Annotated in this window: 52 protein-coding genes and 1 riboswitch (1 of these 53 only partly in view); of the genes, 10 read left to right on the forward strand and 42 right to left on the reverse strand. The window is 42.0% G+C overall.

Annotation, left to right across the window (positions count from 1 at the left end; translation table 11 throughout):
- The 18 genes from dxs to spoIIIAA all read right to left on the reverse strand — a co-directional run.
- Window positions 1–385, reverse strand: partial view of a 1-deoxy-D-xylulose-5-phosphate synthase gene (dxs, locus tag JOC94_RS03475; RefSeq protein ID WP_077111338.1) — the start only. The gene continues 1,508 nt to the left of window position 1, outside the view; the window shows 385 of its 1,893 coding nt (coding positions 1–385); its start codon is at window positions 383–385; its stop codon lies beyond the left edge, outside the window.
- A gap of 15 nt (window positions 386–400) precedes the next feature.
- Window positions 401–1,006, reverse strand: coding sequence for a hypothetical protein (locus JOC94_RS03480; protein WP_077111339.1), 606 nt, complete (start codon window positions 1,004–1,006; stop codon window positions 401–403).
- A gap of 676 nt (window positions 1,007–1,682) precedes the next feature.
- Window positions 1,683–2,567 (reverse strand): polyprenyl synthetase family protein, encoded by an 885-nt coding sequence (locus JOC94_RS03485; protein WP_236016957.1) that lies wholly within the window; start codon window positions 2,565–2,567, stop codon window positions 1,683–1,685.
- Window positions 2,564–2,794 carry an exodeoxyribonuclease VII small subunit gene (gene xseB / locus JOC94_RS03490; protein ID WP_077111341.1) on the reverse strand — a complete coding sequence of 77 codons (231 nt, stop codon included), beginning with the start codon at window positions 2,792–2,794 and terminating at the stop codon, window positions 2,564–2,566. Before xseB ends, JOC94_RS03485 begins: the two co-directional genes overlap by 4 nt.
- Complete coding sequence (gene xseA, locus JOC94_RS03495; RefSeq protein ID WP_077111343.1) at window positions 2,791–4,143, reverse strand: exodeoxyribonuclease VII large subunit; 1,353 nt, start codon at window positions 4,141–4,143, stop codon at window positions 2,791–2,793. Before xseA ends, xseB begins: the two co-directional genes overlap by 4 nt.
- 98 nt (window positions 4,144–4,241) lie before the next feature.
- Window positions 4,242–5,096, reverse strand: coding sequence for a bifunctional methylenetetrahydrofolate dehydrogenase/methenyltetrahydrofolate cyclohydrolase FolD (gene folD / locus JOC94_RS03500; RefSeq protein ID WP_077111344.1), 855 nt, complete (start codon window positions 5,094–5,096; stop codon window positions 4,242–4,244).
- The gene (nusB, locus tag JOC94_RS03505) at window positions 5,093–5,497 is read right to left on the reverse strand and encodes a transcription antitermination factor NusB (RefSeq protein WP_077111345.1); all 405 of its coding nucleotides are present in this window, start codon (window positions 5,495–5,497) and stop codon (window positions 5,093–5,095) included. Before nusB ends, folD begins: the two co-directional genes overlap by 4 nt.
- An 826-nt stretch (window positions 5,498–6,323) precedes the next feature.
- Window positions 6,324–6,722, reverse strand: coding sequence for an Asp23/Gls24 family envelope stress response protein (locus JOC94_RS03510; RefSeq protein ID WP_213088969.1), 399 nt, complete (start codon window positions 6,720–6,722; stop codon window positions 6,324–6,326).
- 33 nt (window positions 6,723–6,755) lie between these two features.
- Complete coding sequence (accC, locus tag JOC94_RS03515; RefSeq protein ID WP_077111348.1) at window positions 6,756–8,111, reverse strand: acetyl-CoA carboxylase biotin carboxylase subunit; 1,356 nt, start codon at window positions 8,109–8,111, stop codon at window positions 6,756–6,758.
- 12 nt (window positions 8,112–8,123) lie between these two features.
- Window positions 8,124–8,642, reverse strand: a complete 519-nt coding sequence (accB, locus tag JOC94_RS03520; RefSeq protein ID WP_077111349.1) for an acetyl-CoA carboxylase biotin carboxyl carrier protein — start codon at window positions 8,640–8,642, stop codon at window positions 8,124–8,126.
- 163 nt (window positions 8,643–8,805) lie between these two features.
- Window positions 8,806–9,333: a SpoIIIAH-like family protein gene (locus tag JOC94_RS03525; RefSeq protein WP_077111350.1), complete on the reverse strand. Its 528-nt coding sequence runs from the start codon at window positions 9,331–9,333 to the stop codon at window positions 8,806–8,808.
- Window positions 9,334–9,990: a stage III sporulation protein AG gene (gene spoIIIAG / locus JOC94_RS03530; RefSeq protein WP_077111351.1), complete on the reverse strand. Its 657-nt coding sequence runs from the start codon at window positions 9,988–9,990 to the stop codon at window positions 9,334–9,336.
- Window positions 9,991–9,993: 3 nt separating this feature from the next.
- Window positions 9,994–10,602, reverse strand: a complete 609-nt coding sequence (spoIIIAF, locus tag JOC94_RS03535) for a stage III sporulation protein AF (protein WP_077111352.1) — start codon at window positions 10,600–10,602, stop codon at window positions 9,994–9,996.
- Between the two features lie 13 nt (window positions 10,603–10,615).
- Window positions 10,616–11,803: a stage III sporulation protein AE gene (gene spoIIIAE, locus JOC94_RS03540; protein ID WP_205178654.1), complete on the reverse strand. Its 1,188-nt coding sequence runs from the start codon at window positions 11,801–11,803 to the stop codon at window positions 10,616–10,618.
- A gap of 27 nt (window positions 11,804–11,830) precedes the next feature.
- Entirely contained in the window at window positions 11,831–12,217 is a 387-nt protein-coding gene (gene spoIIIAD, locus JOC94_RS03545) for a stage III sporulation protein AD (protein ID WP_077111354.1), read from the reverse strand.
- Window positions 12,218–12,238: 21 nt separating this feature from the next.
- The gene (gene spoIIIAC, locus JOC94_RS03550) at window positions 12,239–12,442 is read right to left on the reverse strand and encodes a stage III sporulation protein AC (RefSeq protein ID WP_057983258.1); all 204 of its coding nucleotides are present in this window, start codon (window positions 12,440–12,442) and stop codon (window positions 12,239–12,241) included.
- A 15-nt stretch (window positions 12,443–12,457) separates the two neighbouring features.
- Window positions 12,458–12,973: a stage III sporulation protein SpoIIIAB gene (spoIIIAB, locus tag JOC94_RS03555; protein WP_205178656.1), complete on the reverse strand. Its 516-nt coding sequence runs from the start codon at window positions 12,971–12,973 to the stop codon at window positions 12,458–12,460.
- Window positions 12,966–13,880: a stage III sporulation protein AA gene (spoIIIAA, locus tag JOC94_RS03560; RefSeq protein WP_205178658.1), complete on the reverse strand. Its 915-nt coding sequence runs from the start codon at window positions 13,878–13,880 to the stop codon at window positions 12,966–12,968. Before spoIIIAA ends, spoIIIAB begins: the two co-directional genes overlap by 8 nt.
- A 277-nt stretch (window positions 13,881–14,157) precedes the next feature.
- Here spoIIIAA and JOC94_RS03565 point away from each other — a divergent pair, with 277 nt between their 5' ends.
- Window positions 14,158–14,706, forward strand: coding sequence for a shikimate kinase (locus JOC94_RS03565; protein WP_205178661.1), 549 nt, complete (start codon window positions 14,158–14,160; stop codon window positions 14,704–14,706).
- A 389-nt stretch (window positions 14,707–15,095) separates the two neighbouring features.
- Here the strand turns inward: JOC94_RS03565 and aroD are convergent, their stop codons facing one another.
- The 4 genes from aroD to JOC94_RS03585 all read right to left on the reverse strand — a co-directional run bounded on the left by aroD (window position 15,096) and on the right by JOC94_RS03585 (window position 18,637).
- Window positions 15,096–15,848, reverse strand: a complete 753-nt coding sequence (gene aroD, locus JOC94_RS03570) for a type I 3-dehydroquinate dehydratase (RefSeq protein WP_077111358.1) — start codon at window positions 15,846–15,848, stop codon at window positions 15,096–15,098.
- Window positions 15,849–16,407: 559 nt separating this feature from the next.
- Window positions 16,408–16,965, reverse strand: a complete 558-nt coding sequence (gene efp, locus JOC94_RS03575; protein WP_077111360.1) for an elongation factor P — start codon at window positions 16,963–16,965, stop codon at window positions 16,408–16,410.
- Window positions 16,966–16,986: 21 nt separating this feature from the next.
- Entirely contained in the window at window positions 16,987–18,048 is a 1,062-nt protein-coding gene (locus JOC94_RS03580; protein ID WP_077111361.1) for a M24 family metallopeptidase, read from the reverse strand.
- Window positions 18,049–18,154: 106 nt separating this feature from the next.
- Window positions 18,155–18,637 carry a YqhR family membrane protein gene (locus JOC94_RS03585; protein ID WP_077111363.1) on the reverse strand — a complete coding sequence of 161 codons (483 nt, stop codon included), beginning with the start codon at window positions 18,635–18,637 and terminating at the stop codon, window positions 18,155–18,157.
- A 569-nt stretch (window positions 18,638–19,206) separates the two neighbouring features.
- Here JOC94_RS03585 and JOC94_RS03590 point away from each other — a divergent pair.
- Window positions 19,207–19,560 carry an SA1362 family protein gene (locus tag JOC94_RS03590; RefSeq protein ID WP_083717470.1) on the forward strand — a complete coding sequence of 118 codons (354 nt, stop codon included), beginning with the start codon at window positions 19,207–19,209 and terminating at the stop codon, window positions 19,558–19,560.
- Window positions 19,561–19,581: 21 nt separating this feature from the next.
- Here JOC94_RS03590 and JOC94_RS03595 read toward each other — a convergent pair whose 3' ends face one another.
- Complete coding sequence (locus JOC94_RS03595) at window positions 19,582–20,466, reverse strand: patatin-like phospholipase family protein (RefSeq protein ID WP_077111397.1); 885 nt, start codon at window positions 20,464–20,466, stop codon at window positions 19,582–19,584.
- A gap of 248 nt (window positions 20,467–20,714) precedes the next feature.
- Entirely contained in the window at window positions 20,715–23,270 is a 2,556-nt protein-coding gene (locus tag JOC94_RS03600; protein WP_077111367.1) for a vitamin B12-dependent ribonucleotide reductase, read from the reverse strand.
- A gap of 364 nt (window positions 23,271–23,634) precedes the next feature.
- Here JOC94_RS03600 and JOC94_RS03605 point away from each other — a divergent pair, with 364 nt between their 5' ends.
- Entirely contained in the window at window positions 23,635–24,018 is a 384-nt protein-coding gene (locus JOC94_RS03605) for a rhodanese-like domain-containing protein (RefSeq protein WP_408021898.1), read from the forward strand.
- Window positions 24,019–25,000: 982 nt separating this feature from the next.
- Window positions 25,001–26,440 carry a Na+/H+ antiporter NhaC gene (gene nhaC / locus JOC94_RS03610; protein ID WP_205178663.1) on the forward strand — a complete coding sequence of 480 codons (1,440 nt, stop codon included), beginning with the start codon at window positions 25,001–25,003 and terminating at the stop codon, window positions 26,438–26,440.
- Between the two features lie 909 nt (window positions 26,441–27,349).
- Here the strand turns inward: nhaC and gcvPB are convergent.
- The 3 genes from gcvPB to gcvT are packed head-to-tail and all read right to left on the reverse strand — an operon-like array spanning window position 27,350 to window position 31,275.
- A complete protein-coding gene (gene gcvPB, locus JOC94_RS03615) occupies window positions 27,350–28,810 on the reverse strand; it encodes an aminomethyl-transferring glycine dehydrogenase subunit GcvPB (RefSeq protein WP_205178665.1) in 1,461 nt (486 codons plus the stop codon).
- Entirely contained in the window at window positions 28,803–30,149 is a 1,347-nt protein-coding gene (gene gcvPA, locus JOC94_RS03620) for an aminomethyl-transferring glycine dehydrogenase subunit GcvPA (RefSeq protein ID WP_077111398.1), read from the reverse strand. Before gcvPA ends, gcvPB begins: the two co-directional genes overlap by 8 nt.
- A 19-nt stretch (window positions 30,150–30,168) precedes the next feature.
- Window positions 30,169–31,275, reverse strand: coding sequence for a glycine cleavage system aminomethyltransferase GcvT (gene gcvT / locus JOC94_RS03625; RefSeq protein WP_077111372.1), 1,107 nt, complete (start codon window positions 31,273–31,275; stop codon window positions 30,169–30,171).
- A 166-nt stretch (window positions 31,276–31,441) separates the two neighbouring features.
- A riboswitch (glycine riboswitch) is annotated at window positions 31,442–31,536 on the reverse strand.
- 133 nt (window positions 31,537–31,669) lie between these two features.
- Between gcvT and JOC94_RS03630 the strand changes: the two genes are divergently transcribed.
- Both JOC94_RS03630 and JOC94_RS03635 read left to right on the forward strand, forming a co-directional pair.
- Window positions 31,670–33,370, forward strand: coding sequence for a DEAD/DEAH box helicase (locus JOC94_RS03630; protein ID WP_205178667.1), 1,701 nt, complete (start codon window positions 31,670–31,672; stop codon window positions 33,368–33,370).
- Entirely contained in the window at window positions 33,339–34,130 is a 792-nt protein-coding gene (locus tag JOC94_RS03635; RefSeq protein WP_205178669.1) for a YqhG family protein, read from the forward strand. Before JOC94_RS03630 ends, JOC94_RS03635 begins: the two co-directional genes overlap by 32 nt.
- Window positions 34,131–34,134: 4 nt before the next feature.
- On the opposite strand, the gene JOC94_RS03640 is transcribed toward JOC94_RS03635, so the two are convergent.
- From JOC94_RS03640 to comGA, 8 genes are all read right to left on the reverse strand, one after another.
- A complete protein-coding gene (locus JOC94_RS03640; RefSeq protein WP_077111377.1) occupies window positions 34,135–34,320 on the reverse strand; it encodes a YqzE family protein in 186 nt (61 codons plus the stop codon).
- Window positions 34,321–34,490: 170 nt separating this feature from the next.
- Entirely contained in the window at window positions 34,491–34,676 is a 186-nt protein-coding gene (locus tag JOC94_RS03645; RefSeq protein WP_205178671.1) for a hypothetical protein, read from the reverse strand.
- A complete protein-coding gene (gene comGF, locus JOC94_RS03650; RefSeq protein WP_077111379.1) occupies window positions 34,676–35,131 on the reverse strand; it encodes a competence type IV pilus minor pilin ComGF in 456 nt (151 codons plus the stop codon). The genes JOC94_RS03645 and comGF overlap by 1 nt, the downstream gene beginning before the upstream one ends.
- Window positions 35,100–35,408: a type II secretion system GspH family protein gene (locus JOC94_RS03655; RefSeq protein ID WP_205178673.1), complete on the reverse strand. Its 309-nt coding sequence runs from the start codon at window positions 35,406–35,408 to the stop codon at window positions 35,100–35,102. Before JOC94_RS03655 ends, comGF begins: the two co-directional genes overlap by 32 nt.
- Window positions 35,395–35,838 (reverse strand): competence type IV pilus minor pilin ComGD, encoded by a 444-nt coding sequence (gene comGD / locus JOC94_RS03660; RefSeq protein ID WP_268920949.1) that lies wholly within the window; start codon window positions 35,836–35,838, stop codon window positions 35,395–35,397. The genes JOC94_RS03655 and comGD overlap by 14 nt, the downstream gene beginning before the upstream one ends.
- 1 nt (window position 35,839) lies before the next feature.
- Window positions 35,840–36,160 (reverse strand): competence type IV pilus major pilin ComGC, encoded by a 321-nt coding sequence (gene comGC, locus JOC94_RS03665; RefSeq protein ID WP_077111384.1) that lies wholly within the window; start codon window positions 36,158–36,160, stop codon window positions 35,840–35,842.
- A gap of 15 nt (window positions 36,161–36,175) precedes the next feature.
- Window positions 36,176–37,246: a competence type IV pilus assembly protein ComGB gene (gene comGB, locus JOC94_RS03670; RefSeq protein WP_205178677.1), complete on the reverse strand. Its 1,071-nt coding sequence runs from the start codon at window positions 37,244–37,246 to the stop codon at window positions 36,176–36,178.
- A complete protein-coding gene (gene comGA / locus JOC94_RS03675; RefSeq protein WP_205178679.1) occupies window positions 37,146–38,258 on the reverse strand; it encodes a competence type IV pilus ATPase ComGA in 1,113 nt (370 codons plus the stop codon). The genes comGB and comGA overlap by 101 nt, the downstream gene beginning before the upstream one ends.
- 458 nt (window positions 38,259–38,716) lie before the next feature.
- Here comGA and JOC94_RS03680 point away from each other — a divergent pair, with 458 nt between their 5' ends.
- Window positions 38,717–38,962, forward strand: a complete 246-nt coding sequence (locus tag JOC94_RS03680; RefSeq protein WP_077111389.1) for a DUF2626 domain-containing protein — start codon at window positions 38,717–38,719, stop codon at window positions 38,960–38,962.
- A 46-nt stretch (window positions 38,963–39,008) separates the two neighbouring features.
- Here the strand turns inward: JOC94_RS03680 and JOC94_RS03685 are convergent, their stop codons facing one another.
- Window positions 39,009–39,635 carry an MBL fold metallo-hydrolase gene (locus JOC94_RS03685; protein ID WP_205178681.1) on the reverse strand — a complete coding sequence of 209 codons (627 nt, stop codon included), beginning with the start codon at window positions 39,633–39,635 and terminating at the stop codon, window positions 39,009–39,011.
- 229 nt (window positions 39,636–39,864) lie between these two features.
- On the opposite strand from JOC94_RS03685, the gene JOC94_RS03690 reads away from it, so the two are divergent.
- Window positions 39,865–40,032, forward strand: coding sequence for a DUF2759 domain-containing protein (locus JOC94_RS03690; RefSeq protein WP_077111393.1), 168 nt, complete (start codon window positions 39,865–39,867; stop codon window positions 40,030–40,032).
- A gap of 1,125 nt (window positions 40,033–41,157) precedes the next feature.
- Here the strand turns inward: JOC94_RS03690 and JOC94_RS03695 are convergent.
- The 6 genes from JOC94_RS03695 to rpmG all read right to left on the reverse strand — a co-directional run bounded on the left by JOC94_RS03695 (window position 41,158) and on the right by rpmG (window position 46,245).
- The gene (locus tag JOC94_RS03695) at window positions 41,158–43,056 is read right to left on the reverse strand and encodes an LTA synthase family protein (protein WP_205178683.1); all 1,899 of its coding nucleotides are present in this window, start codon (window positions 43,054–43,056) and stop codon (window positions 41,158–41,160) included.
- 306 nt (window positions 43,057–43,362) lie between these two features.
- Entirely contained in the window at window positions 43,363–43,563 is a 201-nt protein-coding gene (locus tag JOC94_RS03700) for a YqgQ family protein (RefSeq protein WP_205178685.1), read from the reverse strand.
- 9 nt (window positions 43,564–43,572) lie between these two features.
- Window positions 43,573–45,084: a rhomboid family protein gene (locus JOC94_RS03705; RefSeq protein ID WP_236016963.1), complete on the reverse strand. Its 1,512-nt coding sequence runs from the start codon at window positions 45,082–45,084 to the stop codon at window positions 43,573–43,575.
- A gap of 150 nt (window positions 45,085–45,234) precedes the next feature.
- Window positions 45,235–45,414 (reverse strand): hypothetical protein, encoded by a 180-nt coding sequence (locus JOC94_RS03710; protein ID WP_205178695.1) that lies wholly within the window; start codon window positions 45,412–45,414, stop codon window positions 45,235–45,237.
- A gap of 51 nt (window positions 45,415–45,465) precedes the next feature.
- Window positions 45,466–46,026 (reverse strand): 5-formyltetrahydrofolate cyclo-ligase, encoded by a 561-nt coding sequence (locus JOC94_RS03715; RefSeq protein ID WP_077109972.1) that lies wholly within the window; start codon window positions 46,024–46,026, stop codon window positions 45,466–45,468.
- A gap of 69 nt (window positions 46,027–46,095) precedes the next feature.
- The gene (rpmG, locus tag JOC94_RS03720) at window positions 46,096–46,245 is read right to left on the reverse strand and encodes a 50S ribosomal protein L33 (RefSeq protein WP_077109971.1); all 150 of its coding nucleotides are present in this window, start codon (window positions 46,243–46,245) and stop codon (window positions 46,096–46,098) included.
- A 182-nt stretch (window positions 46,246–46,427) separates the two neighbouring features.
- Here rpmG and JOC94_RS03725 point away from each other — a divergent pair, with 182 nt between their 5' ends.
- Complete coding sequence (locus tag JOC94_RS03725) at window positions 46,428–46,817, forward strand: helix-turn-helix domain-containing protein (RefSeq protein WP_077109970.1); 390 nt, start codon at window positions 46,428–46,430, stop codon at window positions 46,815–46,817.
- Entirely contained in the window at window positions 46,810–47,265 is a 456-nt protein-coding gene (locus tag JOC94_RS03730) for an endolytic transglycosylase MltG (RefSeq protein WP_077109969.1), read from the forward strand. Before JOC94_RS03725 ends, JOC94_RS03730 begins: the two co-directional genes overlap by 8 nt.
- The last annotated feature ends 113 nt before the right edge of the window (window positions 47,266–47,378 follow it).

The raw sequence follows: 47,378 nt of genomic DNA on the forward strand, positions 1-47,378 counted from the left end.
GTGCAATAGCCATGCCCATCGCCGCCGACAAAGATGTTGAACTGTGTCCTGTTTCCCAAACATCGTGTTCGCTTTCGGACATTTTAGGAAAGCCGCACAACCCTTTATATTGGCGGAGGGTGTCAAATTGGCACGCTCTCCCCGTTAAAATCTTGTGTACATATGATTGGTGCCCGACATCCCAAATAATTTTATCTTTGGGGCTGTCAAAACATTTATGAAGGGCAATCGTCAGCTCTACTACACCTAAATTGGGACCGATATGGCCCCCTGTCCTGGATAATGTTTCTATCAGGAAACGCCGGATTTCTTCGCTAAGTTCATCTAGCTGCCATATATCAAGTTCCTTTAGAAAAGAGGGATCTTTAATTGACATGAGATCCAAACGGATCACTCACTTTCATTTCTTGGATTTTTGCTTCGGCCTTTTCTTCTTATGATCTTTGATGATTGTCAGATGGAATCTATCTTCAAGGAACTGCAAAATTTTACCCACATGGAGAATAATATCACGCGAGTATGTAATCGCAAAGGATTTTCCTAACGCCTTTCCGCCAACGGTTATAGCGGCAATAAAACTCGCTAATCCCACATTGATTGCGTATTCAACCGATGTAGCTTGAAGATGAATGGACTGGGCAATTTGAATAACGACAAGGGCAGATGCTGTTCCGCTTATAATGCCGGAAATATCTCCAATGACGTCATTGCAAAAGCTTGCCACCCTGTCCGCGTTTCTTACAATTAAAATGGAATGCTTTGCCCCGTGCACCTTTCTTGCCGCCATTGAATGAAAGGGCGTTTCATTGGCAGCAGCCGCTGCAATCCCTATCATGTCAAAAAGGATTCCTATGCATACAATTACAAGAACAACAAGAAGGCCCAAAGTCCAAGGCACTCCGATCAAAATGCCGTTTGAAGCAATTGAAAAAATAGCCGCTAACACAAAAGTGATAACGGCAATGCTTATACTCCATTTTATAGAATTTTTTATCAGATGATTCATAATATGTTTGTCATTCACCGTTTATAGGAATTAGTTTGGATGGTTATCATAAGAGTAAAGTTTACGGCTTAGGTCCAGTAGGTTTTCCCAAGCAGGTACCGCATGTCGCCATGGCGGCGGTTTCCCTTTAAGCCCGCTTTGACAGTGTCGCCAGCTGTCAGACTGGATTGCCACTCAGTCCGCACTGTAATCCCCTTATCATATCCTTTGGAACAGTCTAGGAGATTTCCTCAACAACCTTTAACCAAGTTCTTAGCCTCTTTTGCAAAGCTGATTTCATATGGACGGAAGAAAACGGGACGATGGCCAACCGTTCCGTATTCTTATAACCATAATCCCCTCAAACTTCACGCAAGGCAGGCTACGCTGCTAGTGATGCCCCACATCACATTGCAGGTCTATACTCCGCTTTTTCTCACATATAGTGACTGCGGAGCCTCCGCGGCAAAGGGTCCACGCCCACATGCCTTTGTGGATCGCCCTTAAACCTTTACTCCCAGCTCCAACCCAAGGCTGGGCGCCTCAAGCCGAAACAAGGAACTTCATCGATGTGCCCTTTAGTGAATTTTTAGGCTCACCTTCAGAACCGGTAGGATGACTAGAATACTGCACCATCCGATAATCTTAAGAAATTATAACATAATCGCTTTTTCATATCAAATGATCCAACTGATTTCTAATAAGTGCGAACCGCAATCAAGTCAGTCATTTGTTCGAGCAAGCCAGTCGACAGCTTCGTCTCCCTTAACGCCGCTTTCGCTTCATGAATATGGTACTGAAGCTGCTTTTTGGCTCCTTCCATCGTAAGTAGAGAAGGATAAGTGCTTTTTTGTCTGCCGGTGTCACTTCCCACCGGTTTCCCCAATACGTCTTCATCGCCTTCAACATCCAAAATATCATCACTTATTTGAAATCCTAGGCCAAGATGATATGAAAATTGTTGGAATGATCTGATTTGATCTTCCACGGCCCCGCCGATTGTGGCCCCGGCCAAAATGGCGAACGATAATAATTTTCCTGTTTTACGGTGGTGGATATTTTCAAGTTCATTTATTGTCAAGGATTTGTTTTCACCTTCCATATCAGCCACTTGGCCGCCTACCATTCCCTCGGGACCTGCGCATTGGGCCAGTAAGTGAATCATGCTGACCCGTGTGGCAGGATTTAAAGAAGTATCAGCGGCGATCAATTCAAAAGCATATGTAAGCAAACCGTCTCCGGCCAAAATGGCCATCGCCTCTCCATACACTTTATGATTGGTTGGCAACCCTCTCCTTAAATCATCGTTATCCATGCTTGGAAGGTCGTCATGAATTAAAGAGTAGGTATGAATCATTTCCAGGGCCAAGGCGGCGGGAAGCCCAAGTATCGGATCTTTGCCAAATGACTTAATGACAGCAAATAATAAAAGGGGCCTGATTCTTTTTCCCCCGGCTTTTAAAGAGTACGACATCGCGTCCTTCAGTTTGGGAGGAGCTTCAAGTTCCGAGATTTTCAATAACAACTGCTCGTTTAATAATTCCTTGTGCGTGTCCATAAATTGGTTCAAATCTGTGGTCAATCTTGCTCCTCCTCATGAATGTGAAACTCTTTTTCGCCTTCTTCGGTCAACACTTTCGTCAATTTTTCTTCCGCGAATTTTAATTTATCATGGCATATTTTAGATAATGCCATCCCTTTTTGATACATTTCGAGAGCTTCTTCAAGGGGAATATCCCCTTCTTCCAATCGGACGATAATAGCCTCCAGCTCTTCGAGAGCTTGTTCAAACGTCAGTTTCTCACTCATTCTTTTGCCCCCTTTTCCTTCTCATTTATCGTACAAAACAGCTTGCCATCCACAAGCTGGATCGCCAAGTTGTCCCCCTTTTCCGATTGGTGGATGCTTTTGAGCAGCTTCCCTTCCTCTGTATAAGCTATATTAAACCCTCTTCTCAATATATTTAACGGGTTTAAAGCTTCCAATGTGGCCACTTTTCCAGAAAACTCTCCAGCTTTGGATTTAAAAACAGCTTTGGATTCCAATGCAAGCCTTCGTTCGGCCCGCAAAACTCTTTCCTTTCCAGACTTCACGATTGACAGTGGATGATACCTGGAAAGTCCGTTGCTTAGATCTTCGTAACGATGCTTTTTTTTGAGGAGAATATGGTTTTGGGCATGATGTAGCTTCTCTGTCAATCTGTCCAAATGAAGCCATTTTTGTTCATATATTCTTTCGGGATTTCTAAACAAATATGATTGTTCCAAATAATTCAGCTTGCTTTTTCCTGTTTTAACAATTGCCGACATGCTTTGGTATAGCCTTGTTTTGCGCTGCATTAACTGATCCAGCAAATCATTTATGTGAGGGACAGCGAGTTCTGCGGCCGCTGTCGGAGTAGCCGCCCTTACATCGGCCGCAAAATCTGCGATGGTAAAGTCCGTTTCATGGCCTACTGCTGAAATGATGGGAATATGCGAGGCCGCGATTTCCCTAGCCACAATTTCTTCATTGAAAGCCCACAATTCCTCTATAGAGCCTCCGCCACGTCCGACAATAAGTACATCGGCAATATTTTTATCATTTGCTTTTCTAATGGCGTGAGCAATGGAGCCCGAGGCATTTACGCCTTGGACCATTGCCGGAATCACGATGATTTTTCCGATTGGGTAGCGGCGTTTCAAAGTTGTGATAATATCTCTGATTGCGGCTCCAGTTGGAGATGTAATGACCCCGATCGTCTCGGGAAAAGCGGGAAGTGTTTTTTTCTTCTCCTCATGAAACAGTCCTTCTTTTTCAAGCTTTTCTTTTAATTGTTCATAAGCAAGATATAGTTCCCCTATTCCGTCCGGCTGCATTTCAGCTACATACATTTGATACTGCCCACTCATTTCATAGACAGTAACGCTCCCTTTGACAAGGACATGCATGCCGTTTTCCGGTGTGAATTTCAAGCTGGAAGCAAATCTGGAAAACATGACGGCATTAATGCGGGCGTGCTCATCTTTTAACGTAAAATACATATGACCGCTCGAATGCCTTTTAAAATTGGATATTTCTCCCTTGACGAGAATGTCCTTAAGATGCGGATCGGCATCAAACTTGCGCTTTATATATTTCGTTAGAGCTTTAATCGTTAAATATGTTGGTTTTTCCATTTTTTCTACCCCTATTTCAGCAAAAAAGCTGTCCTTATGAATGTGACAGCTTTCCGTGCAATCCATATGTTCATTTTACAATGTCTGCTTGTTGATTGCTAACGATTTAAAGTCCTTTTTGCTGATTTAACGGTATTGTACAGCAACATGGTAATCGTCATCGGTCCAACGCCTCCGGGTACGGGTGTAATGAAAGCGGCTTTTTCTTTTACATCGTCAAAATCGACATCACCACATAGCTTGCCATTTTCATCCCTGTTAATCCCGACATCAATAACAACAGCTCCTTCTTTGATATAATCCGCTGTGATCATTTTAGGCTTCCCGACCGCGGCGACGAGAATATCGGCTTGATTTGTCAATGATTTCATATCTGCCGTTCTGGAATGGCAGTAAGTCACGGTGGCATTTTCCCGGAGTAAAAGCTGTCCCATCGGTTTTCCGACAATATTGCTCCGGCCGATAATGACAGCATGTTTGCCTTCCGGATCAATTCCCGTGTGCTTTAACATTTCCATTACCCCAAACGGTGTACAAGGCAGGAAAGTGTCCTGGCCAGTCATCATTCTGCCAATATTTATGGGGTGAAATCCATCGACATCTTTTTCCGGTGAAATTTTTTCGATTACCTTCATTTCTGAAATATGAGATGGGAGCGGCAGTTGTACCAAAATGCCGTGAATCGCATCATTTTCGTTCAGTTTTGTAATTTCAGCCAACAATGTTTCTTCAGGTGTATCAGAAGGCAATTCGATTAAGAGGGACTCCATGCCAATTTCTCGACAGCTTTTTTGCTTGGATTTGACATATGTTTTGGATGCAGGGTCATCCCCCACTAAAATGACTGCCAACCCTGGCTTTACGCCCTTTTCGATAAGGGCTGCCACTTCTTCTTCCAATTCGCTCCTTATTTTCTTCGATATGTCTTTTCCATTTATTGTCTTATTTTTCATGTTGATTCCTCCCGCCCCTGTTTCTCTCCTTTTATTTTTGATAAAATTCCATTAATAAATTGCCCCGATTTTTCATCCCCAAATTTTTTCGCCACTTCAACGGCCTCATTAATCGCTACATTTGGAGGAACATTAGAGTACTTCAGTTCGTACGTTCCGATCCTGAGAATGTTTAAATCCACCTTTGCCAGCCTCTCAATCGACCAGCGTTCCAAGTGTCTGCTGATTTCTTTATCGATGTTCCCGATGTTTTTAACGGTACCAAATATAAGCTCCTCTAAAAATGCATCTGAGGGACTTTCATCAAGAACATGATTTAATGCTTCCTTTGTATCGGCACCGCTCATGTCGATCTGAAAGAGTGCCTGCAGCGCCTTTTCACGCGCCAATCTTCTTTTCATCTTTTTCTAAAACTCCTTTTTCAACGAATGGCCATTTTATTTATTTTTATTTTACCACAACGGGCGAAAATCAAGCCGTCTTCCATGAGAAAAAGCACAAGCTTTTCGTTTAACAACGTAAAGCTGGGACACGCCACGAAACTTCTAATAGCGGCTGTTTTTCCTGTTTTTTGCCCGCTGGTTGCTAGCTGAGCCAATCGGGCGCTTGGAAGTTGGAGCCCGATTCCTTTTCTCGTTTTACCTCGATGCCTTGAAAGGAGGCCGCCTTACTGCCAGTTAAAGCGGGATAAGGCAAAATTTCTAGCAGCGGGTGATCGCTGAGTTAAAGCGGGGACGAACGAGCCAAAATAGTCTGTATTTGCTCTTCAAAATAAGCTTTGTGGGACTTTTGCGCCAAGCTGAACAAAGCTTCTACGAAAAAAAGCGATGTCGCAGGAACTTTTTTATTGCTTATCGTCGTGCTCTGAACTTACTTCCTCGTAAAAGAAAACCACGCAAAAAAAGCGGGGGCTTTTTCGCGGAGAGAAGACGAAACGCTGACAATGATTTAACGCCCATTACTTCGTACGCATAGTCATACAACAGCGGAGCTTTCCTATTTTGTTAAAAAAGCTTGTGTTAAGGAAGCCGTTGCTCGCTGTAATTGTACCCGGGGTAATGAATATGTTCATTGCGGCAATAAACAATGCATATTTCCTGTAAAAAATGCGACGTTTTTCAAAAGTGATGTCAGACAAAACCGAGCATTAGCCTCGTGAAAATATCGAATTATTTTTTCTATTTCCCAACAACGAAAAAGCCAAAGGGATTTCACCTCTGGCTCTTTTTATTGGTTTTGATAATCTTGTTCCGGCTCTTGTTTCGGATTGTCAAATGTCACTCCAACGATGTGAATGTTCACTTCTTCGACTTCCAGAGCAGTCATGTTCAAAAGTGCCTGCCTAATATTATCTTGAACCTTTTGAGCTACTGTCGGGATGGAAACGCCAAATTTCATCAAGCAATACACATCGACCTTTATGCCATCTTCGGCCAGTTCAACACGAATGCCTTTTCCGTGGTTTTTCTTGCCAAGTCGTTCCACTACACCAGTCGCAAAGCTGCCGCGCATTTGGGCGACCCCTTCTACTTCAGAAGCCGCAATCCCGGCAATTACCTCTATTACCTCAGGGGCAATTTCGATTTTTCCATGAGCCTGATCATCGTCCTGATTCATTTCCAACATATTTACGTTTTCTTCCACTTGTAACACCTCCGTTTATTTTTCATTCATGATCGGATACAGATCAAGAAACTTCGTATTGAAGTCACCGCTCACAAACGCTTCGTTTTCCAAAAGCTTTAAATGGAACGGAATGGTCGTATGAACACCTTCAATGACAAACTCTTCCAACGCCCTTTTCATTCTCGCGATGGCTTCTTCCCGGGTGGCTCCGTAAGAGATCACCTTTGCAATCATGGAATCGTAGTAAGGGGGGATCGTATAGCCCGGATATACTCCGGAATCCACCCGGACACCCATACCACCTGGAGGTAAATACATGTCAATTGTACCTGCTGAGGGCATGAAGTTTTTTTCCGGATTTTCCGCGTTAATTCGGCACTCTATCGACCACCCTTTCAACGCCACTTCTTCCTGGGTAAGCGACAGCTCATGATTGGCCGCCACATTGATTTGTTCCTTAATTAAATCAACACCCGTTACCATTTCCGTGACAGGATGCTCAACCTGTATTCTTGTATTCATTTCCATAAAGTAAAATGTATTTTCCCTATGGTCAAAAATAAACTCCACTGTTCCCGCTCCGGAATAATCAACTGCTTTTGCGGCATTGATGGCAGCCTGCCCCATCTTTTCCCTCAATTCCTGATTGAGTGCGGGGGACGGCGTTTCTTCCAGCAGCTTTTGCAGCCTGCGCTGGATTGTACAATCCCTTTCTCCCAAATGGATCACATTTCCATGATTATCAGCCATGATTTGTATTTCTACATGCCGGAAATCGGTGATATATTTTTCAATATAGACTCCTGGATTTCCAAAAGCAGTTAACGCCTCGCGTTGGGTGACTTCCATTCCCTTGATCAATTCTTCTTCGCTGTGCGCGGGCCTGATTCCTTTTCCGCCTCCGCCAGCTGTAGCCTTAATGATAACCGGGTAGCCAATTTGTTCTGCGATCTTGATCGCCTCTTCCGTGCTTTCCACAATACCTTCAGATCCGGGAACAATCGGGACGCCTGCTTCTTTCATTGTCGCGCGGGCCACATCTTTTGTTCCCATTTTTGAAATAGCTTCCGGGCTCGGGCCGATAAAAGTGATATTGCATTCACGGCATAGTTCAGCGAAGTCTGCGTTTTCCGCCAGAAATCCGTAACCGGGATGAATGGCGTCACAGCCCGTCAGTTTAGCGACACTCACCACATTTGCCGAGTTCAAGTAACTGTCTTTGGACGCCTTCGGACCAATACAATAAGCCTCATCCGCCAATTGTACATGCAATGCCTCTTTATCCGCTTCCGAGTAAACCGCTACCGTTTCTATCCCCATTTCCATACAGGCACGGATGACACGGACAGCAATTTCTCCCCTGTTGGCAATTAATACTTTCTTTATCATTTCATTCGCTCCTTACCTAGGCTTCACTAAAAACAATGGTTGGCCGTATTCTACGAGTTCACCATCTTTCACTAATATTTGTACAATTTCCCCTTCGACTTCTGCTTCAATTTCGTTGAAGAGTTTCATCGCTTCAACGATGCAGACAACGGTATTTTCATTTACACTGGATCCCACTTTTACGTAAGGTTCACTGTCAGGTGAAGGAGCCTGGTAAAACGTTCCGACCATTGGAGAAGTAATTTTATGTAAGTTGCTCTCATCGTCGGCTTCCTGAGCAGTAGCTGGCTGCACCGAGTCGGCTTCTGTTTGTGTCTGTACAGGTGCAGGCTGCACAGGTGGCGCTTCACTTGGAATAATCTGCTGTTCTGGAAGCGGTTGGACTGGTGCCTGGGATTGTGCCTCTTGTACAGTTTTATAGCCTTTTTTCTTCAACTTGATTTTTGAACCGTCATGTTCATAAACAAACTCGTCAATATCCGATTGATTTACTAACTTAATGATTTCACGTATTTCCTGTACCTTCAACATGTACGACACTCCTTCAAAGTTATGGATAGCTCTTAATATCATAATATAACAGGTGCCATAAATTCAATGAAAGACAGAAAGAAGCCGCGAACTTTTTACTGCGACGAACCAATATGTATGGAAAATAAAAAGACGGACAGGATTGATTCCCTCCGTCTTTCTATCATTTCGTCTGAAATTCTACTGTGGCCACCGTGTTCGTTCCGAGCTCTTCTCTGACCATTTGTAAAATGCGGGCCGCATCGGCTCGGGAATGTTCTTTCGCTTTTACAGTAATTAAAAATTGATCATTTTCTGCTCTGACTAAAGCATCTTCATAACCAAGTGTCTTGATTAAGCTTTCCAAGGTTTTCTCTTTTGTATCAAGTGCGGTCAGCTCGTTCATTTTTGTCACCAGCTCATTTTTCTCATCTGCAGATAAATCAGGGGATGCCACCTTGTTTGTCAAGTCGGCTATTTCTTTGCCTCTTTTATCCTGGATGTCAAGCCGGACGGCTTCAAATGCTTCATCCCCCGCCGCTTCAGTAAGTACTTTCATGTCTTGTTTACTCGCTTCCCCTTTTTCCTCGGTGCTATTTTTAGTGGCGGCGATATCTTCCTTTGCCGGATCGGATGTTACATAATAAACAGACAATACCACTACAAGGCTCAGCATCGTCAACAACCAAACTGTTTGTTTTTTCAACAACATTTACGAATCCCCCTTTGACTTTTTCGGCATGACAGCCACTTTATGGCTTGGGACATCCAGTCCCCTTGTTACCGCCTCTACAATCCATTTTTTCACTTGCAACTTTTCAGCTCCTCCCGCCACAATCAAAACGCCCTTAATCTCAGGCTTTTTCGTCTCCGAAATAAGTGGCACTTCTTTATCACCTTCCCGAATGAGGACAAGTTCGTCTTCGGTTGACTGGTCTTCTACTTTCCTTGTTCCTCCCTCTTTATCTTCCTCTACTGTTGTTTGATTTTTCAGTGTCATGTTTTTTTCATAGACATTTTTCTTTGTAGCTTCTATATTGACAAAGACCATGACGTCATGGACTCCGACAATCTCGTTCAACACTTCCTTCATTTCGTCTTCATACTGTTTTTCCAGTAATTTGATTGTCTCCTCGGCATCTTTAGTGGAGCCGAAAGTTTCTGTATATTTCTCATTTGCTTCTTCCTCTTTTAACACGGCTGCCGGCTCATGATTTTTATCAGGTTTTGCGAGATCAGAAATAATCATCAGCGCCACACCGGCCAGAATCAGTATGGCCGCATAATAAAACTTATTATTTTTGTTACGGCCATCTTTTTTATTTCCGTCAAATATGTTTTTCAACCAATCAAGAGGACCGTTTTTCATAAATTATTGGTTCCTCCCCTCGCCTGCAACTTCTATTTTTTCCGCTGGTACATCCCAATACTGTGACAGCATGGCTATCATGTCTTCTGCTGATTCCGGAAGCCGGTCTGTCGACTGTTGTTCGAGGTCAACCGTTACTTCCTGTACCTTTTTGATTTCTCCCGTCTTTGTTTCCGGTTCCAGGTGAACCGTAATTTTTTGGATGTTTTCTGGCATGTCTTCCGCGCCGGGTTTGCTTTTAATATTGATGTTCGTTATGACCATTCCATATCGGTTGATCATCTCCTTCTCTACTAATTCTTTCATTTGGACAGCCATTTGCTTTAATATATATGCATCGTTTGATGATTCTATTTCTTTTTTTTTCTCTTCTGTTTTTTCTTGAAGAATGGCCCCGGTTTCATCATGAGGATCAAAAAAGGCGGCAATGAGGTCTTCCACATCAGCAGAAAATAGTTTGAAAACAGGAGTTATGACGATCGTTATAAGCAACAGCCCGGTTACGAGCTTGACATATTTCCTCATGCTCGAGTCAGGCAGAAGCATATCGACGATCATAGCAAGCATGATAAAAATGACGATATTGGTGATCCACTCTGTTAAAAATGCCAATGCCGCCCCTCCTCTACCGGATAAACATTGTAATGTTGCCGGAAGTGATAACGATGGTGATGCCCAAAAAAAACATGAAGGAGATGATTGCCAGAGAGGCAAACACGTACAACATGCTTTTGCTGATTGCGTCAAGGCATGAGATTACTGGCCCGTTGCTAATTGGCTGCAGCAACGCCGCGGCCAATTTATATATAAAGACAATCATTAAAATTTTGACTGCCGGAAATGCCGCTATGATCAAAACAATGGCCACTCCGGCAAGACCCACGGCATTTTTTAATAGCAGGCTTGCTGTTAATACAGTGTCGGCTGCATCTGTAAACATCCTGCCCACAACCGGTATAAAGTTCCCTGTTACAAATTTTGCCGTCCTGATCGCGACCCCGTCTGCAACCGCTGAAGCTGTTCCTTGCAGGGAAATAACCCCAAGCAGTACAGTCATAAAAATTCCAAGGAGACCGATGCTGATTTTTTTTAACAATCCCGCCAGTTGTGTAACTTTATATTGCTCATTCAGCGAACTGGCAATCTGCAGAATTAACGCCAACAATAAAAGCGGGAGAACGATATTTTTGACAAGCAAGCCGCTTGTATTGATTAAAAAAACCAATAATGGATGAAATAAAGCAGATGAAGTGACGCCTCCAGACGAAGCAATTAAACCAAGAACAAGTGGAATCAGCGCAAAAATAAATTGAGTCATGGAATCTATCGCCCCAATGGCATAATCGACTGCCACCCGGAAGCTGTTCAAGGCCAATATGATGAGCACCATGAAAATAACAGAGTAGGCGACTTTTGATACAGCACTTTTTTCAAATGCGTGGTGAAGCGATTGGAGAAACGCGCTAAAAATCGTTAACAATAACAATGTCCCAAGCAGCTTCCCATTCATCGTCAGCTCTTGAAACGCAAATGCAACTATCCCCGTGAACCACCCTTTGATCGAAAAGGACTTGTCCCCCTGCAAAAACTCGATAAGGGTTCCCCTCTGGCTTTCGGGCAAATATCCGCCATATTCGTCCATAATCTGTTCCCAGTGGCTTTTCAAATCATCTAGCCCAAGTGTCTCCATTTGTTCTTTTACGATATTTGATAATATATCGTTGCTTTCTGGATCCTCGTCTTGGGCCTGGGAAACGGCTGGTCCCGAAAATAAAAAAATGCAAAAGAAAGAAATCAGTAGTGTTCGCCGCATCCTTTTCACCCCGATTGGAACAGATTTTTATCTGACTGGCAATAAGTTGATCACAGTGTCTATTAATACAGTCAAAATGGGTACGGCCATCGCCAATATGAGGATTTTTCCGGCAAGTTCCACCTTCGCTGCCATGGCTCCCATTCCGGCGTCCTTGCTAATATGGGCGGCAAATTCGGCTAAATACGCAATGCCGATAATTTTTAAGATTGTTTTGACATAAACGGTATTGACGTTTGCGCTGGCAGCCAAATGTTCAATCAGCATAATAATGTTGTAGATTTGGTCTGCCAAATATAAAAAGATAGAACAGCCCGTAAACAGGATCAGCAGAAAAGCGAAAGTGGGCTTCTGTTCTTTAATAATCAAGGCAAGAAAAGTAGCAATCAGGGCGAGGCCAGCTATTTGCAGCATTGCGATGGCTTTCCCCTCCCATCATTGAAATAAAAACACTGATCTTATTTTTTGAAAAAGCCCGTCAACAATCGTTACAACCATAAACAAAATGTAGATGAAACCGAATAAGGTCACCCATTGCGCATACTCCTTTTTCCCTACCTGATCCAGAATGGTGTGCAGAAAAGCAACGACAATGCCAACGCCCGCTATTTTAAAAATAACATCCACCTCAATGCCCATTACATCTCCTCCCACTTACAAAAGCAAAATAATGAATAGCAGGCCCGACAAAAAACCGAGACTCTTCATTAATTTTTCATATTGCTTTTGTTTTTCACGAGCATCCGACTCTTCCCTTTCCAGATGGGTCAGAGTAAGAAGTATATGTTTTTGCTGAGTAAACCGGTCATGTTTTCCGAGATTTTCCCCAAATTGGACGAGTATTTCATATTCACTTTGTTTCAGGTCTGTTTGGTCCCATATTTTATCCAAGCTTTCCCGCCAGGCGTTTTTTACCATAACCTCAGGTTCTTTCAATTGATCGGAAAAGGTTGTAAAGAAAGTGCCGATAGGGTGGGGGAGCTGCGCTCCCAGTTTTCTGCTCGCTTCCAGAAGCGGCGTATGATTGTACATGATCTCCGCATCAAGTGCTTGCAAAGATTCCCTGACCATCCGGAGCTGCTTCGTGCGCCTGATAAAATGATTGGAAGATTCAATCCCCACCCAAGTTGTCGCACATATAATGAGCACTGCCCCGATCAGTTTAAACATGGACTCCCACTGCCTGTCCATGCATGTCTTTGATTGAATACACCTTGCCGGGATCACCTTTGGAAGATAACTCAAGAAATCTTTCAAACACTTGTTGATCAATAATTTCTTTTAATAGCGGTCTTTTTGTTATATCTTCCAAGTTATTGCCATGCGTCGTCATCATTAAAGTAATACCGGCATTCACAGCTTCCATGATGGCTGTTTTATCCTCCTGTCTGCCAATTTCATCCACGATCAAAACATCGGGACTGAGCGACCTGATCATCATCATCATTCCTTCAGCTTTTGGACAGGCATCCAGCACATCAATTCGGGGGCCAAACTGAAGCTGGGGTACTCCCTGTAAACACCCTGCAATTTCCGACCTTTCATCCACGACCCCCGCCTTCATCGCCCGTATCCCCTTTTCAGGACACCCTTCAGATATGATCCGGGCAATATCTCTCAATAAAGTCGTTTTTCCCGATTGCGGAGGCCCGATAATCATCGTATGCTTCCAATTTCCATCAAATAAAAAAGGGAGCAACGGATTTGCAGAACCGATTTTTTCTCGCGCTATTCGAATGTTAAAGGAAGACAGATGTCTCAAGGCTTTTACGTGTCCGCTTTCCAAAATGGTTTTCCCGGCAAGCCCGATCCGGTGTCCGCCTTCAATGGTGACATATCCTCTTTTGAGCTCTTCATCCAATGTATAAAAAGAGTGATTAGCCAGTTTGCTGATGAGTTGTTCCGCATCACTCTTGGTAAATAGATATGGGAGAAAATGAGGGATTCCCCTGGATGAAACTTCAATAGGCCGATTCACTCTTAACCGAATTTCTTCCGTTTCTTCCAAAATACTTTTGGAAAGCCCTTGTAATAAATCTTTCATATGGGTCGGCAAAACACGAAATATGGCATCCATCCCAATCCTCCTTCTCCGCCTTTCGCTACTAATATGTATTCGCCCAAGCAGTGAATAGAACACTGGACAATAATTAATCGTCAAAAAAGCTCCCATTTTTTTATAGCATGGGAGCTTTTTTGTGTATGGATTATAAATATGATTCTTTCGGAAATGCTGTTTAAAGTTCTCTTCCGCTCAGGAATTTTTTATATATTCGACTATGTGGATTGGAGACGTTCGCGATCATTCCTGATATAATACATTTTTAACAACAAATTGAAAAGAGTGTTTAATCGTGATAAATAGAGATATGGATATAAGGGAAAAAAGCATCGTATTGATTGGTTTTATGGGTGTTGGAAAAACAACCGTTGGGCAGCTACTTGCCCAAAAGCTAAACAGGAGCTTAGTTGATATTGACCAGGTGATTGAAAACGACTTCGGCATGCCCACGACTGAAATCTTCAACAAATACGGAGAATCAACATTTCGAAAATATGAAAAAGAAACTGTCATTTCTTATTGCAAACAAAAATGGAAAATCATCTCGGTCGGAGGAGGCGCTTTTTTAAATGAGGAGGTCAGGAAAGCGTGCCTATCAAACTGCCTTGTTGTTTATCTTGATATACCGTGGGAAGAGTGGAAAAAAAGGTTGCACATGCTGATTGACTCCCGGCCTGTATTACAAGGTCGCACCTTAGACGAAATACGAAAGCTTTTTGACGAACGCCAAAAAATTTACGCGACACACCACTTAAAAGTAACAATAGATGCTAAATCAGCCGCAGAAGTGGCGGATGATATCGTTGATTGTTTGCAATCGGCTTGGAAAATTCATCCATGATTTGGAATTCGACTGGAATTCGTGTGCTTATCATGCCTTAAAATCAAAACTATTTGACATCGTACGCTTGCCCAACAATAAAAAGCGAAGGGCTGGGCCATAACTAAACATGCTGATGGACATAAGTTGAAAGCTGATTGATATTCGTAAAAATGTGAGAATAAAACCGCGTGAAATCAAGGTTTTGAAACTTGATTCCATGCGGTTTGTTTCATTTTTACAGGGTTTTGTCCCGGTCCCTTATTTTTGTGTTGTCCTTTTCTCCTTCCTGATGGAAACATGAAGCTGCCTTCACCTTGGCCAATATACAGGGTTGCAAACGGGCAATCCATTTATCGACTGCCAAAACTATTTTTACTCAAGCTAAGAACTCCAAATGGGTTAGATTGTTATTGATAACCCATTGACTCTTTCATTTTTGTGATCATTTGCTGTAAACGCTCAATTGGAACCTGGCCGGGAGCGGAGTTGTGAACGCCCAATCCAAAAGTGAGAACGGATCCGTACACCCATCCAATTACTCTGCTGAGTGCCCCCAGGCCGCCCATAGACATGGTTATAACCGGAATGGTTAATACATCGTCAGCATCTTTCGTCGCTTGTAAAAGTCTCAGGACGTCATCTTTATTGTTCGGCATAACCGCCGCTTTTGCCATGTCGGCTCCGTAAAATTCACATAAAAAGAGCTTTTTGATGATTTCTTGATTACCCGGAGTGCAGTCGAAATTATGGTAAGATAGTATAAGCTTTTTGTTGTTGTCTTTGGTCTGTTTTCTTATTTTCTGTATGAATGCAGGTTTATTAGACACTTCATAGTCAATGATATCAACATTCCGGCTTTTACTTACTTGGCATAGCAAAGCCACTTTGTCATGTTCAGATAACGGAATGGGTTCTCCCCCCTCTTTCTCTGAACGGATCGTAAACAAGATGGGAAGACCCGCCTTGAATTTAATTTCTTTCAATAAGGAGATGACATATTCAGTGTCATGAATATTTGTCAGAAAATCTGCCCTCCATTCAATTAAATCAGGATTTTTGGGAATGATTTTTTCAAGTTCTTCCATAATGTCGTCCCTATTACGTCCAACCAGAGGCGTACATATATAGGGGATATCTTTTCCTTGGAATAACGAGTTCAACGTAAGACCACCTCTATGATTCTATGTTCTGCAAGAATACATCAATTATATACCTTTTCCTCTGAAATTCCTCCCCAAATTTATTTCATGCACGAATGAACTTTCGTCTGCAGGTAGGATGACCTTTGAATGGTTATCAGATATAAGCGAGTAAAGAGGATTTATAGCGGTGTAAGCGATTTTCTCCATGAGGGCTCCTACTAAATGTTAGTTGAACCAATCGGGCATTTAGGTGCCGTTTTCTTCCACTTAGACCTTTTGTATTCACCCAAGATTTTGAAGTGGGAGCTTACGGCACCTTACATGCGGGATAAATGGTCCCAGTGTATCATACGCAAGCTTTTAACGTCGTCAAAATAGGTAGACTCCTGCGGGAATAGCTCGAGCTGAAGATCCCGCAGGAAAGCGACCTTTGCTTTCCGAGGAAGCTGAAAAGACCTGCGGAAAGCGAAATATGTTGACGTAGCCATGATAGGGATTTTTTCACACAAATAAACCGAACAATTATAAATGAATTGTTCGGTCGTATTTGCTTATGTCCCAGTCTCTTTGTGAAAATTTATGCCCTGGAAACATATGACCCATCTGAAGTATTAATGACTAACGTATCCCCTTCATTGATAAAAAACGGAACTTGAACAACGAGCCCGGTTTCAAGTGTTGCCGGTTTTGATCCCCCTGAAGCAGTATCGCCTTTAATGCCGGGTTCAGTGGAAACAACTTTTAATTGTACAGTATTTGGCAAATCGACTCCGAGTGTTTCCCCGTTATACATGATGATGTGAACTTCCATATTTTCAAGCAGAAAATTTAATTCATGCTCGATTTGATCAGCCGATAATTCAATTTGTTCATATGTTTCCTGGTCCATAAATACATGCTGATCCCCGCTTGCATACAAGTATTGCATCGCTTTATTATCAATTTGGGCCCGGTTGACTTTTTCCCCGGCTCGAAACGTCTTTTCAGCAATTGCGCCTGTCCGTAAATTTCTTAATTTGGAACGGACAAAGGCAGCACCTTTCCCCGGCTTAACATGCTGAAATTCCAAGACGCGCCAAACTCCCCCATCTACTTCAATTGTCAAGCCTGTTCGAAAGTCGTTTACTGAAATCATATGTCTTCCTCCTGATACATGTTATAAAATGATTAATTCTTTAGGTGAATGTGTTAATGTTTCATTCCCGTATTGAGTCATGACTATGTCATCCTCAATACGGACCCCGCCAATTTCCGGCAAGTAGATGCCTGGCTCAACCGTTACTACCATCCCGGGAACTAGTGTCGTCTCAGACCTGCTCCCCAAACCAGGCCCTTCATGCACTTCAAGGCCAATACCGTGGCCGAGCGAGTGCCCAAAATTGTCTCCATATCCTTTTTCACGTATGTAATCACGGGCAATCGCATCGGCATCCCGTCCTGTCATGCCAGGTTTGATTTGATCCACGGCCTGAACTTGGGCTTCCAGCACAATCTCATATATCTCCGTTAATTTTTCAGACGGATTTCCGACTGCAACTGTGCGGGTAATGTCGGAAACATACCCTTGATACAATGCGCCGAAATCCAACGTGACGAAATCTCCGCTCTCAATCAATTTGTCGCTTGCCACTCCATGCGGCAAGGCGGATCGTTTGCCTGAGGCGACAATAATATCAAATGACGATGAAGCAGCCCCATTTTTTCGCATGAAAAATTCCAGCTCATTGGCTATATCCAACTCTGCCACGCCTGGTTTCATGTAGTTAAGAATATGAGTAAAAGCATTGTCCGCAATTTTTGCGGCTTCTTTGATCGTATTGATTTCCTCTTCAGATTTGACCATGCGGAGTTGTTCAATCATGTTAGATACAGGAACCGTCTCAGCCTCTATTGATTGATCAAGCTTTTCCCACGTTGAATAAGTAATATGGTCCTTTTCAAAGCCGAGCTTTCCGATTTTCGACTCATTTACGATATTGGCTACTTCCTCAATAAGCGATCTGTTGTGCTGGATAATGTCGTACCCGCTTGTCTCAGATTTTGCCTGTTCTACGTAACGAAAGTCTGTAATAAAATAGGCACTGTCTGAAAGTATTAACGCGGCACCGGCCGAACCGGTAAAATTTGTCACGTATCGGCGATTATATGTACTCATGATGAGTATGCCGTCAATTCCATACTGCGGTAATAATTGCTGTACTTTTTTTACTCTTGCCATCCCGATCTCTCCCGTCCCGATTTTTTGGAATGGATCTTTTATGAAGTCTCGTCTCACCTATTCAGCATGTGATCAGTTTAACATATAAATCCAGAAAAAACATTGTTCAAGAATGTCCCTTTAGTTTTTTTACATAAATCGATTCTTCGTACTCATAGGAGATCGAATAACCGATGAAAACCCCATATAAAAGAAAGGAGGTCAGTCCAGTCAAAACCGTATTTAACTCATATGTTATGAGTAACTTTGCATTTGGATATAACGGATGCAGTACAAAAAAAACGACGACAAACAGTACTGCGCCATATAAAATTCCCCATGCAAATGATTTCTTTTTTCTCAATAAAGCATAATAAATAAGCGCGGGAACAATGGAGATGAGCCCATACACCATAGAAACAATGATAATCTCTGCCCAGTTGCTTTTCCATCCTCCGGCTACGGGAGTCAAAATGATGTTTGGACGAATTTCCGTAAAGTTCAAATAATATAAGGCGTAACCCATTAAACATCCGAATATGCCGGCCGTCAATCCTGTCACAATCGCCAATGTCAAAAGGGATATATTATAATACGTTTCGTTTTCCATAAAAACACCTCCACTACTATCATGTCCTGACTTTTCAATTCTTTTCACGCGGATCATTTATCTGGTTATATTTTCTTTTATTTAGTAAAATATATGTAAAGAACAAAGTTGTCACGCCTCACTTTTCTTAATAGAAATGTCACAATCTGCCAGCATCGTTACTTTTACGGAAACATAAAACAACAATAGATATGCGTCGTCAATTTTGTAACCATAACGCCCCTGAATTCGTAAGGCTCACAGGCTTTTAATCCTTGCTCTCCGAATTCCCGCGGGCTGAACAGATCACCCTGAACATCCGCACCGGAAAAGAATTGATACAAGCAATCCTGCAGGAACTCTCAGTTTTACCATAAACTAGGTCATTGATGTAAGTTTTCACCATTTACCCTTGGCGTTTTTTTAAAAATGTCGGGATTTTGTCAAATAAACATCTCGGTCCTTCGTTTAAAGATTTGCCGATGTGGAAAAGAAAAGTGAGATAAGTATGAGTGTAAATTGTTGTTCATTATGTATAAATGCATTGCTTTTTGGGAAAGATGTCCATTACTCCCAAGGAGGTGGCGCTCTTGAATGTACGGAATTGGATTATAGGAGGAATCTTTCTCTTGGCTGTCGTGGGTCTCGGTTCCTATTTATTCACCAACCCGGCAGGTCTGTTTAGGCAACTGTTCATTATCGCGATTACGGTTGCTATTGTTTTGCTGATCTTTCGGCTTGTGAGCAATCGGTTACCGAGCCGCAGAGAAAGAAATGCATTTGCCAAAGCGGCAAGGCAATCTAAATTACGGGCAAAACGGCGTAAAAGCCAAATGAAGGCAAAAAGCCATTTGCGAAACAGGCCGTTGCGTAGAAGATCTACTGCCCATTTAACCGTTATTGAAGGAAAGAAAAGCAAGAAAAAAGACAGAGCGATTTTTTAATCGACGCTGTCTGATGAATACTTAGTATACCCAAGATGTTAAAAACATCCTGGCTCGCTCGCGCCCTTTTTCAATAAGGGCTTCTTTTTTTTGGTTATCAATGGAAAATTCAATCGAAAACGTTTCGTTCATGGGGATAAAAATAATGTTTTTTTCATGTTTCCGGGAAATATATTTTGCATCGTGCGCATCTTTCATCGTAGTAAATAATGCTTCAACGAGCTGCAGCCCGTTTTGAATATTTCTTTCTGGCTGTTCTTCTGTATGATGGCTCAGTTTTACCCCGATGATCGGTCTTTTTGGTTTTTTCCCGTCCTTTTGAAACAGCCAAATGGGGAAATTGCTTAATAGGCCTCCATCCACGATCATATTGGTTCCGGATAATGAGCGGAGTTTAACGGGTTCAAAAAAATAAGGGATCGCACAGCTCATCCGAATGGCTCGTGCCACTGGAAACGTTTCTTTTGGAACCCCATATTTTCCCAAGTCATCCGGAAGGACAAGCAATCTGCCCGCTGATAGATCAGACGCAATGACCCGCAATGAATCAGGAGGCAAATCTTTAAACGTATAGACACCTTTGTGTGCAAGTTTTTTTCCGAGCCAGTCCTCCAATAAATCGCCCCGGTAAATACCCATTCGAAAGTAAAGTAACAGCCACTTGGCCATTTGAAAAGGCAAGAGAGTTTTTCTGCGATCAAGGAATATTTTCATATCTACACTTTTCATCAAATCAATCATTTCCTTGCTGGAATAGCCGGCTGCCGCTAATGCGGAAATCACCGCTCCCGCACTTGTTCCTGCAAGCCGCTTGAATGTGAATCCCCTCTCCTCCAATATTTCAAGTGCCCCAAGCAAAGCAAAACCCTTTATGCCCCCTCCCGAAAACACCCCGTCAATTTCCATTGTTTTGCCCGCCTTTCTCAATGCTGTTTATCCGCCTTAACTGAAGCCGCCCACTTCAACAAGGAGATCAGCCGCTGTAAAAGCCCGATGGTTCAACTAACAACCAGTGCGAAAAGCCCCATAAGTCTCACTTATATTGATATATGTTTGATAAAACGGGAATTAGAACAAATTGTTGGAATGTTGGAAACTGATGACAATCCCTAAAAAAAACTGACCCGAATAAACGGGTCAGCCGACTATGTTGGTTATAGTCCACATTTTAACTGAGCGTTGCAATTATCACAAGTATTGCATCCGCCGATCTCTTTTACCTGTCCTTTGCGGCAGACTGGACATGTATTCCCCAATTCGGAGCCGATCGTCACACTCGTCGAACGGACATCTTGAATGGTATCAACTAATACGACAGGGCGTTCCGGCTGCTCGGTTTCCTGCTTTTCCTCAAAGCTGTTATCCTCTGCTTTTAATGTGAGCACCTGTGAATCACGGCTGCCATCAACATATACGGTACCACCTTTGGCTCCGCCTTTATACAACCGCTCGTACACTTTTTCGACCTGCTCGACGGTATATCCTTTCGGCGCATTGACCGTTTTGGATATGGAGCTGTCAATCCAACGCTGGATGATGCACTGTACATCCGCATGAGCTTCAGGGGAAAGATCCATTGCCGTAATAAACCAATGCGGCAATTTGTCCTTATCTGCTTCCGGATGCTCCCTCAGATACTCTTCCACAATGTCGGCCTTCACTTCAATGAATTTTCCGAGGCGGCCGCTGCGGTAATACGTAAAGGAGAAGTATGGTTCAAGCCCTGTTGAGCAGCCAATCATTGTTCCGGTGGAGCCAGTTGGAGCTACAGTCAGAAGGTGCGAGTTGCGAATGCCGTGCTCTTTGATCGATTCACGAATTTCTTCTGGCATTCCCTTCATAAAGCCGGTGTTGGTAAATGCCTCGCGAAGCTTGGCTGTCTCCGCCTCTGTTTCTCCTCTTAAAAACGGGAAGCTGCCCTTTTCTTTTGCCAATTCAATAGACTCTTCATAGGCGGTTGTTGCAATGACTTCAAACACTTGATCTACAAGCTCATTTCCTTCCTTGGAGCCATATTCCTTTTCACAATAAATGAGCAAATCTGCTAATCCCATGACACCAAGACCGATCCGGCGCTCGCCAAGTGCCTGTTTTTTATTCTCTTCCAAGAAGTATGGTGTTGCATCAATTACGTTATCCTGCATTCTCACGCCGACTTTTACTGTTTGTCTTAATTTTTCAAAGTCGACTTCCTTTTTCTTTTTATCAGCCATTTGCGCTAGGTTCACAGCCGCCAAATTACATACGGAGTAAGGAGCCAATGGCTGCTCACCGCAAGGATTGGTCGCTACCACTTTTTGTCCGTATGCTTGCGCATTCGTCATTTCGTTTGCATTGTCAATAAAGAAAATGCCTGGTTCCGCAGAATACGTCGCACAAATATTGATAAGGTTCCACAGTTCGCGGGCTTTCATTTTACGGTAAACACGCACTTTGTGGCCAAGTCTTTTCCACTCGCGAACATCTCCCACCTTGTGCCACTGTTCATTGTAAATGGTCATTTCTTCCTCTTCGTAATTCTCGACATCTGGGAAACAAAGTTCATATTCGGTGTCCTTTTCTACAGCTTCCATAAACTCCTTTGTAATACATACCGAAATATTGGCTCCTGTTAAAAATTCAGGATTATGAACTGAATATGTTCCGCCTTCCCTTAATTTTTCTTCGGCGTTTTGGAATATTTCTTCGTTGAAACCGCCATGGCCGGGTATATTTCGATAGTTGAGGACACCTTGATACATAGCTTCCTCCGCTTGTGTAAGCGGGGTGAATTTCAATTTATCTTTTGCGTGCTTTTTGATGACCGGGTCCGTGGTGTTTTCAATTAAAAAGCGCAGAATACGCGGATTTTGCATTTTGGAGATGATAAATTCCACAATATCAGGATGCCAAGAGGCAAGCATGATCATTTGCGCGCCCCGACGAGATCCTCCCTGTTCGACGAGATGTGTCAGTTTGGCAATATCATCCAGCCAAGAAACAGAGCCGGAAGATTTTCCGTTTACTCCGCGAGCCAACGTATTGCGCGGTCTCAATGTCGATCCATTTGTTCCGACGCCCCCACCGCGGCTCATAATTTCCATTACTTGTTTTCTATGTTCGGAAATACCTTCGCGCGAATCAGCGACAAATGGCATCACATAACAGTTAAAATAAGTGACATCCGTACCGGAGCCCGCTCCATATAAGACTCGTCCGGCAGGGACGAAATGCAAATTAACCAGCTCTTCATAAAATTTTTCGAACCATTCTTGTCTTTTCTCTTCCGTTTTTTCGACGGAGGCAAGACCTGTTGCATTTCTTTTTGCAATTTGCTCGTAAAAAACTTCCAATGGTTTTTCTATAATATCAAGAGGACGGACAATGATGCCTGTTTCTCTCTCTACCTCATCCTCCAAGGCACTTCGGTACTCCTCTTCGACAATCACTTCGGCTGTCTTTTCTTCCCAATCAATGGATTGGATGAAGCCCAATCCCCTTGCCGGAAACTTCGGGTCTTCTTTAATCGTCAACACGACGAAGTCACCTTCACTCAAAGTGATTTTTTCGGTATCTTTATATGCATACCTGTCAATCATGACAAGTCTTGAGACCCCTTTGTGGGTAATTCGCATATCAGGTGTGATAGGATGAACATGCTTAAATAATTGAATGTCTTCATTAAGCCTTTCAATATTTAGATTCGGTTTTTTCGTAAATGCAACAGACATTTTGCCAACTCCTTCTCAAAAACATTTCGGGTAAGTTACCTTACTTATGTATCTGTCATAGATACGTTACCATATATTTATCCAGAAAATCAATCCTTAAACACAATATATTGATTTTATTTTGAAACAACTCTACTATATATTGTGTTTCGGAGCTAAACAATCGTCATTTGTCAAATTTAAAATTAAGAGATTCCGGGAGATAAAAGAAGAGATTAACCGATACCACAGCACAAATCGTTGATTTTCAACAAATTTAACATTTTACTTTTTGTTGGAGTGGAATAGAGGAAAAAACTTTGATTCATCGTCATTTGGAGAATATAATAGAGAATAGGGTTATTACTAGAAAGGGGCTATGGAGTTGGTACTTCTTTATACAACAATTGGCTTGTTGGTGGTAGTTATTGCTTTTTCTCTTTTTAACTATTTCCAACAAAAGAAAATATTAAAAACGCTGACGGAAGATGAATTTCGTGCCGGATACCGCAAAGCACAACTCATCGATGTGCGTGAACAGAAAGAATATGACGGCGGCCATATCCTTGGCGCGAGAAGTATTCCAATGTCTCAGTTAAAAATGAGAATGAAGGAAATTCGTCCGGATAAACCGGTCTACTTATATTGCCAAAGCGGGATGAGAAGTGGAAGGGCCGCCCAAATTCTTTACAAAAAAGGATACCGTCAGCTGTACCATCTGCAAGGCGGCTACAAAAATTGGACGGGAAAAATTAAAAAGAAATCATAAAACAAGCGCCCGGACAGCGGTATGCAATGAGCGGTATTAAAAAAACCGCCAGAATACTTATGGACATTGAGCAGGAGGGGGAATGGATCCCCCGGCCTCTTACATAACCGTACGTGAGTCTGCCTATCAACGTCTTTTATATCTTATAAAATAAAGGCGATGTTGCCAATCACAAAAAATAAAAGGTCTTCCCTCTTTATTCATACCCTCGCCTATCAAATTTATCAGGCTTCCATATCCTTAGGCAAGCAAATAAAACTTGCCATCTTTTTTACCAAAACCTCTTGTGAAAAACAAAGTGTCATTTTCATTATGGCGCAATCATTTTTACGTTCTAATAAAAAATAATCCTTATTCAATCATTTCTAAGAAACGAATTCTTATTCAAGAAAGCGGAGGGACTGGCCAAACAAAACTTCGGCAACAGATTGTGTAGCATTATTTTGCTAAAAGATAAGAATGGCGGGAATCGATTTGTAGGTATATTCACTATTCTTATCTATGGATAACGAGGCGGTTTTTCATGGGAAAATAACAGGAGGCAGATGATGGTACATGAGTTGGCCACAGCGATTTCGTACAGAAAACAAAGGAAACGGATCGTTCTTACACATACTTTTCCCGTTACGTCCCCTTTTTGCTGCATTCAATGATGAAACTTTTGAGATGTTGCCCTTGCTTTGTTAGGTCGAATTGACTTGTTTAATTCCATCGGGTCAAATGTGGGTTTACCTTGCAGAAAGTCGGTATAAAACGCATTTCAACTTTTCCTATCTAAAGCCATAGCAAACGAAGCGAGCCAGGTATTTCATTTTTATTAAACTGATCAACTAAGGTGTCCTATTTTTTTCAGAATTATAATAGAAACAACTGCGAAAGCGCAAAAAAATTTTGCGCTGAGCTTAAAAATTTTGCATTTATCAATTCACCTTTATATATTATTATAGTTTTGACGTTAAACTTAATTGAAAGGAGAAAATCCATGAAAGAAAACAAGCCAGAAATACATGTTCCTTTCTTTCTGGCTATCATACCGTTAATCGTGATGGTAGCCGTCATGGCAGTTACCATTATCAAGTTTGAAGGAAGTCCACATATTCCGCTTCTTGTGGGAACAGTTGTGTCCGCTTTCATCGCTTGGCGATTGGGTTATAAATGGGATGTTATCGAAGAAGGAGCATACAAAGGGATTCGACTGGCTCTGCCGGCCATTTTGATCATCATTACTATTGGAATGATTATCGGGGCATGGATTGGCGGTGGCATTATTGCAACCATGATTTATTATGGTCTGAAAATGATTACACCCTCATTATTTCTCGCTTCTATATGCGCAATCTGTGCGGTTGTCACGCTTGCCATCGGGAGTTCTTGGTCAACAATGGGGACGATCGGAGTTGCCGGAATGGGGATCGGAATCAGTATGGGCATCCCTGCACCGATGGTAGCCGGAGCGATTATTTCAGGATCCTATTTTGGTGATAAAATGTCACCGCTTTCAGATACGACTAATTTGGCAGCGGGGATTACGGGCACTGACTTATTCGATCATATTAAACATATGATTTACACTACAATCCCTGGACTGGCCATCGCCTTTATCGTCTACATCTTTTTAGGAAGGGGATTCTCTTCTTCCTCTATGGACGCCGGAGAAATCGGTCACATTTTAACTGCATTACAAGAGAATTTCGTCATTTCTCCTTGGCTGTTTCTCGTCCCAGTATTGGTCATTATCTTGGTGGCTAAAAAAATGCCAGCGCTTCCGGCCCTTTTTATTGGGGTTTTTATGGGGTGGATTTGTTATATTTTTGTACAAGACGGCTCAATTGCAGATGCTGTCAATACCCTTCAAGGCGGGTATTCAATTAAAACCGGAAACGCGATGGTGGATGAATTATTTAACCGTGGTGGCATCGATGATATGATGTACACTGTATCATTGACAATTGTAGCAATGACATTTGGCGGAGTAATGGAACAAACAGGCATGCTGAAATCAATTGTGGCTCAAATCCTGAAATTAGCTCGCACAGGTAAAAGCTTGATTGTTACAACCATTTTCTCGTCTTTCTTTACAAATGCAACAGCATCTGAACAATATATTTCTATCCTTTTGCCTGGAAGAATGTATTTAAAGGCATATAGAGATAAGAAACTTCATTCCAAAAACTTGTCGCGAGCGCTAGAAGATGGCGGAACCATCACTTCGGTCTTTGTACCATGGAATACATGTGGCGTGTTCATTTTTTCAACTCTTGCAGTCCACCCTGTTGATTATGCGCCATACGCGGTCATGAACTATGCTGTTCCAATCATTGCGATCTTGATGGCACTTTTCGGAATTAAGGTCGAGTACTTGTCAGAGACTAAAGTGAAAGAGTTGGAAATAAAAGAAGCCCAGAAAAATACGACAGCTTAACTACTCGTCATCGGCCCTATTTTTTTGACTCAAAAGGACTCTTTTCTTGGAAAAAATCGCGAACCACATCATTTTGAAGAACCTTATTAAAACTTGGTAATGGCGTATCAATTTGAACTGTCCCTTGTCACTAAGTAAACAGCGAAAATAATAAAAAACCTATAAGCGGTTTTAGTTCTATATATAAAGGGACTAAGGCCGTTTCATTTTTCTTGATATGCATCTACTTTATCGCTATGGACAGCTTTCAAAACTGTTCCCCAATAGCTCGTTACTCATACATATGCTTGATGTGTGTCTGTTCTCGGTATCAACGCAATATATGCACGGCGCTTTGGATAAGGGGAAGTTTTACCGTAGTGAATGTATCTTTCGCTTTGTCTACTCTGTTTGTTTTGGAATACCCTTAATGGATCATCACGCAAATCCAAAATCGCGCTTTAAAATTGGCTTTCTTCTTTGTCCAAACCATCTTGAAACTCAGGAACGTCCTTTCATTGTTTTACTGCTGTAAATTCCCGCTTTAAAATGTGATCCGTCACATGTGCATGAGTGTGTTTGGTTTTAGGAATCATTCTCGCCACTAGCTCTTTATGACCAAGGCTTTTTTAAATTCACGAGGGTCATTCGACGATAACCGTAAATACCTTTTCATGAAGGACGATCATTTCCTTGATTATTCCTTTATGTGTAAGTTCCTTTTGGAAGATGTTTGCTTTTTTATTTATCATAAGCAGAGTGGAGAGAAATGGGGTCGTTTTCCCCCTCATGCCCAAATATTTATCTTTGGTTAAAATCTGTATCTTTACAAGCTGTGATCGCTAAAAGCGGTGGACATAAAAAGCTCCCCTTAAGGGGAGCTTATCAAATGTACTTTTTTTATACAGTCTTTACTATGGCTGATATGTTTTATGCTTTTTCATACCGAAGAATCGGCTTTCTGGCAGCCTGGGTTTCATCCAGTCTTTTAACAATAGTATTATGAGGTGCTTCTTGGACAATCTCCGGATTTTCTTCCGCTTCCTTTGCAATTTGGATCATCGCATCAATAAAGCCGTCAAGCGTTTCTTTCGACTCTGTTTCAGTCGGTTCAAACATCATACACTCTTCGACGTTGAGCGGAAAATAGATTGTCGGCGGATGATAGCCAAAGTCAAGGAGACGTTTGGCAATATCAAGTGTCCGGACACCCAATTTCTTTTGGCGTTTTCCGCTTAACACAAATTCATGTTTACAGTGCCTGTCATACGGCAAATCGAAATACGGAGCGAGCTTTCTCATCAAATAATTGGCGTTGAGAACCGCGTATTCCGTCACTGCCTTGAGGCCGTCAGGCCCCATTGAACGAATGTATGTGTATGCCCTGACGTTGATTCCAAAGTTTCCATAAAATGGTTTTACCCTGCCGATGGAATTGGGACGGTCGTAATCAATGACAAATTGATCATCGCGTTTCGTAATCACAGGCTTTGGCAAATACGTAATTAAATCCTTTTTGACACCGACAGGTCCGGATCCGGGACCGCCACCTCCGTGCGGGCCTGTAAACGTTTTGTGAAGATTCAAGTGGACGACGTCAAATCCCATATCGCCTGGTCGGGCTTTGGACATCACAGCGTTTAAGTTTGCGCCATCATAGTACAGCTTGCCTCCTGCTCCATGGATAATTTCCGCCATCTCCACAATTTGTTCTTCAAATAGCCCAAGTGTATTAGGATTTGTAAGCATCAGTGCGGCTGTATCTGGACCAACAAGCTCTTTTAAGTGATCTAAATCAACCAGTCCGTCTTCACCGGAACGTACAGTAACAGTTTCCAAGCCCGCTACTGTCGCTGAAGCAGGGTTGGTTCCATGTGCCGAATCCGGGACGATGACTTTCGTCCGGTTTGTGTCACCATTTGCTTCATGGTAAGCACGGATCATCATTAAACCGGTCCATTCCCCATGTGCGCCTGCGGCAGGCTGGAGGGTCACTTCATCCATTCCAGTAATTTCTTTTAAATGCTCCTGTAAATCATACATTAGTTCGAGCGCGCCTTGAACGGACGATTCCGGCTGCAAAGGATGAATATGGGCAAAGCCCGGGAAGCGGGCAACCTGTTCATTGATTTTAGGATTATATTTCATTGTACAAGAGCCGAGTGGATAAAAACCTGAGTCTACTCCGTGATTGTGCTTCGAAAGCTCTGTAAAATGCCGCATAATATCCAATTCCGATACTTCAGGAAGTTTCGGTTCTTCTTCCCGCAAATAATCCGAAGGGATAAATTGATGGACATCAACCTCTGGAACATCCAATTCCGGAAGGCTGTATCCGATACGGCCCGGCGTTGACATTTCAAAAATAAGAGGCAAGTTCTCTTTACTCATGACAATCCCCCAATTCTTTTACGAAGTGATCGATCTCTTCCTTTGTTCTTAACTCCGTTACGGCAACCAACATATGATTTTTCAGCTCCGGATACTCACGGCTTACATCATATCCGCCAATGAATCCTTTTTCCAACAGCTTTTCATTTATTTCCCCGACAGGCTTACGGAGCTTTACAATAAACTCGTTGAAATGAGGCCCGTCAAACGCGATAGAAAATCCGCTTTCTTTCAACGCGTTTTTCGCATAATGTGCTTTTTGGATATTTTGAACAGCCATTTCTTTAACACCGTGTTTTCCCAAAGCCGTCATGGCTACAGATGCAGCCAGGGCGTTCAAAGCTTGGTTGGAACAGATGTTGGATGTTGCTTTATCGCGCCGGATATGCTGCTCGCGCGCCTGCAGCGTTAAAACGAAACCTCTCTTGCCGTCTTCGTCTGTTGTCTGTCCAACAAGTCTTCCCGGAACTTTTCGCATAAGTTTTTTCGTGACGGCGAAATAGCCGCAATGCGGACCGCCAAAGGAAGCGGGAATGCCGAAAGGCTGGGCATCTCCGACCACAATATCTGCACCAATGGCGCCTGGAGGTGTTAAAACACCCAAAGAAAGCGGGTTGCTGGAAACGATCAACAGTCCTTTTACGTCATGGATGAGCGGTTCAATTTTCTTAAGCGGCTCAATTTGGCCAAAGAAGTTCGGGTATTGTACAATTACCGCAGCAACCTCCTCGTTGATTTCAGCCTTTAAAGCCTCCAAATCAGTCAAACCATCTTTATCGGGAATTTCTATCACTTCAACTGCCTGGCCTTTGGCATATGTCTTTAATACATCGCGTGATTCGGGATGGACCGTCCTTGATACGAGAACTTTTTTTCTTCTTGTATGTCCGGCAGCGAGCATGGCCGCCTCTGCAAGCGCCGTTCCGCCATCATACATGGAAGAGTTTGCAACATCCATTCCTGTTAATTCACATATCATTGTTTGAAATTGAAAAATGGCCTGGAGCTCACCTTGAGAAATTTCCGGCTGATAAGGCGTGTAAGCGGTGTAAAACTCTGATCGAGATATCACATGGTCAACGATTGTCGGGATATAATGGTCGTACACTCCCGCTCCCAAAAACGAAACATGTTGTTGTAAATCGGCATTTTTGGCAGCAAGCCGAGACAACTCCTTTAATAAGGCGGATTCGGATTTGGCTTTTTTAATATTGTACTCCCTTTTGAATCGCACTTTATCCGGTATATCCGAAAATAAGTCATCTATTGAATCTACTCCGATCGTTTGCAGCATTTCTTTCTTGTCTTCTTCCGTCATAGGCAAATAACGATGTTTGATCATATTTTTCTCCCCCATCCTATTTTTTTGGACGTGTATAAAATGGCGTTTTAATGATTTTTGCTTGTAAACGTTTTTTGCGCACAGCCACTTCCAACTCATTCCCTACTTCACTGTACTCAGACTGAATGAGAGCAAGGCCGATGTTTTTTTTCAGCGTAGGAGATTGTGTTCCCGACGTGACAAACCCAATTTCTTCATCATTCTTATATACGGGATAGCCATGCCTCGGGATGCCCCGCTCCAGCATTTCGATACCTACAAGTCTTCTAGAAACGCCGTTTTCCTTTTGCTTTGTCAGGGCTTCTTTTCCGATAAAGTCCTCTTCTTTATTGAGTTTTACGGCAAATCCGATGCCTGCCTCTAAAGGAGAAATGTCCGGGGACAATTCCTGTCCATAAAGCGGCAAAGTCGCCTCGAAGCGCAACGTATCTCGTGCACCAAGCCCACAAGGCTGAATCCCCTCTTCCTTGCCTGCTTTTAGCAGATCTTCCCATATTTGAGTGGCGTCTTTCGGGCTACAGTAAATTTCAAACCCGTCTTCACCTGTATACCCAGTTCGGGAAACAAGAGCTTTCGCTCCGTTTACATCAACATTCTGTTGAAATTTGAAAAATTTGACATCTCTTAAATCCACATTTTTTACAATTTTTTGCAAAATCAATTGCGCTTTCGGTCCTTGAATCGCAATCAAGGCATATTGGTCTGAGACATTCTTCACTTCGACATCTTTATCCGCGTATTGTGTTAACCAGGCAACATCTTTATCCGTATTGGCGGCATTCACGATCAACAAGTATTCTTCTTCATCAAGCCGATAGATGAGCAAATCGTCTACGACTCCGCCATTCTCATAGCACATTGCCGTATATTGAGCGCCGCCCTTCTTCAGTTTGGATACATCGTTGGTCATCAATTTTTGAAGAAACGCTTCACTCTCTTTCCCTGTCACCAACACTTCTCCCATGTGGGAAACATCAAAAATGCCTGCTCTTTCCCTGACGGCTTCATGTTCCTCTTTTATGCTGGAAAACTGGACAGGAAGATCCCAGCCGCCAAAATCAATTGTCTTTGCCCCGTACTTTTCATACAAAGGATACAAAGGGGTTCGTTTTAATTCTGACATTGTCCTTCCTCCTTTTTATCTTTTATGTAACATCAGGCAATAAAAAAAGACAGAAAAACCCCTATGAAAAGGTTTCTCTGTCTTGGGACCTGAAAGTTTGACCGCTTTAAGATCGGCTTTCTTCTTTGGTGGTTTTCTCGTAGGAAGAAAACGCTCTCCAGAGTTGCGTCAAACAAGAGTCTTTTTGCCTGAGAGATTCGCACGGGTTCGCGCTTGCTCCTTCGGCGCCGAAAATTCATCGGTCTCTCCTCTTGTCATCATTCGCCTATATTCTTTTTGAGACTGGTTATACTATTATCATGCGAAGCTTGCTAGTTACACACATCGTACCATTCTTTTGCCAATTGTTCAAACATTTTCCTCAATCATACATAGAAAAGGAGAGGCGTTCACGATGAAGGTACCTATCCAATCTGATACCCAATGGCTTCCGGGCTTCCTGGAGCGAATCGAACAGGATGGCCCTTGGGCCAATCAACAATTGTTCAAGCTGGCATTAACCGCGGAAAAACAGCTACTCGTTCCTGAGTTTGAGGGTCTAGTCGCACCGAACCATTTGCCTCAACTAACATTATTGCCCCATCAACTGGAAACGGCCACTGTCGTTGTGGAAAATATGAACGGCAAAGCCATTTTAGCTGATGAGGTGGGGCTGGGAAAAACAATTGAAGCGGGATTGATCTTAAAAGAATATATGATTCGCGGCCTTGTCAAACGGGCATTGATCCTTGTCCCTGCATCTCTCGTTTCTCAGTGGACATACGAGCTGAATTCCAAATTCCACATCCATGCCGTTGCGGCAACAAAAAGTTATGTATGGGGTCAGTATGACTGTATCGTTTCATCCATTGATACAGCAAAACGGAGCCCTCACTGCGACATCATTTCCGAACAAGATTTTGATTGTATCATTGTTGATGAGGCCCACAAGCTGAAAAATCATAAAACGAAAAATTACCAGTTCGTGCAATCTCTCCCCAAAAAGTATTGTCTGTTGCTGACGGCAACACCGATTCAAAATAAAATTGAGGAAATTTTCTACCTCGTCTCCTTGTTAAAGCCAGGCCATCTAGGGAGCCAAAGCAGCTTTTTGGAGAAATATAAAAATAAAAAATTATCAAAGCAAGAAAATGAACATTTAAAAAGCCTGATTAATAAAGTAATGATTCGGAACAGAAGAGCTGACACCAAAATTGAATGGACAAAGCGCCATGTTGAAACCATTCCGATTGAATTCAGCAAAGAGGAACGCGAGCTTTATGATGGGATTGATATATTAAGGGAGTCCTGTGAATCTTATACAGCAAATGCTTTTTCAATTATTACTTTACAGCGGGAAGCGTGCAGCAGCCGGGAAGCCGTTTATTTTACATTAAAAAACATGCTGCAAAAATATGAAAACCTCTCAGATGAATATGTGAACAAGCTTACATTTTTGCAAACAAAGATAGATGCCGTATCACAAAACTCAAAAGCACTGAAAGCGCTCGAATTGATTAAAAAAATCAATGATAAAGTGATTATTTTTACAGAGTACCGTGCTACGCAACTATACTTGCAATGGTTTTTGCAGCAGCACGGGATTAAATCTGTTCCGTTTCGCGGAGGTTTTAAGCGCGGGAAAAAAGATTGGATGAAAGAATTGTTCAAAAATCACGTGCAAGTACTGATCGCAACCGAAGCCGGTGGCGAAGGGATAAATTTGCAGTTTTGCAACCACGTCATCAACTTTGACTTGCCATGGAATCCGATGCGCCTTGAGCAAAGAATTGGCCGGGTGCACCGACTGGGCCAGAAGGAAGATGTGTATATTTTTAACTTCGCAGTGAAAAATACAATTGAAGAACATATTGTCAATTTGCTGACGCAAAAAATTAAACTCTTTGAGCGTGTAGTCGGAGAATTGGATGATATTCTGGCAAAGCTGGAATTTGGCAGTATCGAGGAACATATGCATGATATTTTCAAGGAATCCAAGTCGGAAGGGGAACTGAAGGTGAAGATGGCAAACCTTTCCGCCTTCATCCAGTTTGCTGATTCCATAAGAGAGGAAAGTGAAACAAATGCTTCAACAAGAAATACATCAATATCTTGAGAACTTTTTTGAAGCGACGCAATGCACCATTTTGGAAAACGGCCCCGGATTTTTAACCGTCCAATTAACGATAGAAATGGATAAAGAACTGATGAATCGACCATTTTATTGGACATATTTAGAAAAGACGGGCGGAATACCCAATCCGGGAAAACTGACTTTTATTACAGATGAAGAAAAAGCTCCGGAAAATGTAAAGGGTGAATATATACATTTTGGCGCCCCCCGTCTTCACCAACTATTCCATTCAGCCAAAAAAATGGCAGCCTATATCCGGTTGTACGAACAGCCAAATCCACCTCCATTTCAATCCGTTCCGCTTTATCCCTGGCTGAATGTGAATTTGAAAATATCATATCGTTCCGACAGGAAACGGGATGTGTTAAAATCCTTCGGGCTCCATTTAATAAACGGCATGCTCGTCGATCATTTTCATGAAAAAATGCAAAGCCGCCAGCTCGTACCAAAAATCCCGGATTATTGTTTTACAATTTCCCCCATCATCAAACCCGGCAGCGGTTTAAAAAGAATCGATGCATTTGTAAAGAATGAAATTGCAGCCAGTGACCATTCATGGGCCGTATTGGCCAAAAAGAGACAGGAGGAAGACTTGAATCTGTTAGACCAATTTTATGCCGATCAAGTTGACAAGCCGGAAACGTACGAGATCGAGAAAAAAGCACTGATTGACCAATATGAACCGAAAATCAACATTGAAATCATAAATGGTGGTCTTTTTTACCTTGCCTCGCCAATCTAAATATTTAGTTGCGTCCTTCCCTCTTAAACAACATGACGAGTGAAACGGGAATCAGCCCAAACCAGTTTAACAAGAAGGGGCCTTTTCCTTCTTTCCTCTTCTTCCTTGACTCTTTTCGTTCCGATCTCGGCTTCTCCAAATGCTTAATGAACGTTTCTGTCATGTATTTGACATAGTCGTTAGTCGACATCAACAGACCACCTTTCTTTTTTAAAAGAGTATGCCCATTTACCCGATTTTTAGTGCCTCCTTACTAGAAAGCGAGGGGGTTACATATTGGATAATCCCTTCGGAGTCACCAAACTGCACCCCTTCATATGAATGCATTAAAAGCGTTTGAAAAAACTATTTGCTTTTCGTTCACTCATCCTCTTCCCAAAGCGTCTCATTCAACAAACGCTCCCCTTCCTGCTTATAATAATTGCTTATCTCTTTTAAATATCCATGTTGGGATATAAAGATAAAAGCCGTTTGGCTTGCTATCAAAAAGGCAATAAAAACGATCATGAGTGTTAAAGGAAAAACAGCGCCCCGCTCATTCCCCATTATTCATCCTCCCATCCAAACACCGGATAAAGTGAAGCTTCTTTCGTTGTTCCATCGGCAAATTCCACCATCATATATATCCCTGGCCTTTCCTTCCGGAAGGAAAATCCCGCTACATTTTGCAATACAATCTCGTGCCCCTTATCACGAACCTTCCTTCGGACGACCCTTCCGTAACGTTCATATGAAATGGGTATGTCGTTTTTTTCTATGAGAATCCGCTCATCGGATCCCACTGTCCAATCTTCGGCGCTATACAGTTCTCGACGAAATTGAATAAGGAAAATGTTCCATTCGTAATCTTTCTCCGTTGAAATGCTTCGTTCCACCGCCGCATATGAAAGATACATAAGCGGAATAAAAGACAGGATTAAACTGGAAATGACCATTGTCATAATCGCCTCCAGCAATGTAAAGCCGCATTCATTGTTCCATACAGACTGTTTTACTTTCATAGGTTACACACGCTTTCTTTTTCTCTTGAACATCATGAAAAGAAAATACATATTCTATATTCTCTCGAATGAGCCGCCTGTTCTCCCAATCATTCAACCAAATCGACTCCTCTACCTGCTCATACAGCAATCGGTAGGCTGTTAATTCTTTTTTTCCCTCACTTAGTACATCGATCATGCGAAACAATAAGGGGAAAAGCAAAGAAGCGACAAGCAGTAAGAAACTGAATGATACCAGTCCGTCCAGAAGAGTAAAACCGTCTTCACTTTTTAACATTAAACCTTCCCCTCCCTAAATAAATTGTTAGTTTAACGGCGGTATCATTCACCTGAAATTGAACGGTTCCAAAATAGGAAATCGTTCCTTCCGGTGTAATATGGAAACGAGATAAATTGCCGCCTGTCATCTTGATGGAGTCTGGAAACTTTCTTTTGATAATGGTTTTTCTGCCAGATGCTGCCTCATATACGTTTTGCTCCTTTGAAAATCGAAACACAATGGTTTCTTTCCTGTTAATGGCATATGAATGGGCATAATATAAATCGGACTCAAGCTGAGTGATGAACATTTGTTTTTGCACCCATTCCATAACAGGTTTAACCCCTGCTATTCCAACTGCGAGCATTATCGACACAACAGCTAATACGATGAGCATTTCAAGCAAAGTGAAGCCTTTTACAGACCGAATATGTTGAAGGATTCTCATGTCAATTTGACGATACTTTGACCTCCCCGTTAGAATCAATCACCAAAGTTTTACCGTTTGGACAAGTGTTGTCTTTTTCCTTTACATAACCTTCTCTTTGCAACTCAGTAAAAGAAGGAATTTGTTGGTGTGTCAACCGATAGGCCTCAACCTGTCCCTGCACCATGTGCCTGAGCGCATCGCATCCTTTGTTATTAATGTTTGAGCTGTGTTTTGTCACATTCGGAAGCGCGACAAGAATCAACACTGTAATGACCAAAAGAACTACCATCATTTCCACTAATGTAAATCCCTTCTGATTTTTCCGAAAAAACTTCAACATTGTGTATCCTCCTCATTAAATGGAATCAATAATCTGAAACATTGGCAAAAAGATCGACATATAAATGGCAATCACCATGATCCCGATTAATACAAACATAACAGGCTGGAAAATAGTAAAAATCTTCCTTGTTTTTTCTTCCAGCCTCTGCAGACAAAATTCACTGTAAAAAAGCAGCTCACTGTCCAGCTTTCCGTTTTGTTCGCCGTGGGCAACAATCTCAATCAATTCCTCTTCCAAAAACCCTAAGTGAATAAGAGCCTCCGAAAAGGAATATCCAATTTTCAACATGCTCTTAATCTCACCGGCGGATTCTTTTAATAAAGGCTGAAAAGGCTGTGTCAACATAATTTGAGTGATTTCGTTGACCGAAAAGCCGCTTTTTAATAAAAAGCTCCATTCTCTGGCAAGGAAGATCGTTCGGTACAGCTTATAGTAGGAGTGAATAAACGGGGTTTTTGAAAAAAACTGGGCTCTGTCAAGTGCGGACTTTCTGTGGAGTATGCGTAATAAAACGATAAACAAACAACCTATTGTCATTAAGGAAAACGTAAAATAATAGGGAAACGTTTGAATGAAATGGAGAAACCATTTTAGTGCCATATTGGGCTCATAGCCCATCGAATCATAAAACATTTGGAAACGAGGCAGCAAGAGATGATGGAGGAGGAAACCCACGATCACTAGAATGAGCAGTAATATGAATGGATATTGCAGCAGTTGCAACATTTTTTTTCGTTGTTCATCTTTTCTGAGCAAATACATTCCGGATTCTTTCATGGCTGTTGTGATAAAACCATGCTTTTCAGCAAAATAAAGTTGAGAGCATGCCTGACGATCAAACCCTTGTTGATGAAATACACTGTGAATAGCCTCTCCGCTTTGCAGACCGTCTATCATCGCTTGGAATTTTGGCAGATGCCTTTCATGCATCCGTCCAAGAAAATCAAGCGACTCAGCCAGCGAAAAACCTTTATCTGTCATTTCAGAGATACGATTTAAAAAGATTCCCTGTTCTTTCAGACGCAGCTTCTTGCTTCTCTTCAACGACCCAACGATCATATTCCTCACAAGAAATGTAGCCAAGCGCAATCCCCTTTCTAATCATACTTTCTAAGTTTCTTGACCGTCTTACCCTCCCCCCTTTTTTGGCCGTTTTGATCATTGTCTGCAGCATTTCGCCATTGACTACATCGAATACGGCCGTCCTTTTCGGGAATCCGTCCCGCCTGCAAAATTCAGAGCACCTCCCCTTACAATACGGGCATAAAAGAGAGACAAGCCTTTGGGCCGCCACCCCAATAACCGTCTGTTCAATTTCCAAAGGATTTACACCAAATTCCAATAGACGATCAACAGCGCCCTCTGCATTTCTTGTATGCATGCTCGTGAGGACAAGATGGCCTGTCATGGCAGCACGAATGGCGATCTTGGCTGTTTCCGCATCGCGAATCTCACCGATAAAGATCATATCGGGATCATGGCGCAAAATAGCCTTCAGCCCGGTGTGATAAGTAATTCCCGCTTTTTCATTTACCTGAACCTGAAGAAAAAGATCGCTTTGACTTTCTACGGGATCTTCCAAAGTAATCATATTTCTCTGTACTCTCTTGCAGCTATATTCCGCCAACTTATAAATGGCCGTGGTCTTTCCACTGCCTGTCGGTCCACTAAAGATGATCATGCCGTGTGACAAAGACATCATTGAATACAGTTGTTGAATGCTCTTTGGAAACAATGACATTTTTTCGAGTGAAAATGACTGTTTTTGGGGGATGATACGAATAACCAAGCTTTCCTTTGAAAGGGCGGTTGGAAGGGTAGAAATGCGAAGCGAAATCTGTTTCCCATGGCAGTGAGTCTGCCATGCGCCGCTTTGCGGTTTTCGTTTTTCGCTTATATCCATGGAAGCCATGAACTTTAAATGGGAAATGAGCCGTTCTCCGGCTATGGGGGGAATCGGTTTACGCGGTATCAGATGACCGTGGAGGCGAAATTTGATCAAGTAATCCTTCCTCCGGGGAACAATGTGTACATCCGTCACGCCCAGCCTGGCTGCCAGTGAAATAAGCTCGTCGGCTGTACGCTCAATGGACATAAATCATAAAACACCACCTTTATTTTGCTTAATACATGTATTCGACATAAAATCCGTTTCTCCTTCTTTAATTTGAAAAATCTTTTTCAAAAACCGAAAAGCGGGCATACTAACTAAATAATACGTTTATCCCGCTTTATTGAACTGGCAGTATGAGCCCCGCTTTAAAAGTTCGAGGTAAGACGATCACCTGCCACTATAGCTCGATTGGGGATTGGCTTAGGTCGACAGGAAAAGGAAGCTGCGGAAACATCGGATGCGCCCGAAGCTTTCGAGGGCGTCTTTGCTTAAACTTGCCGACAGGATTTTTTTATAACTGGGCAAAAAGCCGCACTGATTGAAGTTTCACTTTATCACGCATTCGACACAAACAAGGCTTCGAATATGTTTACTTTTTGATTCGTTTTCATTTATAATAAGAAATTGATGGACTACATGCTGCAAAGGAGGGATTCTTTATGGATCGCATGTACAGAGTATTAGGTTTTTGGACTGGTATTTTTACTATTATGTTTTATCTTGGCGGAATGGATAAAACCGCGCTACTCTTTCTTGGCCAGACAGGATTCTTTGTATTGCTTGGCTATTTGAATCTGACGGAACGGATGTATATGTATGTGTTCGGCGCATACCTGACTGTATTTTTCGCTGGTTTTACATACTATACCCTATTTTTAATGCCGCCTGGCGGAGGGTTAAATTAATCCGTAAAGAAAGCTTCCTAAGATGGCGGAAGCTTTCTTTTGATTTCTAAACAAGATACGGATTGCTTGTTTTCTCTGTCTCAATTGTCGTGGAAAGGCCGTGTCCGGGAAAAACTACCGTATCATCAGGCAGTGTAAACAGCTTTTGGTGGATGCTTTCAATTAATGTGGCATGGTCTCCACCGGGTAAGTCTGTTCTTCCAATGCCGCCGGAAAAAAGGGCATCGCCGGAAAAAACAGAGCCCATTTCCTTTATGTAATAAGAAAGGCTTCCTGGGGAATGACCGGGAGTTTCCAAAAGCTCCAAGGTAAATGGACCGATCTCCACCTTTTCCTCTTTGGTAAATAGGTGGTCTGCCGGTCTCCCGGAAATCGGTTCCATTGGATAACGGGCAGATCCGTTTAATGACGGGTCCATTAACCAGTCCTTCTCCAATTCGTGGATGTAAACTGGGATTCCCCAATGATTCCGTACTTCTTCCACAGCGCCAATATGATCAAAATGCGCATGTGTCAAAAGAACAGCAATGGGTTTGAATCCTTCTTGCTTCATGTATTCAATGAGCCGTTCCCCATCAAAACCCGGATCGAAAATGACACACTCTTTTTTTTCATTAAAAAGCAAATAACAATTTGCTTGAAGAGGGCCGAGGGGTATTTGCTTCAAATTCATTTGCAAGCTCCTTTCTGTTTTCTCTTTTTCAAGTTTACCATGAACGATCATGAAAAATAAAAGGTTAACGTTTAAGACTGGAAGGAACGGGCAAAATAAGTAAGATTCAAGGAAGTGTCACTTTTGAAGCTCGACAAACAGGATAAAAAGCTTTAAAATATGAGGAGCGGCATCTTACTAATACATAGTATATTTCCTTATTATCACTTAGAAGGGAGCTCTTAAATAAATGGGTACAGCAATTATTTTCTCCTTAGTTTCGATACTTGCAGTGTTTGCATTGGTCAGCTCTTTAAAAAACAGAAACGTATTAGGTATCATTTTCTCTCTGGGAACTGTCGGGGTATTCGGATTCTTTTCGGTCATGACATTTATTTTTTCAGGATATCCGGAATAAAAATGTGACCTTGTAAGAAAAGCGCAAGCGCCTGTTCAGTGATATACGATCTGAAAAGAAACACATACGCAGATTACCATGTATTTGCTTCTGCAGGCATTGTGCGAGCTGAACAAGCTTCACCGAATAAGCTGCGGCGCAGGAGCACGTGATGTTACCGTCGTAGTGCCCTCAATTCACTTTCTCGAGGAAAAGAGAACGAAGTTTCCCAGTCGCTGAGCGCTGACGCAATTTTACTCTTACCTTGAGTAAAGAGGCTGGAACATAAGCAAATACAAAATAGCAAAAACCGAACAATTCATTTAAAATTGTTCGGTTTATTTGTGTTAAAAAAATCCCTATCTTCGCTACGTCAACATATTTCGCTTTACGCAGGTCTCTTCAGCTTCGTCGGAAAGCAAAGATCGCTTTCCTGCGGGCTTGAGCTACTCCCGCAGGAGTCTACCTATTTTGCTACGCTAAAAGCTTGCGTATGATACACTGGGACAATTTATCCGACATGTAAGGTGCCCGATTGGTTCAACTAACATTCAGTAGGAGAGCAAGAAAACTCCTCCTGAATGAAGTTTCACTTTATTGTTCGTTTTTTCATCAGCTGATTTAGTTGTGCCACAGCCTTTTTTATTTTGCGCAAAATTGAAAGCGAATGCCCCACACTCGGTTCTTTGCAATGCTAAAGCGCTCTTCATAGCCAATATCGTGCTTATCACTTTTGAGATGGCATCATAAGCAATAATGTGTTACCTGCTTGTATGTTTGCCTCTGAGAGCTCATATGGCTGCTTGCATGCAATCCCGCCTTTTCATCGCAACTGAAGGTTACGAGGCGTCTCTTCTATTGAGATCAGGCTTGTTTCAATGACAGCCTGGGCAAAATGACTTCAATGAAAGAACAAGCTCTCTTTGACAAATATGTCTGCCCGTATTGTTATTGAATGATTAATGGCTTTTTTATGCTGCAAACTCGCCCAAAAGTATTCAGGACTAAACCGAAGGTTCGCCGGTCCGATTTCACACCATTTCCACTTCGCTCTAATAGCTGTTACCTCTGCTTTCGCTAGTTTACTATAGACCGTGAAACTCACAACAGATCAAAAAGAAACCGCAGCTTTCACTGCGGTTTCTGTTATTGTTGCTGCTCCATTAAGTTGCCTCGATAATCTCTTGATTCATAAAATCTGAGCAAATCCCCGTAAATGATCTTATCCGAATAATCAAGTTCCACACGAGCTTTCTCTTTATATGGTTCACATAACGAGCCTTCAACCGGCTGTTCTGTTTCCTTCGAATAGCATGTATTATCCGTATAAACATAATCTTTGGTGATAAAGCTCCCGTCACGAAATACTGCAAAATCACGGTGGTCATCGGAAAACAGATCTTCACCGAATTGAATGCTTGATTTCGTGTCCACACCGAGTAAATGCAGCAGTGTTGGCTTCAAGTCAATTTGACCGCCCACTTTGGAAATGGTTTTCCCTTTTCCTTGATCCGTAACACCTGGAATATGAACGATAAAAGGAACGCGCTGCAATTGCACACTGACAAAAGGAGTCACTTCTTTTCCAAGATATTGTGCCATTGCTTCGTTATGATTTTCAGAAATGCCGTAATGGTCACCATACATGACGATGATCGAATTGTCATACAACCCTTCATCTTTCAATTTTTGAATGAATGCTTTTACAGCTTCATCAGTATAGCGGACCGTTTGGAAATAACGGTTTAGCGTACCGCTTTTTGAATCATATTCATCAATAAATTTATCTTCCTCATCCAATCTGAATGGATGGTGGTTTGTTAAGGTAATCATTTTTGTATAAAACGGCTTCTGCATTTCCTTCATCATTTCAACTGACTGTTCGAAGAAAGGAATGTCTTTCATACCCCAGCCGACAGAAATATCAGGGGTAATTTCATAATCTGTTGCCGAGTAGTAATAATCATAACCAAGTGCCTGGTACATGATGTCGCGATTCCAGAAGCTTTTGTTATTCGCGTGCATCGTTGATGTATAGTAGCCTTTCTTGCTTAAATTCTCGGCCATTGAATCATATTCGTTTCCGGAATGCGTAAAAAATACAGCTCCGCGGTTCAACGGATATAATGAGTTTTCAAGTAAAAACTCCGAATCGGACGTTTTCCCTTGCCCTGTCTGATGATAAAAATTGTCAAAGTAATAGCTATCTTTAATGAAGCTGTTTAAAAACGGTGTAACTTCTTCTCCATATACATCGTTGTTTAAGACAAATGACTGAACAGATTCCAAAGAAACGACAATCAAATTTCGGTTTTCAGCAATGCCAAACATATCCTCATTCGGTTTAACGTAATTGGCCCGGACGTAGTTGTCAATATCGACAAGCTCACTGCCGTCAGCCATTGCCCTTTGAGCAGATGATTTGGATTGAAGAAAAACATCATACAAATGGTAATTGTATGTTCCTAAATTTTTAACAAGCATTTCCCTGTCAAATGTTCTCGTTAAAAGCTGGGGCCGCTCTGTTTCTGCCAGTCCGATATTTAAAAAGAGCAACGCAAAGGCGACAAGAAAATAAGCGCGTTGGTGCATTTTTTTAACGGGCACGAATTCTTCTACCTTGCGTTTATATTTCATGAACACGGCAAGGATGATGACATCCACAAAGTAAATGATGTCATACCAATGAATTTCGGTTAGTGCACTGTCCCCCAAGTCGGCAAAGTTGCTTGTCTGGAACAAAACAGGCAAAGTGATGAAATCTGTAAAAAACCTGTAAAATGCAATATTGGCATATAATATAAACCCCAGAATAAAGCTTGTGGCCATTACATAACGGTTTCTAATTTTCTCCGAATTAAAAAAGAATGCAATACCAAAAGCAAACAGCAAAAAGCTTAATGGATTGATGAATAATATAAGCTCCTGCATAATATTTTCGATCTTGATGTCAAAACTTGTTTTATATACGATGTATGTTTTTAGCCAGAGCATTACGGCCGCTACTACCGGAATGGAGAGCTTTTGAATTTTTAGCCTGCTCATCTTATGACCTCCTGTTTGCTTCCTCAAACCAAATTCGCGATTGTTTCCATTTTATAGAATATCAAAAAAGAAACTACCGTCTATCATAATATGATTCTTTTAAAAAATCAACTTGCAATATCCTAGCAAAGAGACTTGCTCATTAAGCCAACGTATGCTCTTCACCTTAATATTAGACGTTTGAAAGCATAAAAAGTTTCATTTTTTAACATAAAAAAAGAAATTTACGAGTTTTTATACCGTAAACAAAGATCTATTTTAGCATATAAGGAAGAGATTTGAAATACTTTTTTCCCAACCACCCATTTAATGGCCGCTCTTATATTTATTCATCTCGCTTTTTAATATGATCATTGCTTTTTGAAAATATTGCGGTGTTATAAGTCCGGCAGAGTATATTTCTTTGATCTCATCTTCCATCAACTGTAATTCGGCTTCTCTGTCACCCAAATAAACAAAAATGCCAAACCTCTTTAACAATTGTTGTACATCGAATGCAGATTTCATTCAAACCACCTATTGCTCTTCTAATTTGTCGATAAAGTCCTGAAACTTTTGTTCATCTCCTACTTTTTCCACTTTCGCAGCATGTTCTTTGGCAAGTTCGAGATTTCCTTCATCATAATAAAGCAAGGCCAAATTAAAATGTGCTTCAGAAAAGTGCGGCTCCAATTCGATCGCCTTTTGCAAATGCTTTTTCGCATCTTCCATTTTGTGGAACTGAATTTCCGTATAGGCGAGTTGGAAATAAGTCACCGCGTCCCCTTTCCCTTGTGAAATAGACTGTGACAACATGTCGTAAGCTGATTCAAATTCTCTGTTTTCGATTTGCTTCTTAGCCCGGGCATTGATCACATCCGCACGGTCGGCATGGTACCCGCCGTATAGGGCTAATGTTACTGCGATGGCAGCTATCACCAAAAACAGGAATTGCGTTGCCCATTTTCTTTTCTTCGGAAAATGAACGACCCCCGTTGCCAAAAAGCCGCCGACCAGCCCGCCGATGTGACCCGCATTATCGATGCCGGGCACCGTAAATCCAAACACAAGGTTGATTCCGATCAGAAAAAGGACGTTTGTGCCAATTGTTCTAAAAAACAACTGTGTATTCATCACGCCAATATATAAAAGAGCGCCAAAACAACCGAATATGGCCCCGCTTGCTCCCGCAGAAAGGTTATCCGTAAAAAGGAAACTGGCAACAGAGCCGGTAAACCCGGAGAAAAGATAAATCCATAAAAAGCGCAGGCGCCCAAAAATTCTTTCAACAGCCGTGCCCAAATAAAAGAGCGCCAAAGTGTTCATGATCAAATGCAAAATCCCGATGTGTAAAAAGATCGGCGTAAAAAAGCGCCACCATTCACCCGAAAGGATTAAGGGATTATATTTCGCCCCAAATCGAATGAGTGTTTGAACATTCGTGCTTCCACCCTTTATCTCAACAAGAAAAAACATGAAAATTTGGACAGCTATAAATAGATACGTAAAAAACGGTTTGCCAAACTCAAATAATGCTCTTTCTTCCCTCTCCTGTTCCCGCGCATGGTGGATGACTTGTTCTTTAAGGGATATATGATCCGATTCAAGAAAGCTCATTTCGGACAGCGGGAAAGCGAACTCAAAATGTTTTCCCAGCCGCACAAAGGTATCTTCAGCAGTTTCCCGCGCCAAAATGACTGTTTCTACTTTTGTTTTCCCACTCCCCGCCATAAAAGGCCTTTCAATGACCCAGTCATAATCATCAACCGGCGGGTGTTGTGTCACATATATATTTACCACGTTCAACTCTTTTTTGAATAGATGCTTCCGTAATCTTTCCGCCTGTTCCCATGTCTTTTCAATGTCACGCTTCAACCAATTGGACCAGTCAAGGTTCGTGGAAATCAGACGAATAAAATGGATGCGTTTATTGCGCTCCGCTTCGAGCCAAATCTCATTTTCATCTTCATTTAAGCGCACAAGTCTATAATGTAATTCCTGGATAAAAAGTTGAGCCAGGCGCCAAAACATCCACTGTTCACGTTCCATCAATTTTGTTGCCCCGCTTTCTGCGGCTCATACCGCTTCCTGTCACTCTAATATAGCTAAATGGATACGAGATTGTAAAGCAATGCACACATATACACCGGAGTTCAAGCCCATGAAAATAAAAAAAGACCCGCGGCCAGGTCGTGATGATTACTTTCGGGATACACTTTCGGTAAATCGATCCCTGACTCCCAGGATATTCATCGCCATCCCTACGCTCATCTTTCTGATGGACTCATTGCCAAGAAAAGCATTCAAAATCTTGTAGCGCCATTGGTATGCCAGCGAAGCGGCGGCAACAAGCAATAAAATGTTTGTCATTTTCTTCATCTCAATCCCTCCTGTTCCTATTGTGCTACGATCGGGAGGGTTTATTCATTGTTATGTACGAATGATTTCTTTTTCCGTTATCATTTTTCCTATAGGAATATCATATTCTTCATGTGGTAAGTGATCTATCAGCTGAAATGAGAAAGCGAGAGAAATGGTATAACCCCGGTAATCCTTTAAAAACCGGTCATAATAGCCACCGCCAAAACCCACTCGATATCCGGCCCTGTTATACAGTAATCCAGGAACAATCACCAAATCAATTTCTTCTTTAGATACGGCATCCGTTTCATGTTCTTTCGGCTCGAACAAGCCAAAAAAAGAATGTTCCAAGTTGGTAAATGAGTGGATTTGTCGAAAAGTCATCTGTTTTGTTTCGGCATGGCATTTTGGCACAACTACTCTTTTGGACTGATCCCACCCTTTCCGGATCAACTGCCATGTATCGACTTCGGGAAATCTGGAAACCGTCAATGCAACCGTTTTCGCTTCTTTCCATTCCTCGGTGTCAACCAATGATTTTCCTATCTCATAAGACATCTGTTCATAGCGGAAGCGGTCAAGCGTTTGCAGTTTTTCTCCCATCATTTTTCTAAGTGATTTCTTATCCATACAAACATCTCCTGAATATAGAAAAAGCCAGTATCATCGGCGTTCACCGTGCTCTGGCTCTTTCGCGTGTTATTTTGTTTCACGATGCAATGTAACCCTTTTTTCTCTTGGGCAGTATTTTTTCAACTCAAGGCGATCAGGATTATTGCGTTTGTTTTTTGTAGAAATATAATTACGCTCATTGCATTCTGTGCAAGCTAATGTAATATTAACGCGCATGACTGTCTTTCCCTCCAAACTTCTCACATTATACACCATTACAGGACTTTTATATAATATCACTTTTTATCAGGGAATTCCAGTCTCTAATCTAAAAAGAGAATCATGCAAAATTTGTAGAAATGTGGCTGAATTGTTTTGTATGGTATAAAATAGAAGAAGTACTAATTTAGAGGTGAATTATGGATATTGCCATTCTTATTTTATTATGCGCATCAACCCTATTTTTCATTTTGTCATTTTTTCAAAAAAACCACACGAAAGAATTGGAAAAAGAGGTTGAAGAGCTGACAATGACCTTGTTCAAGGAAAACCAAAATATGAAAAAGAGAATCAGTATATTGGAAGAAGAGTTGCTGATGGAGAAAGGCTTCACCGACATGTCTGCCTCCCAAACGCCAAGTACTACCACTCTTCCCAATGTCAATGAAATTTTGAAAAATCAGGTGCTTGCCCTACACGACCGGGGATTCACCCTAGAGCAAATAGCCAGGCAATCATCCCTTTCTGTCCAAACAGTGAAACAAATTGTTGAGGCTGGCAAAGTATCCGGAGGATTTCATCATGGCTAGAAACGTTTTCAGAAAACTGGCCGCCGTTCTATTTATTTGTGCCGTCATATTACTCGTCATAAAACAAATGACTTACGCAGAAAAGAAGGCAGAAAAAAAGTCGCAACCCAAAGCCGGCTATGTGGAAATCAAACAAGAGGATTATGACAAACTCATAAAAGAGTCGGAGGACTGGAAGAAAAAATATGAGGGCCAGCTTGAAAAAGCTTCCACGAATAAGCAAGAAAGTGTAAAGGTTCTGTATTTGAATATTGGCGATGGTATGACTTCAAAAGACGTCAGTGAACAGTTGGCAAAAGCCGGACTTATCAAAACAGCGGATGACCTGAATACATATCTTTCAAAGAACAATATGCAGCGTCTTCTCCAAATTGGAGAATATGAGCTCAACAGTCAAATGGACATAGAAACAATGGCAAAAATCATCACTGGGCAAAAAGAGGAATGATATTGGGTAAAGCAAAAAGGCTCTATACTAAATGTTGGGGTTTCCACATAATTTGCACATAAAAATATACACGCAAACATCCAATTCTTTTATACTTGAATTGCCTAGAAACA

The organism is Siminovitchia thermophila (assembly GCF_016909185.1).
Classification (GTDB): domain Bacteria; phylum Bacillota; class Bacilli; order Bacillales; family Bacillaceae_C; genus Siminovitchia; species Siminovitchia thermophila.

What these genes read in the sequence shown, in the direction of transcription:
- JOC94_RS03695 (WP_205178683.1), bottom strand. Translation starts at nt 43,056, where the DNA reads ATGAGCAGGCTAAAAATTCAAAAGCTCTCCATTCCGGTAGTAGCGGCC.
- JOC94_RS03680 (WP_077111389.1), top strand. Translation starts at nt 38,717, where the DNA reads ATGGATCGCATGTACAGAGTATTAGGTTTTTGGACTGGTATTTTTACT.
- efp (WP_077111360.1), bottom strand. Translation starts at nt 16,965, where the DNA reads ATGATTTCAGTAAACGACTTTCGAACAGGCTTGACAATTGAAGTAGAT.
- JOC94_RS03645 (WP_205178671.1), bottom strand. Translation starts at nt 34,676, where the DNA reads ATGGGGAATGAGCGGGGCGCTGTTTTTCCTTTAACACTCATGATCGTT.
- JOC94_RS03690 (WP_077111393.1), top strand. Translation starts at nt 39,865, where the DNA reads ATGGGTACAGCAATTATTTTCTCCTTAGTTTCGATACTTGCAGTGTTT.
- spoIIIAC (WP_057983258.1), bottom strand. Translation starts at nt 12,442, where the DNA reads ATGGGCATTGAGGTGGATGTTATTTTTAAAATAGCGGGCGTTGGCATT.
- folD (WP_077111344.1), bottom strand. Translation starts at nt 5,096, where the DNA reads ATGAAAAATAAGACAATAAATGGAAAAGACATATCGAAGAAAATAAGG.
- JOC94_RS03525 (WP_077111350.1), bottom strand. Translation starts at nt 9,333, where the DNA reads ATGTTGTTGAAAAAACAAACAGTTTGGTTGTTGACGATGCTGAGCCTT.
- xseB (WP_077111341.1), bottom strand. Translation starts at nt 2,794, where the DNA reads ATGAGTGAGAAACTGACGTTTGAACAAGCTCTCGAAGAGCTGGAGGCT.
- comGF (WP_077111379.1), bottom strand. Translation starts at nt 35,131, where the DNA reads ATGAAAGTAAAACAGTCTGTATGGAACAATGAATGCGGCTTTACATTG.
- JOC94_RS03710 (WP_205178695.1), bottom strand. Translation starts at nt 45,414, where the DNA reads ATGAAGAAAATGACAAACATTTTATTGCTTGTTGCCGCCGCTTCGCTG.
- comGC (WP_077111384.1), bottom strand. Translation starts at nt 36,160, where the DNA reads ATGTTGAAGTTTTTTCGGAAAAATCAGAAGGGATTTACATTAGTGGAA.
- JOC94_RS03600 (WP_077111367.1), bottom strand. Translation starts at nt 23,270, where the DNA reads ATGTCTGTTGCATTTACGAAAAAACCGAATCTAAATATTGAAAGGCTT.
- JOC94_RS03640 (WP_077111377.1), bottom strand. Translation starts at nt 34,320, where the DNA reads ATGTCGACTAACGACTATGTCAAATACATGACAGAAACGTTCATTAAG.
- accB (WP_077111349.1), bottom strand. Translation starts at nt 8,642, where the DNA reads ATGTTGAAGGTACAGGAAATACGTGAAATCATTAAGTTAGTAAATCAA.
- JOC94_RS03715 (WP_077109972.1), bottom strand. Translation starts at nt 46,026, where the DNA reads ATGGATAAGAAATCACTTAGAAAAATGATGGGAGAAAAACTGCAAACG.
- spoIIIAG (WP_077111351.1), bottom strand. Translation starts at nt 9,990, where the DNA reads ATGAAAAACGGTCCTCTTGATTGGTTGAAAAACATATTTGACGGAAAT.
- JOC94_RS03725 (WP_077109970.1), top strand. Translation starts at nt 46,428, where the DNA reads ATGGATATTGCCATTCTTATTTTATTATGCGCATCAACCCTATTTTTC.
- JOC94_RS03730 (WP_077109969.1), top strand. Translation starts at nt 46,810, where the DNA reads ATGGCTAGAAACGTTTTCAGAAAACTGGCCGCCGTTCTATTTATTTGT.
- spoIIIAA (WP_205178658.1), bottom strand. Translation starts at nt 13,880, where the DNA reads ATGGATGCCATATTTCGTGTTTTGCCGACCCATATGAAAGATTTATTA.
- JOC94_RS03700 (WP_205178685.1), bottom strand. Translation starts at nt 43,563, where the DNA reads ATGAAATCTGCATTCGATGTACAACAATTGTTAAAGAGGTTTGGCATT.
- JOC94_RS03635 (WP_205178669.1), top strand. Translation starts at nt 33,339, where the DNA reads ATGCTTCAACAAGAAATACATCAATATCTTGAGAACTTTTTTGAAGCG.
- JOC94_RS03655 (WP_205178673.1), bottom strand. Translation starts at nt 35,408, where the DNA reads ATGTTAAAAAGTGAAGACGGTTTTACTCTTCTGGACGGACTGGTATCA.
- JOC94_RS03510 (WP_213088969.1), bottom strand. Translation starts at nt 6,722, where the DNA reads ATGTTGGAAATGAATCAGGACGATGATCAGGCTCATGGAAAAATCGAA.
- JOC94_RS03630 (WP_205178667.1), top strand. Translation starts at nt 31,670, where the DNA reads ATGAAGGTACCTATCCAATCTGATACCCAATGGCTTCCGGGCTTCCTG.
- comGA (WP_205178679.1), bottom strand. Translation starts at nt 38,258, where the DNA reads ATGTCCATTGAGCGTACAGCCGACGAGCTTATTTCACTGGCAGCCAGG.
- JOC94_RS03580 (WP_077111361.1), bottom strand. Translation starts at nt 18,048, where the DNA reads ATGGCAAGAGTAAAAAAAGTACAGCAATTATTACCGCAGTATGGAATT.
- JOC94_RS03585 (WP_077111363.1), bottom strand. Translation starts at nt 18,637, where the DNA reads ATGGAAAACGAAACGTATTATAATATATCCCTTTTGACATTGGCGATT.
- comGD (WP_268920949.1), bottom strand. Translation starts at nt 35,838, where the DNA reads ATGAGAATCCTTCAACATATTCGGTCTGTAAAAGGCTTCACTTTGCTT.
- JOC94_RS03480 (WP_077111339.1), bottom strand. Translation starts at nt 1,006, where the DNA reads ATGAATCATCTGATAAAAAATTCTATAAAATGGAGTATAAGCATTGCC.
- gcvT (WP_077111372.1), bottom strand. Translation starts at nt 31,275, where the DNA reads ATGTCAGAATTAAAACGAACCCCTTTGTATCCTTTGTATGAAAAGTAC.
- JOC94_RS03685 (WP_205178681.1), bottom strand. Translation starts at nt 39,635, where the DNA reads ATGAATTTGAAGCAAATACCCCTCGGCCCTCTTCAAGCAAATTGTTAT.
- nhaC (WP_205178663.1), top strand. Translation starts at nt 25,001, where the DNA reads ATGAAAGAAAACAAGCCAGAAATACATGTTCCTTTCTTTCTGGCTATC.
- spoIIIAD (WP_077111354.1), bottom strand. Translation starts at nt 12,217, where the DNA reads ATGCTGCAAATAGCTGGCCTCGCCCTGATTGCTACTTTTCTTGCCTTG.
- xseA (WP_077111343.1), bottom strand. Translation starts at nt 4,143, where the DNA reads ATGGAAAAACCAACATATTTAACGATTAAAGCTCTAACGAAATATATA.
- accC (WP_077111348.1), bottom strand. Translation starts at nt 8,111, where the DNA reads ATGATAAAGAAAGTATTAATTGCCAACAGGGGAGAAATTGCTGTCCGT.
- JOC94_RS03595 (WP_077111397.1), bottom strand. Translation starts at nt 20,466, where the DNA reads ATGGAAATTGACGGGGTGTTTTCGGGAGGGGGCATAAAGGGTTTTGCT.
- spoIIIAE (WP_205178654.1), bottom strand. Translation starts at nt 11,803, where the DNA reads ATGCGGCGAACACTACTGATTTCTTTCTTTTGCATTTTTTTATTTTCG.
- spoIIIAB (WP_205178656.1), bottom strand. Translation starts at nt 12,973, where the DNA reads ATGTTTAAACTGATCGGGGCAGTGCTCATTATATGTGCGACAACTTGG.
- gcvPB (WP_205178665.1), bottom strand. Translation starts at nt 28,810, where the DNA reads ATGAGTAAAGAGAACTTGCCTCTTATTTTTGAAATGTCAACGCCGGGC.
- rpmG (WP_077109971.1), bottom strand. Translation starts at nt 46,245, where the DNA reads ATGCGCGTTAATATTACATTAGCTTGCACAGAATGCAATGAGCGTAAT.
- JOC94_RS03705 (WP_236016963.1), bottom strand. Translation starts at nt 45,084, where the DNA reads ATGGAACGTGAACAGTGGATGTTTTGGCGCCTGGCTCAACTTTTTATC.
- nusB (WP_077111345.1), bottom strand. Translation starts at nt 5,497, where the DNA reads ATGAAAAGAAGATTGGCGCGTGAAAAGGCGCTGCAGGCACTCTTTCAG.